Annotated in this window: 49 protein-coding genes; 34 read left to right on the plus strand and 15 right to left on the minus strand. The window is 42.3% G+C overall.

The window, feature by feature from the left end; translation table 11 throughout:
• The first annotated feature begins 370 nt into the window (after nucleotides 1-370).
• From tig to CWC04_RS16730, 6 genes are all read left to right on the plus strand, one after another.
• A complete protein-coding gene (tig, locus tag CWC04_RS16705; protein ID WP_004586894.1) occupies nucleotides 371-1,675 on the plus strand; it encodes a trigger factor in 1,305 nt (434 codons plus the stop codon).
• Between the two features lie 163 nt (nucleotides 1,676-1,838).
• A complete protein-coding gene (gene clpP / locus CWC04_RS16710) occupies nucleotides 1,839-2,456 on the plus strand; it encodes an ATP-dependent Clp endopeptidase proteolytic subunit ClpP (protein ID WP_024033798.1) in 618 nt (205 codons plus the stop codon).
• 135 nt (nucleotides 2,457-2,591) lie between these two features.
• On the plus strand, nucleotides 2,592-3,875 hold the full coding sequence (gene clpX, locus CWC04_RS16715) for an ATP-dependent protease ATP-binding subunit ClpX (protein WP_138685946.1): 1,284 nt from the start codon (nucleotides 2,592-2,594) through the stop codon (nucleotides 3,873-3,875).
• 150 nt (nucleotides 3,876-4,025) lie between these two features.
• A complete protein-coding gene (lon, locus tag CWC04_RS16720) occupies nucleotides 4,026-6,386 on the plus strand; it encodes an endopeptidase La (protein WP_138685947.1) in 2,361 nt (786 codons plus the stop codon).
• A gap of 182 nt (nucleotides 6,387-6,568) precedes the next feature.
• Nucleotides 6,569-6,868: an HU family DNA-binding protein gene (locus tag CWC04_RS16725; protein ID WP_286247754.1), complete on the plus strand. Its 300-nt coding sequence runs from the start codon at nucleotides 6,569-6,571 to the stop codon at nucleotides 6,866-6,868.
• Nucleotides 6,869-7,040: 172 nt separating this feature from the next.
• Nucleotides 7,041-8,942 (plus strand): SurA N-terminal domain-containing protein, encoded by a 1,902-nt coding sequence (locus CWC04_RS16730; RefSeq protein WP_138685948.1) that lies wholly within the window; start codon nucleotides 7,041-7,043, stop codon nucleotides 8,940-8,942.
• 112 nt (nucleotides 8,943-9,054) lie between these two features.
• On the opposite strand, the gene CWC04_RS16735 is transcribed toward CWC04_RS16730, so the two are convergent.
• Genes CWC04_RS16735 through pspF form a run of 6 tightly spaced genes read right to left on the minus strand, consistent with a single transcriptional unit; the run spans nucleotide 9,055 to nucleotide 15,410 of the window.
• The gene (locus tag CWC04_RS16735) at nucleotides 9,055-9,816 is read right to left on the minus strand and encodes an ATP-binding cassette domain-containing protein (RefSeq protein ID WP_004586900.1); all 762 of its coding nucleotides are present in this window, start codon (nucleotides 9,814-9,816) and stop codon (nucleotides 9,055-9,057) included.
• On the minus strand, nucleotides 9,816-10,808 hold the full coding sequence (locus CWC04_RS16740; RefSeq protein WP_004586901.1) for a peptide ABC transporter ATP-binding protein: 993 nt from the start codon (nucleotides 10,806-10,808) through the stop codon (nucleotides 9,816-9,818). The genes CWC04_RS16735 and CWC04_RS16740 overlap by 1 nt, the downstream gene beginning before the upstream one ends.
• Nucleotides 10,809-11,702 (minus strand): ABC transporter permease subunit, encoded by an 894-nt coding sequence (locus tag CWC04_RS16745; protein ID WP_024033801.1) that lies wholly within the window; start codon nucleotides 11,700-11,702, stop codon nucleotides 10,809-10,811.
• A complete protein-coding gene (locus CWC04_RS16750) occupies nucleotides 11,689-12,723 on the minus strand; it encodes an ABC transporter permease (protein WP_138685949.1) in 1,035 nt (344 codons plus the stop codon). The genes CWC04_RS16745 and CWC04_RS16750 overlap by 14 nt, the downstream gene beginning before the upstream one ends.
• On the minus strand, nucleotides 12,723-14,330 hold the full coding sequence (locus CWC04_RS16755; protein ID WP_096739311.1) for an ABC transporter substrate-binding protein: 1,608 nt from the start codon (nucleotides 14,328-14,330) through the stop codon (nucleotides 12,723-12,725). The genes CWC04_RS16750 and CWC04_RS16755 overlap by 1 nt, the downstream gene beginning before the upstream one ends.
• A 15-nt stretch (nucleotides 14,331-14,345) precedes the next feature.
• Nucleotides 14,346-15,410 (minus strand): phage shock protein operon transcriptional activator, encoded by a 1,065-nt coding sequence (gene pspF / locus CWC04_RS16760; RefSeq protein ID WP_138685950.1) that lies wholly within the window; start codon nucleotides 15,408-15,410, stop codon nucleotides 14,346-14,348.
• 186 nt (nucleotides 15,411-15,596) lie between these two features.
• Between pspF and pspA the strand changes: the two genes are divergently transcribed.
• From pspA to CWC04_RS16800, 8 genes are all read left to right on the plus strand, one after another.
• Nucleotides 15,597-16,256, plus strand: a complete 660-nt coding sequence (gene pspA, locus CWC04_RS16765; protein ID WP_004586906.1) for a phage shock protein PspA — start codon at nucleotides 15,597-15,599, stop codon at nucleotides 16,254-16,256.
• A gap of 67 nt (nucleotides 16,257-16,323) precedes the next feature.
• Entirely contained in the window at nucleotides 16,324-16,557 is a 234-nt protein-coding gene (gene pspB, locus CWC04_RS16770) for an envelope stress response membrane protein PspB (protein WP_004586907.1), read from the plus strand.
• Nucleotides 16,554-16,955: an envelope stress response membrane protein PspC gene (gene pspC / locus CWC04_RS16775; protein WP_138685951.1), complete on the plus strand. Its 402-nt coding sequence runs from the start codon at nucleotides 16,554-16,556 to the stop codon at nucleotides 16,953-16,955. Before pspB ends, pspC begins: the two co-directional genes overlap by 4 nt.
• A 54-nt stretch (nucleotides 16,956-17,009) precedes the next feature.
• A complete protein-coding gene (locus CWC04_RS16780; protein ID WP_138685952.1) occupies nucleotides 17,010-18,434 on the plus strand; it encodes a YcjX family GTP-binding protein in 1,425 nt (474 codons plus the stop codon).
• Entirely contained in the window at nucleotides 18,431-19,459 is a 1,029-nt protein-coding gene (locus CWC04_RS16785; RefSeq protein WP_138685953.1) for a TIGR01620 family protein, read from the plus strand. The genes CWC04_RS16780 and CWC04_RS16785 overlap by 4 nt, the downstream gene beginning before the upstream one ends.
• A 145-nt stretch (nucleotides 19,460-19,604) precedes the next feature.
• Nucleotides 19,605-20,786 carry a methionine gamma-lyase gene (gene megL / locus CWC04_RS16790; RefSeq protein ID WP_138685954.1) on the plus strand — a complete coding sequence of 394 codons (1,182 nt, stop codon included), beginning with the start codon at nucleotides 19,605-19,607 and terminating at the stop codon, nucleotides 20,784-20,786.
• 237 nt (nucleotides 20,787-21,023) lie between these two features.
• Nucleotides 21,024-21,821, plus strand: a complete 798-nt coding sequence (gene phhA, locus CWC04_RS16795; protein ID WP_126007699.1) for a phenylalanine 4-monooxygenase — start codon at nucleotides 21,024-21,026, stop codon at nucleotides 21,819-21,821.
• Nucleotides 21,822-21,859: 38 nt separating this feature from the next.
• Nucleotides 21,860-22,204 carry a 4a-hydroxytetrahydrobiopterin dehydratase gene (locus CWC04_RS16800; protein WP_004586913.1) on the plus strand — a complete coding sequence of 115 codons (345 nt, stop codon included), beginning with the start codon at nucleotides 21,860-21,862 and terminating at the stop codon, nucleotides 22,202-22,204.
• Between the two features lie 87 nt (nucleotides 22,205-22,291).
• Here CWC04_RS16800 and CWC04_RS16805 read toward each other — a convergent pair whose 3' ends face one another.
• The 4 genes from CWC04_RS16805 to map form a co-directional block, all read right to left on the minus strand.
• The gene (locus CWC04_RS16805; protein ID WP_138685955.1) at nucleotides 22,292-24,322 is read right to left on the minus strand and encodes a BCCT family transporter; all 2,031 of its coding nucleotides are present in this window, start codon (nucleotides 24,320-24,322) and stop codon (nucleotides 22,292-22,294) included.
• A gap of 329 nt (nucleotides 24,323-24,651) precedes the next feature.
• Complete coding sequence (gene dapD, locus CWC04_RS16810; protein ID WP_138685956.1) at nucleotides 24,652-25,479, minus strand: 2,3,4,5-tetrahydropyridine-2,6-dicarboxylate N-succinyltransferase; 828 nt, start codon at nucleotides 25,477-25,479, stop codon at nucleotides 24,652-24,654.
• Nucleotides 25,480-25,488: 9 nt separating this feature from the next.
• The gene (gene glnD, locus CWC04_RS16815; RefSeq protein ID WP_024033810.1) at nucleotides 25,489-28,107 is read right to left on the minus strand and encodes a [protein-PII] uridylyltransferase; all 2,619 of its coding nucleotides are present in this window, start codon (nucleotides 28,105-28,107) and stop codon (nucleotides 25,489-25,491) included.
• Between the two features lie 267 nt (nucleotides 28,108-28,374).
• On the minus strand, nucleotides 28,375-29,193 hold the full coding sequence (map, locus tag CWC04_RS16820) for a type I methionyl aminopeptidase (RefSeq protein ID WP_223230592.1): 819 nt from the start codon (nucleotides 29,191-29,193) through the stop codon (nucleotides 28,375-28,377).
• 238 nt (nucleotides 29,194-29,431) lie between these two features.
• Between map and rpsB the strand changes: the two genes are divergently transcribed.
• From rpsB to CWC04_RS16890, 14 genes are all read left to right on the plus strand, one after another.
• Nucleotides 29,432-30,160 carry a 30S ribosomal protein S2 gene (gene rpsB / locus CWC04_RS16825; RefSeq protein WP_004586918.1) on the plus strand — a complete coding sequence of 243 codons (729 nt, stop codon included), beginning with the start codon at nucleotides 29,432-29,434 and terminating at the stop codon, nucleotides 30,158-30,160.
• Between the two features lie 105 nt (nucleotides 30,161-30,265).
• On the plus strand, nucleotides 30,266-31,117 hold the full coding sequence (gene tsf, locus CWC04_RS16830; protein WP_138685957.1) for a translation elongation factor Ts: 852 nt from the start codon (nucleotides 30,266-30,268) through the stop codon (nucleotides 31,115-31,117).
• A gap of 159 nt (nucleotides 31,118-31,276) precedes the next feature.
• A complete protein-coding gene (gene pyrH / locus CWC04_RS16835; protein ID WP_039972186.1) occupies nucleotides 31,277-32,026 on the plus strand; it encodes a UMP kinase in 750 nt (249 codons plus the stop codon).
• A 13-nt stretch (nucleotides 32,027-32,039) separates the two neighbouring features.
• A complete protein-coding gene (gene frr, locus CWC04_RS16840; protein WP_096739316.1) occupies nucleotides 32,040-32,597 on the plus strand; it encodes a ribosome recycling factor in 558 nt (185 codons plus the stop codon).
• A gap of 81 nt (nucleotides 32,598-32,678) precedes the next feature.
• On the plus strand, nucleotides 32,679-33,458 hold the full coding sequence (gene uppS / locus CWC04_RS16845; protein WP_004586922.1) for an undecaprenyl pyrophosphate synthase: 780 nt from the start codon (nucleotides 32,679-32,681) through the stop codon (nucleotides 33,456-33,458).
• Nucleotides 33,459-33,479: 21 nt separating this feature from the next.
• The gene (locus tag CWC04_RS16850) at nucleotides 33,480-34,346 is read left to right on the plus strand and encodes a phosphatidate cytidylyltransferase (protein WP_004586923.1); all 867 of its coding nucleotides are present in this window, start codon (nucleotides 33,480-33,482) and stop codon (nucleotides 34,344-34,346) included.
• Nucleotides 34,343-35,548, plus strand: coding sequence for a 1-deoxy-D-xylulose-5-phosphate reductoisomerase (gene ispC, locus CWC04_RS16855; RefSeq protein WP_029773686.1), 1,206 nt, complete (start codon nucleotides 34,343-34,345; stop codon nucleotides 35,546-35,548). Before CWC04_RS16850 ends, ispC begins: the two co-directional genes overlap by 4 nt.
• Before the next feature lies 1 nt (nucleotide 35,549).
• A complete protein-coding gene (gene rseP / locus CWC04_RS16860; RefSeq protein ID WP_004586925.1) occupies nucleotides 35,550-36,902 on the plus strand; it encodes a sigma E protease regulator RseP in 1,353 nt (450 codons plus the stop codon).
• Nucleotides 36,903-37,004: 102 nt separating this feature from the next.
• Nucleotides 37,005-39,476, plus strand: coding sequence for an outer membrane protein assembly factor BamA (gene bamA, locus CWC04_RS16865; protein ID WP_024033814.1), 2,472 nt, complete (start codon nucleotides 37,005-37,007; stop codon nucleotides 39,474-39,476).
• 11 nt (nucleotides 39,477-39,487) lie between these two features.
• The gene (locus tag CWC04_RS16870; protein WP_024033815.1) at nucleotides 39,488-40,006 is read left to right on the plus strand and encodes an OmpH/Skp family outer membrane protein; all 519 of its coding nucleotides are present in this window, start codon (nucleotides 39,488-39,490) and stop codon (nucleotides 40,004-40,006) included.
• Between the two features lie 7 nt (nucleotides 40,007-40,013).
• Nucleotides 40,014-41,036 (plus strand): UDP-3-O-(3-hydroxymyristoyl)glucosamine N-acyltransferase, encoded by a 1,023-nt coding sequence (gene lpxD, locus CWC04_RS16875; protein ID WP_064386080.1) that lies wholly within the window; start codon nucleotides 40,014-40,016, stop codon nucleotides 41,034-41,036.
• 26 nt (nucleotides 41,037-41,062) lie between these two features.
• Nucleotides 41,063-41,515 (plus strand): 3-hydroxyacyl-ACP dehydratase FabZ, encoded by a 453-nt coding sequence (gene fabZ, locus CWC04_RS16880; RefSeq protein WP_055253107.1) that lies wholly within the window; start codon nucleotides 41,063-41,065, stop codon nucleotides 41,513-41,515.
• Nucleotides 41,516-41,517: 2 nt separating this feature from the next.
• Nucleotides 41,518-42,288: an acyl-ACP--UDP-N-acetylglucosamine O-acyltransferase gene (gene lpxA / locus CWC04_RS16885; protein ID WP_029773689.1), complete on the plus strand. Its 771-nt coding sequence runs from the start codon at nucleotides 41,518-41,520 to the stop codon at nucleotides 42,286-42,288.
• A 138-nt stretch (nucleotides 42,289-42,426) separates the two neighbouring features.
• Nucleotides 42,427-42,813, plus strand: a complete 387-nt coding sequence (locus CWC04_RS16890; RefSeq protein ID WP_138685958.1) for a septal ring lytic transglycosylase RlpA family protein — start codon at nucleotides 42,427-42,429, stop codon at nucleotides 42,811-42,813.
• A gap of 195 nt (nucleotides 42,814-43,008) precedes the next feature.
• Here the strand turns inward: CWC04_RS16890 and cydC are convergent, their stop codons facing one another.
• Genes cydC through CWC04_RS16915 form a run of 5 tightly spaced genes read right to left on the minus strand, consistent with a single transcriptional unit; the run spans nucleotide 43,009 to nucleotide 49,402 of the window.
• Complete coding sequence (cydC, locus tag CWC04_RS16895; RefSeq protein ID WP_138685959.1) at nucleotides 43,009-44,751, minus strand: thiol reductant ABC exporter subunit CydC; 1,743 nt, start codon at nucleotides 44,749-44,751, stop codon at nucleotides 43,009-43,011.
• A complete protein-coding gene (cydD, locus tag CWC04_RS16900; protein ID WP_138685960.1) occupies nucleotides 44,744-46,516 on the minus strand; it encodes a thiol reductant ABC exporter subunit CydD in 1,773 nt (590 codons plus the stop codon). The genes cydC and cydD overlap by 8 nt, the downstream gene beginning before the upstream one ends.
• Nucleotides 46,506-46,670, minus strand: coding sequence for a cytochrome bd-I oxidase subunit CydX (cydX, locus tag CWC04_RS16905; RefSeq protein ID WP_004586934.1), 165 nt, complete (start codon nucleotides 46,668-46,670; stop codon nucleotides 46,506-46,508). The genes cydD and cydX overlap by 11 nt, the downstream gene beginning before the upstream one ends.
• A 12-nt stretch (nucleotides 46,671-46,682) precedes the next feature.
• On the minus strand, nucleotides 46,683-47,822 hold the full coding sequence (gene cydB / locus CWC04_RS16910) for a cytochrome d ubiquinol oxidase subunit II (protein ID WP_024033821.1): 1,140 nt from the start codon (nucleotides 47,820-47,822) through the stop codon (nucleotides 46,683-46,685).
• The gene (locus CWC04_RS16915; RefSeq protein WP_004586936.1) at nucleotides 47,819-49,402 is read right to left on the minus strand and encodes a cytochrome ubiquinol oxidase subunit I; all 1,584 of its coding nucleotides are present in this window, start codon (nucleotides 49,400-49,402) and stop codon (nucleotides 47,819-47,821) included. The genes cydB and CWC04_RS16915 overlap by 4 nt, the downstream gene beginning before the upstream one ends.
• 291 nt (nucleotides 49,403-49,693) lie before the next feature.
• On the opposite strand from CWC04_RS16915, the gene lpxB reads away from it, so the two are divergent.
• From lpxB to CWC04_RS16945, 6 genes are all read left to right on the plus strand, one after another.
• The gene (lpxB, locus tag CWC04_RS16920) at nucleotides 49,694-50,851 is read left to right on the plus strand and encodes a lipid-A-disaccharide synthase (RefSeq protein WP_138685961.1); all 1,158 of its coding nucleotides are present in this window, start codon (nucleotides 49,694-49,696) and stop codon (nucleotides 50,849-50,851) included.
• Nucleotides 50,841-51,443 carry a ribonuclease HII gene (rnhB, locus tag CWC04_RS16925; protein WP_024033823.1) on the plus strand — a complete coding sequence of 201 codons (603 nt, stop codon included), beginning with the start codon at nucleotides 50,841-50,843 and terminating at the stop codon, nucleotides 51,441-51,443. Before lpxB ends, rnhB begins: the two co-directional genes overlap by 11 nt.
• Before the next feature lie 3 nt (nucleotides 51,444-51,446).
• Entirely contained in the window at nucleotides 51,447-54,938 is a 3,492-nt protein-coding gene (gene dnaE, locus CWC04_RS16930; RefSeq protein ID WP_054983466.1) for a DNA polymerase III subunit alpha, read from the plus strand.
• 16 nt (nucleotides 54,939-54,954) lie between these two features.
• Nucleotides 54,955-55,911, plus strand: coding sequence for an acetyl-CoA carboxylase carboxyl transferase subunit alpha (gene accA, locus CWC04_RS16935; protein ID WP_004586940.1), 957 nt, complete (start codon nucleotides 54,955-54,957; stop codon nucleotides 55,909-55,911).
• A 91-nt stretch (nucleotides 55,912-56,002) separates the two neighbouring features.
• Complete coding sequence (gene tilS, locus CWC04_RS16940; protein WP_138685962.1) at nucleotides 56,003-57,307, plus strand: tRNA lysidine(34) synthetase TilS; 1,305 nt, start codon at nucleotides 56,003-56,005, stop codon at nucleotides 57,305-57,307.
• Complete coding sequence (locus CWC04_RS16945) at nucleotides 57,308-57,646, plus strand: hypothetical protein (RefSeq protein WP_055253102.1); 339 nt, start codon at nucleotides 57,308-57,310, stop codon at nucleotides 57,644-57,646.
• Nucleotides 57,647-57,671 lie beyond the last annotated feature (25 nt).

Consider the following 57,671-nt stretch of genomic DNA (forward strand, 5'->3'; position numbering starts at 1 on the left):
CTGCATCGCCGACCACTTTCTTAACCTTAAAGAAAGTAAACGAGTAATCACTCAGCAATAACTTCTATTTACTTCCTACTAAAATATCGCTTTAACGAACCAGTTAGTCTGTTTTTTACGCAGTTGGTCTCGATCGTAGCTAAACTAGTCCAAATAATTGCCCCCTACACTCGACTATCATAATTATTAGGTTATAATGCCGCGTCTATTGTTTAACATAGTGCCCGAAGGGCAGAGCAGCAATGGGATCTCATGGTAGTGACGGATGCTTTTTAGTGAAAAATCGCTTTAAAATTTATCAAGACTCATGAAGATTACTTTGTTTGTAAGGAAGGCGAACAGTCGCCAAAATTGAATATTGAGGTAAATCATGCAAGTTTCTGTTGAGACGACTCAAGGCCTTGAGCGCCGTCTGACCATCACCGTTCCTGCAGAGAACGTTGAGACCGAAGTAAAAAAACGCTTACAACAACTGTCAAAAACGCAGCGTATCGATGGCTTCCGTGCTGGTAAAGTACCAGTTTCAGTAATTAACAAGCGTTTTGGACCTGCGGTTCGTCAAGAAGTAGCTGGCGAAGTAATGCAGCGTAACTACATTGAAGCAATTGTTGCTGAAAAAATTAACCCTGCTGGCGCACCATCATTTGCACCTAAATCACTTGAAGCAGGTAAAGATTTAGAGTTTACAGCAACGTTTGAAGTATACCCTGAAGTTGAAGTTCAAGGTTTAGACAAAATTGCAGTAGAAAAACCAGCAGTAACAGTAACTGACGAAGATTTAGCAAACATGCTAGAAACACTTCGTAAGCAACACGCTTCTTGGGCTGATGTTGACGCAGCTGCTGGCGAAAACGACCGCGTAACAGTTGATTTCGTAGGTACTATCGACGGTGAAGAGTTTGAAGGCGGCAAAGCTGAAGACTTCCCACTTGAGCTTGGCCAAGGTCGTATGATCCCAGGTTTTGAAGACAACATCGTTGGTAAAAAAGCAGGCGAAGAAGTAGTTGCTGATGTAACTTTCCCTGAAGATTACCACGCTGAAAACCTGAAAGGTAAAGCGGCTCAATTCACTATCACAGTGAAAAAAGTTGAAGCACAAGAGCTACCTGAATTAAGCGAAGAGTTTGCAACTAAGTTCGGTGTTACCGAAGGCGGCGTAGACGCGCTTAAAGAAGAAGTTAAAAAGAACATGACACGTGAGCTAGACCAAGCGGTTAAAGCTAACGTGAAAGACCAAGCGATTAAAGGTCTTTTAGAAAACAACGAAATCGAAGTGCCTAAAGCACTTATTGATCAAGAAGTTGACGCATTACGTCAGCAAGCAGCTCAACGTTTTGGTGGCGACGCTAAAAACATGCCTGAGCTTCCAGCTGAATTGTTCCACGAGCAAGCTGTAACTCGCGTTAAAACTGGCCTATTACTAGGTGAAGTGATCAAAGCAAACGATATCAAAGTTGATGATGAAAAAGTTGAAGCATTAATTGCTACAGTTGCATCTGCTTACGAAGATCCAACTGAAGTAGTAGAATACTACAAAGCAAATGATCAACTTATGCAGCAAATGCGTAATGTTGCAATGGAAGAGCAAGCTGTTGAAGCTATTTTAGCTAAAGCAAACGTGTCTGACGTTGAAAAAGCATTTGATGACATCATGAATCCTCAGCAAGGTGCTTAATAAGTCATTGACTTAAGCGCTCGCTAACGATTAAATGGCTCGTGTTACTCTGTTTATGCAGTGTGCCCGGGCCATTTTAGTTTGTGCCCCATAATTTGCGAAAAATGATAACTATGCTTCCTTTAGTAAGAAAAAGCATAAGCGCATAAGGAATTAAAAAAGTATGAACACTGGTATGACAGATCCCCTAAATGCATTAGTCCCTATGGTTGTTGAACAAACAGCTAAAGGTGAGCGCTCGTATGACATTTATTCGCGTCTATTAAAAGAGCGAATTATCTTTTTAACGGGCCAAGTTGAAGACAACATGGCAAATCTAATTTTAGCGCAAATGCTATTTTTAGAATCAGAGAACCCTGAAAAAGATATCTTTTTATATATTAATTCACCAGGTGGTTCGGTAACCGCTGGTATGGCAATTTACGATACAATGAACTTCATCAAACCAGATGTAAGTACTATTTGTGTTGGCCAAGCGGCAAGCATGGGCGCATTTTTGCTTACTGCTGGCGCTAAAGGTAAGCGTTTTTGTTTACCAAACTCACGTGTAATGATTCACCAACCGTTAGGTGGTTTCCAAGGTCAAGCATCTGACTTTGAAATACACGCAAAAGAAATTCTGTCTATTAAAGACAAACTTAACCGCTTAATGGCAGAGCATACAGGCCAGCCATTAGATGTTATTTCACGCGATACTGACCGTGATAACTTTATGAGTGCATCACAAGCTGTAGATTACGGCCTGGTTGACTCAGTGTTTACAAATCGCGAAAGCAAGTAAGCGTGTAGGCAAGCAAATAATTGCTTGCCACTTTGAGTTACTATGCGAAAACCAGTAAATTTTGGTATAGTTAAAAGCGAATTTGAAATAGTTGCCAACCTTATTTGGCAGCCAACGTATAAAAGAGGTAGCTGAATGTCTGACACTCCTACAGACGGCGACAAAAGTAATAAATTGTTATACTGCTCTTTTTGTGGCAAAAGCCAACACGAAGTGCGTAAATTAATTGCAGGTCCTTCAGTATACATTTGTGATGAATGTGTAGAGCTGTGTAACGATATTATCAGGGAAGAAATCAAAGACATTGCTCCTAAGCATAATTCGTCTGATAAACTACCTGTGCCAAAAGAAATTCGTAATCACTTAGATGACTACGTAATTGGTCAAGACCATGCTAAAAAAGTATTGTCTGTAGCGGTATACAATCACTACAAGCGCCTACGCAACCAATCTACAAAGCAAGAAGTAGAACTAGGTAAAAGTAACATTTTGCTTATTGGCCCTACAGGCAGTGGTAAAACATTACTGGCAGAAACACTTGCGCGTTTACTTGATGTACCGTTTACTATGGCAGATGCAACTACACTAACCGAAGCCGGTTATGTAGGTGAGGATGTAGAAAACATCATTCAAAAACTGCTACAAAAATGTGACTACGACGTAGAAAAAGCGCAACGTGGTATTGTTTACATTGATGAAATTGACAAAATTTCGCGTAAATCAGATAACCCATCTATTACACGTGACGTGTCGGGTGAGGGCGTACAACAAGCGCTGCTTAAACTAATTGAAGGCACGGTTGCCTCAGTACCACCACAAGGTGGTCGTAAGCACCCGCAGCAAGAGTTTTTACAGGTTGATACCTCTAAGATTTTATTTATCTGTGGTGGTGCCTTTGCAGGCCTAGATAAAGTAATCGAACAGCGTAGCCATAAAAATACCGGAATTGGCTTTGGTGTTAACGTTAAAGAGTCAGCGTCGAGCCGCTCTTTAAGCGAAACATTTAAAGACGTAGAGCCAGAAGATTTAGTTAAGTACGGCTTAATTCCTGAGTTTATTGGTCGTTTACCTGTTGTTGCTACATTAACTGAGCTTGATGAAGCGGCACTTGTACAAATATTAAGTGAACCTAAAAACGCCATTACTAAACAGTTCTCTGTATTGTTTGGTATGGAAGACGTTGAATTAGAGTTCCGTGATGATGCACTAAGCGCTATTGCTCACAAAGCAATGGAGCGTAAAACAGGTGCTCGCGGACTTCGCTCAATTGTTGAAGGCGTACTCCTTGATACTATGTATGAGCTGCCATCAATGGATGATGTAAGCAAAGTGGTTATAGATGAAACCGTGATTAAAGGTGAATCTGCCCCAATCTTGATTTATGAAAACAATAATCAAGATAAAGCTGCATCAGAGTAGTTTTTAAGCTATTTGTATAAAAAAGGAGCCTTAGGCTCCTTTTTTTATAATTAATTTGAACGAGTTGGGGAAAATTGTTGAACTTTAATTAGATTATCCCCATATACTTGAGTAATCTTTTAAATAAATGAAGTGCGAAGAGAAACTATAATGACGCTTGAGAGAACCGATCGAGTCGAAATCCCAGTGTTAGCACTGCGCGATGTTGTGGTATATCCGCACATGGTGATCCCGCTTTTTGTAGGCCGTGAAAAATCAATAAAATGCCTCGAAGCGGCAATGGATAAAGACAAACAAATTTTCTTGGTTGCACAAAAAGATGCAACTGTAGACGAACCTGAGCAAGACGATATTTACCGTATCGGTACTATTGCTACTGTACTTCAGTTATTAAAGTTACCAGACGGTACAGTTAAAGTTTTAGTTGAAGGTACGCAGCGCGCACAAATTGAAGAATTTGTAGATAACGATGAGTTTTTTGTAGCGAATGCTCAGTTCATCGAATCTGATTCAGTGGATGAGCAAGAGCAAGATATTTTCATCCGCAGCGCTGTTAGCCAGTTTGAAGGCTATGTAAAACTTAATAAAAAAATTCCACCTGAGGTATTAACCTCTGTTTCAGGCATTGATGAGCCAGCACGCCTTGCCGATACAATGGCAGCGCATATGCCATTAAAAGTGCCTGAAAAACAAAAAGTGTTAGAAATTTCAAGCGTTACAGAGCGCTTAGAATACTTAATGGCACTGATGGAAGGTGAAATAGACTTATTGCAAGTTGAGAAAAAAATTCGTACCCGCGTGAAAAAGCAGATGGAAAAATCTCAGCGCGAGTACTACCTCAACGAGCAAATGAAAGCCATTCAAAAAGAACTTGGTGAGCTTGATGATGTACCTGACGAATTTGAAGCGCTTAAAAAGCGTATTGAAGAATCAGGTATGCCAGAAGAAGCGAAAGAAAAAGCATCAGCTGAGCTTAATAAGCTTAAAATGATGTCGCCAATGTCTGCAGAGGCCACTGTAGTGCGTTCATACATTGATACGTTAATTAACGTACCATGGAAAAAACGCTCGAAAGTGAAAAAAGACTTAGCAGGCGCGCAAAAAATTCTTGATAGCGATCACCACGGCTTAGATAAAGTTAAAGAACGCATAATTGAATACCTCGCGGTGCAACAACGTACTAATAAGCTTAAAGGGCCTATTTTATGTTTAGTAGGGCCACCGGGTGTAGGTAAAACGTCACTAGGGCAGTCTATTGCACGCTCTACGGGTCGTAAATATGTTCGTATGGCATTAGGTGGCGTACGTGATGAAGCCGAAATTCGTGGTCATCGTCGTACTTACATTGGCTCTATGCCAGGTAAGCTGATTCAAAACATGACAAAAGTGGGCGTTAAAAACCCATTATTCTTGTTAGATGAAATCGACAAAATGTCATCAGATATGCGCGGCGACCCGGCATCAGCATTATTAGAGGTGCTCGATCCGGAGCAAAACAGCCACTTTGCTGATCACTACTTAGAAGTAGACTACGATTTATCGGATGTAATGTTTGTAGCAACATCAAACAGCTTTAATATTTCTGGTCCATTATTGGACAGAATGGAAGTTATTCGCTTATCGGGTTACACCGAAGATGAAAAGCTAAACATTGCAAAAGAGCACTTAATTACTAAGCAAGTTAAACGCAATGGTTTAAAACCTTCTGAGCTAGTAATAGAAGACAGTGCAATTATTGGCATTATTCGTTACTACACGCGTGAAGCGGGCGTACGTAATTTAGAGCGCGAAGTATCTAAACTATGCCGTAAAGCCGTTAAAAATATCTTACTTGATAAAGAGACTAAAACAGTCACTATCAATCAAGATAACCTAGAAGAGTTTTTAGGTGTACAGCGCTACGACTACGGTAAAGCTGAAGACGGCGATCGCATTGGTCAGGTAACAGGCTTAGCGTGGACTGAAGTAGGCGGCGATTTACTGACCATTGAATGTGCGGCTGTGCCAGGTAAAGGCAAACTAAGCTACACAGGCTCACTGGGCGATGTAATGCAAGAGTCGATACAGGCGGCCATGACGGTGGTTCGTAATCGTGCTGATACGTTCCGTATTAATAACGATTTTTACGAAAAACGCGACATTCATGTGCATGTACCAGAGGGTGCGACCCCTAAAGATGGTCCAAGCGCCGGTGCAGCAATGGTAACGGGTTTAGTATCGAGCTTAACAGGTAACCCCGTTAAAGCCGATGTAGCAATGACAGGTGAAATAACACTGCGCGGTGAAGTACTGCCTATTGGTGGTTTAAAAGAGAAACTACTTGCAGCACACCGTGGTGGAATTAAAACAGTTATCATTCCTAAAATTAACGAACGTGACTTAAAAGAGATCCCAGATAACGTACTGGCAGGCTTAGATGTTCACCCAGTTACATGGATTGATGAAGTATTAAAGTTAGCTTTAGTGCATCCTGTTGAGAGTTTTTCAGTCGAAACACCGAAAAACCAATAAAAAACCCAAAAAAAGTGCTTTAAAGGGCTTTTCAAATCTAATCGGTATGATAAGTTAAGCACTGGTTTTCGAGCCTAGCCCTTATGGGGCCTAGGCTTAAGAAAAATATAATCATGTGAGCATTAAAAGTTTGCTCTAAAATTTCAAAAAAGTGATGTTAGTTTAAAAAACAATCGCTCTTGATAATAACAATGAAAGAGGATGATATTGTGAATAAATCTCAATTAATCGATCAAATCGCAGCTGACGCTGACATTTCTAAAGCGGCTGCAGGTCGTGCACTAGATTCATTCATCGAGTCTGTATCTGGAGCGCTTAAAGATGGCGATTCAGTTGCACTTGTAGGTTTTGGTACTTTCTCAGTACGCGAGCGTGCTGCTCGTTCAGGCCGTAACCCACAAACTGGTGAAACTATCCAAATCGCTGCGGCAAATATTCCTTCTTTCAAAGCCGGTAAAGCGCTGAAAGACGCAGTAAACTAATCACTGTTTAAATACAGATTAGTTATGGCGAGTGTATATAAACTTAATTATCCTAATCGATGAATTAAGTAACTTCACCGCCAGTTACTTCAAGTGAAAAAGCGTATCTGGTAAGATACGCTTTTTTTACATATGACAAGGTAAAATACCTTGATCAATAAGAGATAAACAAATGCTTGAGAAAATCAGAGAGGGCTCACAGGGTCCTGTAGCCAAAATAATTTTAGGCGCGGTGATTTTATCTTTTGCCTTAGCAGGGATCGGTAGTTACTTAGGTCAAACCCCAGAACAACCCGTTGCTGAAGTAAATGGAATTAAAATTAGCCAAACCGAATTTAATCGTGCTTATCAAAACGAACGTAGCCGTTTAGAGCAACAATTTGGCGAATACTTTGCACAAATCAGTGCAGATCCAAATTACATGGCGCAAATTCGTCAAGGTGTAATTGACCGCTTAGTACAACAAGAATTGCAATCACAATTAGCGGCAGATTTAGGCCTTCGCGTAAGCGACGACAGCGTACGTAAAACAATTTTAGAACTACCGTACTTTCAAATTGGTGAAAAATTTAATAACGACCGTTACCTACAAGTAATTCGTCAAATGAACTTTCAACCAGATGCTTTTCGTGAGTACTTACGTAAAGACATGACACGCAGCCAATTAGTGTCTGCGGTTGCTGGTACTGAGTTTGCACTTGAAAACGAGCTTAAACGCGCTGCAGCCCTGCAGCAGCAAACGCGTAGCATAGACTACCTTGTGTTAAGCAAAGAAGCGTTACAAGCAAACGTAGACGTATCTGAGCAAGAAATTGCTGATTACTACGAGCTAAACGCATCACAATTTTTATCGCCAGAGCGTGTATCGGTTGATTACATTGAGCTTAAAGCACAAGATATCACCGTCGAGTCGGTAACAGAAGACGACGTAAAAGCGTATTATGAGCAAAATAAAGCACAATACATCGAGCCTGAAAAACGCCGTGTATCGCACATTTTAATTGATAACAGCGAAGATGATGATGCCGCGCTTGAAAAAGCCAACGCATTACATGAGCAGTTAGAGCAAGGTGCTGATTTTGCACAGCTTGCAGAGTCATCATCTGATGATGTTGTGAGTGGCGAAATGGGCGGCGACCTAGAGTGGATTGAGCGCGATGTAATGGACCCAGCTTTTGAAGATGCTGCATTTGCGCTTCAAAGCAAAGGTGATATTTCAGAGGTTGTAGCATCAGAGTTTGGTTATCACATCATTAAACTTACTGACTTACAGCCAGAGCAAGTGAAAGCGTATGACGACGTAAAAGCCGACTTACGTGCAGAGCTTGAGCAAACTGAAAAAGTAGATGCGTTTTACGAAAAGCAAACAGAAATGGGTGCCTTAGCATTTGAGATTTCTGACCGTTTAGACGATGCAGCAGAAGTGGCAGACGTTGAAGTTAAAACCACGCCACTTGTTGCACGTAATGCATTGCCAGAGCCTCTTAATACACCTGCGGTAATTTCACAGTTGTTCTCAGTAGAATTACTTGAAGATAAAGTAAACTCAGAAGTGATTGAGCTAGGTGATGAGCACGTTATTGTAGTACGTGTAAATAAATACGAGCCATCTGCAACTAAACCGCTTGCGCAAGTGAGTGAGCAAATCAAAACACGTTTAGTTAATGAAAAAGCATCAACACTTGCTAAAGAAAAAGCACGTGAGTTATTTGCACAAGTTCAAGCAGGTAAAACGCTAAGCGATGTGGCGAGTGAGCAAAACCTAACGGTACGTGAAGAAGCGAGCTTAACGCGTCAAAGCTACACGGTTTCGCCTGCTATTGTAACGCAAGCGTTTAAAATGCCTCGTCCTAATGATACACCAAGCACAGACGTGGTTGATTTAAACAACGGTGATGCGGCAATTGTTGCACTTAAATCGGTAAGCGATGCGCAAGTAACCGCAAATATCGACCCGCAAGTACAGCAAAACATTACTATGGCGCAAGCTAACAAAAACTATTTAGCGTTTATTGAGTCTTTAAAGGCTAAAGCTGAGCTAAATCTACCTGTGGTAGAGCAAGCAGCAGAATAATCGCGACACATTAAAAAAGGCGCGTTACTTTATAAGTAACGCGCCTTTTTTATAACTTCAATGTGCTTAGTAAAATGATTAGGCAGTATTGCTTATAAATATAAGCTTAGAATTAACAGCATATTAGGCGCTGTGTTACTTTTGATTGCGGATTTTGAAACACCTCTTCGGTACGCCCATATTCTACTACCTCACCTTTTTCAAGCACCACTAGCTGATCGCTGATATGGCGCACTAAACTTAAATGGTGCGTAATGAGTACATAAGTTAGACCGGTTTCTTTTTGCAGCTTAAGTAATAAGTTAACTGTTTGCGCACGAACGGAGGGATCTAAGGCTGATAGCGCTTCATCAAGCACCACCACTTTAGGGTCTAAAATGAGCGCCCGCGCCAACGCTACACGCTGCAATTGGCCTACACTAAACATGTGAGGGTAATAATGTTGATGATCGATTAGCAGCCCCACTTTAGAAAGCGTGGCATCTATTTTTTCTTGGCGAGCGAGTTGGTCTGAATCGGTATTATACTGCAAGCAATCATCTAGCATATCACCTATGGTGAGACCCGGATTGAGCGAGGCAGCGGAGTCTTGGAATATCATGCGGATATGTCGACATTGATCATCGCGCACGCCGTCATCTTCAATAATGTTACTTTCTAATAAAATTTGCCCACTGTCAGCGCTATCGGCCCCTGCGAGTAATTTAGCGAGTGTACTTTTACCCGCACCGGTTTCACCGATTACTGCGATTGTTTCGCCTTTGCCCACACAAAAAGAGATATTTTTTAGTACCTCAAATTTTTTGCGGCTAAATAAACCGGCACGTATGTTAAAGGTTTTACAAAGCGCTTGTACTTTTAATACCGGTTGCATTACTTCATCTCCTTAATAAGCGGAAAATGACACGCATAGCTGTGCCCATGGTGCTTAGTAAGTGCAGGGGTAATTACACATTCTTTTTGTGCTTGAGGGCAGCGTGGGCCTAATCGGCAACCGATAGGTAAATGTTGCAAAGTAGGGATAGTGCCTTTAAGTGCATAAAAGGGTTCTTTGTGTGCTAAGCCTTGCTCATAATTGGGTAAGCTTTTTAATAACGCTTGCGTGTAAGGGTGGCGAGGCTGGCGAAAAATACGTTGCGTTGGGCCGGCTTCAACCATTTGCCCACAATATAAAACATGAATACCGTGCGACCAGTCGGCTATTTCTTCAAGCTCATGAGAAATCATCAAAATAGACATATTTTTTAATTGATTTAAGCTTTTTAGCAACCTAAATACCTGTGCACGGGTGGTGCTTTCAAGCGCTGTAGTCGGCTCATCAGCAATTAGTAGCTTAGGAGTGCGCGCTATGGCCATGGCAATCATGACCTTTTGGCACACGCCTTCTGATAGCTCGTGCGGGTAACTATCAAGCACAGCGTCGTGGTTTTTAATACCCACTTTATGAATAAGTGCTTTTACGCGGTCTTTACGTTCTCTATTGCGTTTTAAAAAAAAGCCTTTAGTGGATGTTTCAGGCAGTGTTTCGGCTATTTGGTCAAATATTTTAGCGGTCGGGTCAAGGCAGCGGCTAGGGTCTTGGTAAATCATCGCAATGTCTTGGCTGACTGTTTTTCTGCGTTGCTCTGGGGTTAAGCGCATTAAATCAACACCGCGCCAATGCATTCTATCGGCTGTTATATGCCAGCGTTCGTTAAGTACCCCAACAATGGCTTTGGCTATTAAGCTTTTACCAGAGCCCGACTCTCCCACCAAGCCATGTACTTCGCCTTCTTTTAGGCTAAAGCTGACTCTATCTACAGCGCGAATTACCGTTTCAGAGGTACGCAGCTCTATGGTTAAATTTCTAACGTCGAGTAATTGCATTTAATCAGCCTTACGTGCTTTAAGCACTTTTCGTAGGCCATCACCTACTAAATTGGTAGACAAAACCGCTAAAAATAATAATACACCCGGTAGCGCAACGGTCCAAGGTGCTAAATATATAAGGCCTAAATTCTCAGCCAGTATGGCGCCCCATTCGGTAGTTGGGGGCTGTGCACCAAGTTTTAAAAAGCCTAAGGCGGCAATATCTAAAATAGCAGTAGAAAGCGCGGTGGTAAAAATAACCACAATGTGCTCATAAATATTAGGAAAAATACCCCGTGACAAAATATGCCAGTTAGAGGCACCATCAAGCCTAAAAGCGGTAATGTAGTCTTTGCTTAGCTCATCAACAATTAAATTACGAATAGAGTGAATAAATTGCGGTAATAACGCCAATATAATAGCCCACACTGTATTCATTAAGCCCGGCCCAAGCACTGCGATAATAATAATCGCCAATAGCAAAGACGGAATAGAGAGCGTGATATCAAGCAAGTGATTTAAAAAGCTTGAGCGAAGGCCGCGGCTAATGCCGGCAAAAGTGCCAACAAGCACACCAATAATGGTAGTAATAAAGGCAGCCACCACCGATAAGCCAAACGTGTAGGTTGCGCCATTCATCAAGCGCGAGAGTACATCGCGTCCTAAATCATCGGTGCCCAAAATAAAGCGCACATCGCCCATTTCTCGCCATGATGGCGGTATAAGTAAAGCATCGCTATGTTGCTGGTTAACTCCATACGGCGCTAAAAAGGGCGCACTGGCGGCCAATAACGCAAACGCCATAAAAATCCATAATCCCACCAAGGCGGGGTGATTGTTTTTAAATTTGCGCCAAAAACGCGCCAGCGGCGATTTATTCGACTCTTCAGAAAATAATTTAAACTTTACCATGTGCCTGATTCCGCGAAATTGGGTCGAACAGAGTATATGTAAGCTCGGCAACAATAGTGGCAATAATAACAAACATAGACACCGCCATTAAACCGCCTTGAATAGCAGGGTAGTCTCGTTGGTAAATACTATCGATTAGCCAACGGCCAATACCCGGCCAAGAAAAAATAACTTCGGTTATCATTGCAAGCGTAATAAGCGTACTAAATTGCAGCCCTATTTGTTTTATTACCGGCAATAGCGCATTGCGCAGCGCATGATGCATGATTAATTGGCGGCGATTAAGGCCTTTTGCCCTGGCTGTTTTTATAAAGCTTTGATCCATTACTTTAAGCATAGAGTCGCGGGTAAAGCGCACTAAAACAGTGGTAGGAAACATGGCTAGCACTATGGTTGGCAATGTTAAGTGATGCAGTGCATCTATAAATGCTTCACCTTTGTACGGGAAGCCTGCGAGCATAATATCGATTAATATAAACCCGGTATTAGGCGGTATTTCAAATAGTAACCCCATTCTACCCGACATAGGAAACCAGCCCAGCTTGAGCGAAAAAATCATAATAAGTAACAGCGCTAACCAAAAAACCGGAATAGAGTAACCAATCATGGTGGTAGAGCTAATTAATTTATCTGGCCAACGGCGTGTGTATGCTGAAGCCAAAATGCCCGCTGGTACACCTACCACAACCGATACAATAAGCGCATAAACACACAGTTCTAAAGTTGCTGGAATTAAATCTAAAATGTGCTGAAAAACCTTGTCTCCCGAGGCAAACGACACACCCCAATCACCTTGAAATATCCGCCCTAAAAATGCTAAATACTGCATAACGTAGTTGCTGTCATACATGTATTTATCTTCAAGCTCACTGTGCTGAGAAAAATTACCGCTAGGAATACCACTTAGGTTGCTAAGCGGATCCCCTGGGAACAAGTAGCTAAGCGAAAAGGTAAATATGCTTAGCATTAAGATCATGAACAAAAACAAGCCAAGGCGGCGTAATATATAATCAAGTATCATTATTTTTTCCTCGCATTTGCGAGTGAAATAGCCCCAAATGGGCCAAGGGTTATCCCTTCTACATCGGCACTATTTGCTTGAAAACGCATACCATGAGCAATAGGGACCAACGGGAGCTGATCAATAATGAGCGCTTGAACCTGATCGTAATACTGTTTGCGTAAGCTTAAATCGGTGGTGTCGAGCGCTTGGGTAAGCAATAAGTCAAACTGCGGGTTACACCAATTGGCTGGGTTTTTACCGCTAAAAGTGGCAGTGCAGCTTAGCAATGGGCTAAAAAAGTTATCTGGATCGGGGGTATCGGCAGCCCAGCCGAGTAATACGCTATCGTGGCGGTGCTCACCTATACGCTGAATAAAAGTATTCCACTCGTATTCAACAATACTTACATTAACACCTATTTTGCGTAAATCGCTTTGCATCAGCTCAGCCATTTTGCGGGCATTAGGATTGTATATTCGACTCACCGGCATTGCCCAAATGGTCATATCAAAGCCATTCGGTAACCCCGCTTCTATGAGTAGTTTTTTAGCTAGTTCAGGGTCAAACATAGGCATGTTTTCTTGTGGTTCAAAGCCCCACGAAGTCGGCGGTAAAATAGATTGCGCGCGTATACCATTACCGTAATAAACGGCTTGCATTATTTTGTCTATATCAATTGCATGCGCAAGGGCTCTGCGCACTCTAATGTCATCAAAAGGGGCGCGCTCAGTATTAAAGGCCCAATAACCAATATTTAAATTGGTTTCTTTTTCAACGTTTATATCGTCTCGTTGCGCTAAAATACTCAGTTGTGCGCTACTTGGGTGTGCGGTTACATCGCACTCTTTAGTGAGCATTTTTGCTATGCGCGTAGTGCCGTTTGTCGTAATGTCGTATACCAGCTGTTCAAGGGCAACATCGTGCTTCCAATAAAGAGGGTTGCGGTAAAAGCGCACTAAGTGATCGCGTCGGTACTCTTTATAAATGTAGGGGCCTGTGCCAATAGGGTACTGATCGAATAAATTAGTTTGATCTCGCGCTTTTAATTGCATTGCGTATTCTTGCGACAACACCACGGCAAAGTCGGTGGCCATGTTCGTTAAAAAACTGCTTTCTGGGTGAAATAGCTCAAAGCGCACTTGATAGTCAGACACGCGTACAATTTTACGAATAAGCTGATCGAGCCCCACACTTTGAAAATACGGGTAGTTTGCATCGCCTACAAAATGGTACGGGTTGTAAACGTCAAATAATCGGCTAAAGGTAAAAATAACATCATCAGCGTTAAAATCGCGAGTAGGGGTAAAGTACGAGGTAGAATGAAATTTTACGCCTTTACGCAGCGTAAAGGTGACCGACTTTCCATCGTTGCTAATTTTCCAATCGGTTGCCAGCTCACTTTTAAAATCTGCAGTAACGGGGTCAATACTAATTAAACGGTCAAATAACTGATTAGCAATAATATCAATAGTTGAGCCAGTGGTTGTTACTTGCGGATTAAACGACACAGGGTTCGCTTCGGCGCAATAAACGAGGCCTTGGTTTTTCTCTTCTATTATTTCTTCTTTACTATCAAAGCAGCCTGTTAAGGTGCTGGCTAGTAAAACAAGTAGTATTTTATGCACTCGCATAACCTCTAACTATTTATCTTCTAATAAATTGTATTTTTTAAGATAACCACGTAATTGATGATACGTTAAACCGAGTACTTCTGCAGTTTTCTTTTGATTAAATTGGCTATGCTCAAGGGCTTTATTAATCATATTTATTTCAAATTCGTTAGAGCGCTCTTTTAAGCTACACGGAAATTCAATTGGGGCGCTAAGCTCGTTACTAAGCTCGCTAACAGTTGTGGCTAGTGTTGTAGGCTCAGCTGGGGCAACCGGTGTTGCAATAGGAGCTTTAATGCGTGCTTTGGGTCTAAAACGGCTTTCAAACGGGTCTAAAATAATCTGGTGAACGGGGATATGTTCATTACCATGACGATACAAGCTTCGCTCAACTACATTTTTAAGCTCGCGTATATTACCCGGCCAATCGTAATTTAGCAGGGTTTCGGTGGCGCTGCGAGTAAAGCCACTAAATAACTCCCACTCTAAATCGCGTGCCATATTCATGGCAAATTGCTCAGCGAGTAGCATAATATCGTCTTGACGTTCGCGCAGTGGTGGCAGGGTAATTACATCAAAGGCTAAGCGGTCAAGTAAGTCACTTCTAAATTCGCCCTGTTCAGCAAGGTGGGGTAAATCTTCGTTGGTGGCACACACTAAACGAGTATCTACCTTTACGGTGTGTTTACCACCGACCCGCTCAAATTCACCGTATTCTATAACGCGCAAAAGCTTTTCTTGTACCATGGCCGATGTATTAGCCAGCTCATCTAAAAATAAGGTACCGCTGTTAGCGCGCTCAAAGCGACCTTCGTGACGTTTACTTGCCCCGGTAAAAGCACCGCTTTCATGACCAAATAATTCGCTTTCGAGGAGGTTTTCGTTAAGGGCTGCACAGTTAAGCTTTACGTAGTTTTGATCCCAACGCTTTGATAAAAAGTGTAAACGGGCGGCTATAAGCTCTTTACCGGTTCCTCGCTCGCCAATAATAAGCACTGGCTTATCTAAATTAGCTAACTGCGATACCTGATCAAGTACAGCTAAAAAGCTATCAGATTGGCCGAGTAAATTATCCTGTTGGCGATATTGGCTCATTTTTCCTAACTCTTGGTCATTTTTGCTAACAGTTAGTGTATTTCATAATCAGGGATAACTAAAGGAATTTGTATATTTAGTTTAACTTAATGAAAATAAAGTGTATTTTAGATTTTAAAAAGTTGGCAAGCATATTGATACTAGTTACAGCAGACCAACTAAGTTTATATTACAGAGGTAAATGTTATGGGAATTTTTTCGCGTTTTGCAGACATTGTTAATTCTAATATCAATGCCATTTTAGATAAAGCAGAAGACCCAGAAAAAATGGTTCGTCTTATTATCCAAGAGATGGAAGACACATTGGTAGAGGTGCGCTCTACGTCAGCGAAAACACTGGCTGAGAAAAAAGAATTAGTACGTCGTGTAGACACACTAAAAGCACAAGTAAGCGATTGGCAAGACAAAGCAGAGCTTGCATTAAGTAAAGACCGCGACGATTTAGCGCGTTCAGCATTACTTGAAAAGCAAAAATCGGCAGAAGCAGTTGCAGCAGTAGAGTCTGAGCTTGAGCATGTAGAGTCCCACATTGAGAAACTTCAGCAAGAAGTCACCACACTACAAGAAAAGCTAGCCGATGCTAAAGCACGTCAAAAGGCAATTATTTTACGTCAACGTTCGGCTGAGTCGCGCCTTGAAGTGAAAAAAGCCCTTGATAGCTCTAAAGTAGAAGACGCACTTAATCGCTTTGAGCGCTACGAAACTAAAATTGATGGACTAGAATCTCAAATAGAGTCTTACGATTTAGGTAAAAAGTCGCTTGCAGATGAAATTGCAGACCTACAAAAAAATGAAAAGATAGATGATGAGCTTGCCGAACTTAAAAAGAAGCTAGCTGATAAATAACTTATAAAGGGGTACTTAAAGTGCCCCACTGCTTAAAACATCGATTACGGATTGTCAGGAGAGGATTATGTTTGATCCAGAGATACTAATTGCACCATTTATCTTGTTCATGATTTTTGTTGCGCCACTGTGGTTAATTTTGCACTACCGTAGCAAAAAGCAAGTGAGCCAAGGGTTAAGTGAGCATGAACATCGCCAGTTATTGGAACTTGCCCACAAGGCCGAAAAAATGGCTGATAGAGTAGAAACCCTTGAAGCATTACTCGATCAAGAGTCACCACAATGGAGACGCAAAGTATGAGTGCCAAACGCGAATTATTAAGAGACCCACAGCGCGGTAAAATCGCCGGTGTATGTGCGGGATTAAGTGACTACTTTAATATGGAGTTATGGTTAGTTCGCATTATTTTTGTTAGTGCGGTACTGCTAACGGGTGGCCCATTATTTGTGGTAGCGTATATTGCAGCGTGGTTTATTTTAGATAAAAAAGACCCCACAACTATACATGCTAGTAGCTCAACTAAAACTGACGATCCGCTAGAAGTTAAATTTAAAGTATGGCAAAAAGGCGAGCCACCGCGCCGCGCATTGCAAGACTTAAAAGAGCGTTTAACGCGAATAGACACGCGTCTTCAAGATATGGAGCGCCATGTTACTTCAAGCGAGTTTACGGTTAGCCGTGAAATCAACAAACTTTAAAGGATTTAATAGCACTTTGTTCGGTGATTAAGCTCAATGAAGTGCTAGCCCATTATGAGTAGCACTTCATTTGCCAAAAAAACCTTTAAAAGTATTAAAGGTTCAGCCCAAAAAGCCCTTCATCGCAGTTTAGATCAACACGTAAAATTGGCCGTAACCGGCCTAAGTGGCAGTGGTAAAACCGCGTTTATTACCGCACTTGTTAAGCACCTTACAACACAAAGCGATGATAAAAACTTACCGTTTTTTGATGTAATGCGAGAGCACCGCCATATAGCCACTAAAGTGGTGCCGCAAGAGGCGTTAAAAGTCCCTACGTTTGACTATCCGCGGGCGCTTAATGCCTTGCTCCCAACTGATGGGATGCCTACATGGCCTGCATCAACCGAGCGTATTAATACCCTGCGTTTAGCGATTAAATACCAAAGCGCATCAGGGTTACGTGGGCATTTTTCGCCGCAATCTACGCTGTATTTAGACATTATTGACTACCCTGGTGAATGGCTACTTGATTTACCTATGCTTGAGCAAAGCTATAGTCAGTGGTGCGAGCAACAATACCCGCTGTTACTACAGCACCCGCGTGTGAATACCTCTGCTGAATTTTTGAACGCGCTTGAACAGCTTGATTTAAATGCGCCTGTAGATGAAGGCTTACTTGCACACATTGCAGCGCTTTATCAAAGTATGCTGGTAGGGCTTAAAAAAGATACTAAGCTTGCCATGTTACAACCTGGGCGCATGCTAATGCCTGGCGACTTACAAGGTGCGCCGCTTTTGTTGTTTTTTCCGGTAAATGCGCAGCATATAAAAAGTGATGAGGTAGTGGCAGGCTCTAACTTAGCGCATTTAATTAAGCGCTTTAACGCCTATGTAAAAGAGGTGGTTAAGCCATTTTATAATGAGCACTTTAAACACTTTGACCGCCAAATTGTGTTGGTAGACGTACTCAGCGCTTTAAACGAAGGCCACGAAACACTCCAAGAGCAAAGTAGTGTAATAAACCAATTACTCGCACATTTTAATTATGGCGAGTCGGGCTTTTTTAAGCGTTTATTTAAACCCAACATAGATAAAATACTGTTTGCTGCAAATAAGTCAGATCATATAAGTGCTAAGTACCATAAAGACTTAGCACTACTACTTGATTCACTAGTGCATGAGCAAAGTAATCACTTAAAGTTTGATGGCGTGCAAATAGAAACCATGGCAATGTCGTCAATTGCAGCAACGCAGCCGCGCCAAGTGGCCGATAAAGGCCAAACGCTTGATTGTATTTATGGTAAACCATTAAACGAGCAAGATTGGCTTACTTATTTACCCCCACAGCCACCAAAGCGCATGCTTAATAAAAATGAGTGGCCAGCGCAGGGCTTTGAGTTTTTATCGTTTGCGCCTATGCCAAACCCCGATAAGCAACTTAAGCATATTCGCCTTGATCATGTGATGCAGTACTTGTTAGGAGACAAATTATCATGAACGACTCACAGCAAACTTTTCAAGCAGGTAGGCGAATTGATAGCCAAGCTGATGAGCAGGTTGAGGCGACGCTTGCTCCTGCAAAAATAATTACCCAAGGTCAAAGTGAATACATTGAAGAGCCTGAAGATGAACTACTTGATGAAGAAATAGACCTAGAGCCGGTATATAAAAAGTCTAAATGGCAAACGCTTAAAGGGGTGTTTGCTGTAAGCTTTTCAGTGTTAGTGCTACTTGAGTTTGCTTATTCGTTAGTGTTTGCGTTTCAGCAGTCAGTCATTTTAGGCGGCGTGTATTTAACGGCGGTGGTAAGCGGTGTGTTGCTAATTGGGCGCATGCTATGGCGCGAGTACAGAATGCTGCGCAGTTTAAAGCGTAATCAATTACACCGCCAAGAAGCCGACAGACTTTTAAATAGTGAGCAAGTAGGTGGCGCATTACCCTGGCTTGAAAAACTAAACAAGCACCAACAACTAGACAACTTCGAAGCGTTTAAAAACCAAGTGGCTACCCACCATAGCGATAAAGAAATAATGACCCTTTACGCAAATAGCTTGCTTATAACGCAAGACACGCAAGCTAAAAAGCTTATAAACCGCTTTGCGACAGAGTCAGCGTTGCTTGTTGCCCTAAGCCCCCTTGCGCTGGTGGACATGATGGCGGTGCTTTGGCGCGGTACTAAGTTAATAGAGCAAATTGGTAAAATTTATGGCATTGGTTTTGGTTACGCAAGCCGCATTAAGCTCTACCGTATGCTAATAAAACAAGTTATGTTTGTAGGCAGTGCTGAGCTTGTATCTGATTTAGCAGCCACAGCACTCAGTGCTGAGCTTTTAGGTAAGCTTTCGGGGCGTGCAGCGCAAGGTGTAAGCGCCGGTATTTTTACAGCACGTATTGGTTACAAAGCAATGGAGCTTAGCCGCCCATTACCACGGCTTGAAAACAAACGCAGCTTGTTAAAAGGCACAGTGCAAAGTATTGCCAGCAAAATCATGAGCCGTAAAAAGGCCGAGCCAACGTCCTAAAGTAGCAGTGGCAATATTTGTGTACAAAACCGCGCTGAGCGGTTTTTGCACAAATAGCCATCTGAGCATCCGGCATGCTTGTGATTTAAACTGCGGTGCGTTTTATTTATGTAATTGACACACATAATAAAAACGAGATCACACAATGAGCAAGCAGCATATTAATACCCAATGTATTCATGGCCCGCAAAAAGCAAACGATCCGCACGGCGCACTCACGTCGCCTTTGTATCAAACCTCTACCTTTCATTTTGAAAATGCAGCACAAGGTGCCGCGCGTTTTGCAGGCGATGAGCCCGGTTATATTTACACCCGCCTAGGTAACCCAACCACCACCGAACTTGAGCAAAAAGTAGCACAGTTAGAGGGCTGCGAAGCTGCAGCGGCTACCGCCACAGGTATGGGCGCTGTATCGGCGTCGGTATTAAGCTTTTTATCGCAGGGCGATCATTTAATTGCATCAAGTGCATTATATGGATGTACTTTTGCGTTTTTTGCTCACATGTTACCGCGCTGGGGAATAGAAGTTACTTTTGTTGATATGACCAACGAGAGCGAGCTTCGCGCTGCTATAAAACCTAATTCAAAAATGATATTTGTAGAAACGCCAATCAACCCCACAATGGCAGTCATTGATTTAGTCTTAATTGGCGCGCTCGCTAAGCAACATAATTTAATTAGTGTGGTCGACAACACCTTTTTAACGCCACTGCTGCAATCACCTAAGCAGTACGGCATAGATATTATTGTGCACAGTGCCACTAAGTACTTAAACGGCCATGGCGATGTAGTAGCTGGGCTTGTGTGTGGAACGCATGAGCACATTACCTTAATAAAAATGACGGTACTTAAAGATATTGGTGCCACCATAAGCCCGCACGACGCATGGCTTATTAATCGCGGATTAAAAACTTTAGCCATACGCATGGAGCGCCATTGCCAAAGCGCGCAAACGGTTGCCGAATATTTAGAGGCGCATCCACAGGTTAATATTGTTTATTACCCTGGGCTTAAATCGCACCCTGGCAACAAATATATAGGCAAGCAAATGAAAGCCGCAGGCGGCGTTATCGCATTTGAAATTAAAGGCAGCCTTGCTCAAGGAGCGCAGTTTATAGATAGCATGAAGCTTTGCACACTTGCTGTAAGTTTAGGTGATGCCGAAACGCTTATTCAGCACCCCGCATCAATGACGCATTCTCCTTACACACCCGAGGAGCGAGCAGCCGCAGGCATAAGTGATGGCTTGATAAGACTCTCTGTAGGGCTTGAAGATGTTAACGATATTATTGACGACTTAAACCAAGCTTTTACATTAATTTGTTAGATGTATTTATTTATGTACAGTTAAATTTGCCATTAACGCCTTTATTTTAGTGGTTGTATAATATTAATTCCGGTGGTGTAATTTTAACTATACACTTTAAGGGATCGTGCTAAATGTAGATGTCCGCCTAACTATTAAACTTTTCTTCACTTTTGCATAGTATGACTGCATTAGATATTCACTCATCTTGAGTATCACACTGACACACATTTAGGGCTTAACCCCAAGAAGGTTATTATGGCTAAAGCAAGTAAATACACCTCTAAAACACCTGATGAAAACGGTGTTATTCATTGGAGCGAAGAAGAAAACAAAATTTGGTCTGAGCTTGTTACGCGCCAACTTGCGTGCATAGAAGGCAAAGCTTGTGATGAATACATGGAGGGGCTTAAAAAAATAAACCTACCACACGATCGTATTCCGCAGTTAAGCGAACTTAACGAAGTGCTTCTTGCCACCACCGGTTGGCAAGTAGCGCCTGTACCTGCGCTTATCGATTTTGATGAATTTTTTAGGTTATTGGCAAACAAACAATTTCCGGTAGCGACGTTTATTCGTAGTCGAGAAGAGTTTGACTACCTGCAAGAGCCTGACATTTTCCATGAAATATTTGGCCACTGCGCTATGCTAACAAACCCTGACTTTGCCGAATTCACACACAAATACGGCCAGCTAGGGTATGCAGCGCAGAAAAAAGATCGTGTATACCTTGCACGTATGTATTGGTTTACGGTTGAGTTTGGTTTAATGCAAACCGAAAACGGCCTGCGTATATACGGCGGTGGTATATTATCAAGCCCGGGTGAAACCCAGTACGTGTATTCAGATACACCAGAGATAACGCCTATGAGCGTAATTGATGTGCTGCGTACGCCGTACCGCATTGATATTATGCAACCACAGTACTACACCATAAATTCGATTCATGATCTGTTTGATATATCGCAAATGGATATTATGACTTTGGTTGAGCAAGCTAAAGCGCTTGGTTTGCACGACCCAAAATTTCCACCTAAAGAAAAATTAGCCGGTTAACTTTAATTTAAAAAGAAACGCTAAAGTAAGGATTTAAAATGTCTTCATTAAGTGAACAAAAATGCGAAGCCTGTCACGTAGATGCGCCAAAGGTATCTGAGGAAGAGCTTGCCCAACTTATTACCAAAATTCCAGACTGGGTACCAGAGGTACGCGACGGCATTATGCAACTTGAGCGTGTTTATAAGTTTAAAAACTTTAAGCAAGCTATGGCGTTTACCAATAAAGTAGGTGATATGGCAGAGGATGAAGGCCATCACCCAGGTTTATTAACCGAGTGGGGAAAAGTAACCGTAACGTGGTGGAGCCATTCAATTAAAGGCCTGCACAAAAACGATTTTATTTGCGCAGCTAAAACAGACGACGTATTTAACGCGCTGTAATTAAAAAATTAATTGAGCAGACTAAAAAGGCACTTTTCAGTGCCTTTTTTATTGCATCAAAATTGCGCTGTTAAATAAAGCGCTTATTTAAGGTTTGTCGCTATTTAACATGTCATCGTGTTCGGCCATATCCCACGGAAGTTCCCCGGGGCTGTTACCTAAAAAGTGCAAGTAATTCTCAAATTGATCAAGAATGTCCTTCACAATATCATCTTCACTGTAGCCATATACATCGTAAGATAACCCACCGCGGCGTAAGAAAACATCTGCCTTGTAATACATCTCGGAGTTATCAGCATCCGGTTTTAGCTCTGTATAGGCAAAGCTTGGCATTGGGTGCTCAGTAAGGCGAATATCATACACAAAATCAACATGTTCATGGCGTAGTACGGTTAAATGGGCGCGGCCTAAGTCAGTATCAAAATCTACCTCGGCATGCCACTGGCGCGCTTTTAATTCTGCTTGAACAGCTTGCATTGCTTTTACCACCACACTACTAATGAAGGTATGCACTTTTTCCTTATTCGGATAATTAACCATAGCGGCTAACCGGCGCTTCCAATGAGATAGGTTAACATTACGGCTATTGAGCGCATGTGCTTGTAAGCTCGTATCGCGATGGCCTTCAATGGTAAGTGCGCGCCAAAGTCCCGCGGTTGCAATAAGCATAATAATAGCAAAGGGTAGTGCACTGGCTATTGTCATGGTTTGCAGTGCACTTAGCCCACCTGCTACTAATAAAACAGCAGCCACAGCGCCCTCAAGCACAGCCCAAAACACCCGTTGCCATGCCGGCGTATCAATACTCCCGCCAGAGGCGAGGGAGTCAATAACTAACGAGCCCGAGTCAGATGAGGTTACAAAAAAGGTAATAATTAAAATAACCGTCAGTAGCGAAATAATAAACGATAACGGTAGCACTTCAAATAATTGAAATAGCGCAACGGCATGGTTTGCTTGAACATCGGTTATTAAAGTATTAAACCCTTCATTCATTATTAAATTTAGCGCGGTATCACCAAATACAGAAAACCATAAAAAGGTAAAAATAGTCGGAACTAGCATCACGCCCACAACAAATTGCCTAATGGTTCTGCCGCGGCTAATTTTAGCGATAAACATACCAACAAAGGGTGCCCACGCTATAGTCCAGCCAAATATAAATAGAGTCCAGTTACCAATCCAATCGCTACGGCTATAGGCTTGTAAATTAAAAGTACGCTCAACAATACCGCTAAGGTAGCTGCCTGTATTTTGTAAAAACGATTCAAGAATATGAATAGTCGGGCCAATAAAAAACACAAAGGCCATTAATGATACGGCGAGTGTCATGTTTATTATAGATAAACGCTTCACGCCTTTATCCATACCTGCCACCACAGAAAACGTTGCCGCTGCGGTAATAATAACAATAGCGGTAATTTGTACCGTGTTATTAATAGGGATGCTTGGCCATAAGTAGTGCAGCCCGGCATTAATTTGAGTAACCGAAAGCCCTAATGTTGTGGCAATACCAAATAGCGTGCCTAATATGGCAAACACATCAACAGTGTGCCCAATAGGGCCATATATTTTATCACCAATAAGTGGATACAAGGCTGAGCGAATAGACAGCGGAAGGCCGTGGCGAAATGCAAAGTAAGCAAGCACTAAACCAACAATCCCATAAATTGCCCATATATGAAAACCCCAATGAAAAAATGCAATTTGCATAGCCTGCTTAGCGGCATTAACGGTTTCTGCGGCGCCTGCGGGCGGAGATGCATAATGGAGCACGGGTTCTGCTACACCAAAATAAAGTAATGCGACTCCGTAACCGGCCGAAAATAGCATGGCAAACCACTCGCCAAAGCTGTATTGCGGTTGCGCATGATCAGGCCCCAGCTTGATATTTCCCCAGCTGGAGGCGGCAACACAAACGATGAAAACTAAGAAGATGGCAACTGATAACATATAAAACCAGCCAAAGGTTTCTGTTATCCACTTGAGGGCGACACTGAATGCTTGCCCTGCCAGTTCAGGGTTGCTACTTGTACCAATGACCAAAAGCAGAATAATAAATACCGCGGGCAAAAATACCGGTAGCAAAATAGTTGAGCGTAAAGCAGTTTTTGTCATATTAATCCTTAATATTAATTGCTAACTTTCAAGTATGCTTTACTACCTTATTATATCTTGGGTGTGTTGGCTAATTCAGTCGTTTATTTTGTATACGTATATTGCTTTGAATTAAGGTTGAGTTGAGCACAGAGAAACCCAACGGTTTAGCTATTTAAGAGATAAACTCTAATCTAAACAAAAAAGCTCTAAACCCAAAGGGCTTAGAGCTTTCTAAATTTAGCTAAAACACTAAGCTTTAATGTGTCGTTGGGTTTCGTTTCACTCAACCCAACCTACGTTTAACACCAATCAACTTAGGGCTTACAGCTAAAAGCTTATCGCTTATTTTAATCATCAATTGAGCGAAGTAGAGCGTTGATGCCTACTTTTTCGCGTGTTTGTTGATCAACTTTTTTCACGATGATTGCAGCGTATAGGCTGTGAGTGCCATCTTTTGATGGTAATGCGCCTGGCACAACTACAGCACCTGCTGGTACGCGGCCGTAATGAATTTCGCCGGTTTCACGGTCATAAATACGAGTGCTTTGGCTAATGTAAACGCCCATTGAAATAACAGCGCCTTCCTCTACTACTACACCTTCAACAATTTCAGAGCGTGCGCCAATAAAGCAGTTGTCTTCAATGATGGTAGGGTTAGCTTGTAGTGGCTCTAAAACGCCGCCTATGCCCACGCCGCCCGATAAGTGTACGTTCTTACCAATTTGTGCACACGAGCCAACAGTTGCCCATGTATCAACCATGGTGCCTTCATCTACAAATGCACCTATGTTCACATACGATGGCATAAGTACGACGTTTTTACCTACAAAGCTGCCTTTACGTGCTACCGCGTTAGGCACTACGCGCATGCCACCTTGCTGAAATTGCTCCGGTGTGTAGTCGCTAAATTTAAGCGGTACTTTATCGTAAAACTGATTTACGCCGTCGTTCATTGGTTGGTTTTCGCGAATACGAAATGATAGTAAAACGGCTTTTTTAAGCCATTGGTGTACGACCCATTCGCCTGATATTTTTTCAGCAACACGGGCTGCACCGCTATCAAGAAGCTCTAGTGCGTCAATAATCGCTTGTTTTACATCGCTAGATACACTGCTTGGGCTAATGCTATCGCGGTTGTCCCAGGCGTTTTCTATCATGGTTTTTAAATCTGACATGGTGTGTCCTTATTCTGTTTCGGCGTTGAATTTTTTACGTAATGCCTGATGAATTTTGGCTTGCTCTTCATCAGTCAGCGCTTGGTATTCGTTATTTGATACGACAAAGAAATCCTCTGCACGTTCACCTACCGTTGTAATACGGGCTGCGTGAATGTGTAATAAATGCGCTTGGAAAACTTCGGCAATTTTAGTAAGTAAACCGGGTATATCAACAGCTTGAATTTCTATTAGGCTGCGATCTTTACGTGCATGAGGGCGCAGCACTATTTTAGGTTTAATATTAAAGTCTTTAAATCGTTGCGAGCGATTCTTTTTAAAGCGTATTTTTTTACGTGGTTCGCTAAGTGCTTGCTCAAGCCCACGTTTAATTGACTGAGCACGGCTACTTGCAATAGGGTCGCCGCTCACTTCAAGTATTACAAAGTTAAATAGGGCGTAGCCATCTTTGGTAGTAAGTACTTGAGCGTGTTGTATTTGCGCTTTTTTAGAGCCAATTACGCTAACTAAGCGAGCGAATAACGGCCCAGAATATGGGCTATAAGCAAACACTTGCGTGCCGCCATGCATTGCTTTATCAGAAACAATGACACTGGGTAGGCTTAAGTCTGCGCATTTTAATAGGTGCTCGGTTTGCCATGATATTTGCTGCTCGCTAAAGGCAGTAAAGTAATTGGCTTTAAAGCGGCTCCAAATTAAATCAATTTGGTTTTCTAGGTAGCCCAAATTAAGTAAGCGCTGTTTAGCTTGGTGTTTTTTATCGCGTATTTGGTCGCGTTGATCCATTGGGTTTTCAAGCCCTAGGCGTAATGCGCGCTGAGTATGCAAGTATAATTCGCGTAGTAGGGTGTTTTTCCAATCATTCCATAAGTTGTCGTTGGTTGCGCGTATATCGGCAACGGTTAAACAATAGAGGTAATCGAGTTGGCGCTCTGTTTTTACGCGCGAAGCAAAGTCTTTAATAACACCTGGGTCATTTATGTCTTTACGCTGCGCAGTAACCGACATAAGTAAATGGTTACCAACTAGCCACGATATAAGCTTGCCATCAGATGATGGGAAGCCATGTAATTTAGAAAAAGCAATGGCATCAACCGAGCCTAGCTCTGAGTGATCGCCGCCACGCCCTTTAGCAATATCATGAAAAATACCTGCTAAATAAAGCAGCTCAGGCTTATCCATACGGGTTACTATTTCACTACAAATAGGAAACTCACTCACTTTAGATTTATCAAAATATTGGTAAATATTATTGATTAATTTATGGGTGTGCTCATCTACGGTGTAGGCATGAAATAAGTCAAATTGCATTTGCCCAAATATATTACGCCATTGTGGTAAATACGCGGCCAACATGCCGTGTTTGTGCATGAGCGTGAATGCGCGGCCCATGCCGTTTGGGTGTTTCACAATGCGCATAAATGCCTCGCGACACGCTGCGTAATCCTGTAAGTCACCTAATAGGCGCCTGCGTACTTGCCTAATGGTACGAATAGTACTTGGGTAAATATGGGTAATTTCGGGGTTGTCGGCAATATGCTCAAACAAAACAAAAAGTTGATCGCGTCTAAAAAATACCGATGGGTTTTTAACCCTAATTTGGTGCCCAACGCGTTCAAAGTCTTTGTCTAACTCAATTACTGGCGCTTCGCTGCTCTCTGGCATAATACTTTCTTCAAAGTACGATAGCAGCATTTGGTTAAGCTCGCGTACGCGGCTCATTATTCTAAATAAGCGTTTCATCATACGCTCAACCGAGGCTTTACCATCGCTACCAAAGCCAAGTATTTCAGCTGTGTGTGGTTGATGGTCAAACAACAAACGGTTTTCTGAGCGCCCAGCGGCTAAATGCAGTGCAAAGCGAATATTCCAAAGGTTCTCTAGGCACTCCGAAAGCTCCTGAAACTCTTCATGCGTTAAGTAGCCGTGGCTAATTAGCTCTTGTAGGGTTTCGGCTCTAAAGTGCTTTTTAGCAACCCAAATAATGGTTTGTAAATCGCGAAGGCCACCGGGGTTTTCTTTTATGTTTGGCTCTAGGTTGTAAGCAGTACCGTGGCACTTTTTATGGCGTAGGTTTTGCTCTTGCACTTTGGCTACAAAAAATTCGCCTGAGCGCCAAACGGGGGTTTCTATAATATGCGTTTTGAGTTTTTCAAACTCAATGTGATTACCAAAAATGAGCCTGCTTTCGAGCAAGCTGGTGGCAAAAGTAACGTCTTCACGTTTTTGCTCAATGGCTTGTTCAATGGTACGCACACTGTGGCCTATCTCTAAATTGAGATCCCATAGCATGGTAACAAACTGGCCTATTTTTTCGCATATTTGCTCGCTAGGCGGCTGCGTAACAAGCAATAAAAAGTCAATGTCGGAGTAGGGGTGTAGTTCGCCACGGCCATACCCGCCCACGGCAATAAGGGCAAGATCAGGCTCGTGAGCTAAATCGTAAACATGAAACAGTTTAATTAGCAGGCGGTCTATAAACTCAGCCCGGGCATTAATTAAATTACCAACTGGTTGCTTAGAAAATTCGTTATGTAACCACTTATAAAAATAGCTAGAACAATCGCGATAATCGCTCAGTTGCTCAGCATCGCTAAGCAACTTTTTTACTTTGTTGGGTAATGCCACGTGGGCTGGCTCCTTATTGAACCGTAAGCATTGATAAATAACCTGAACGTTAAGTAATAAGTCTATCCCAAGCGGCTATTTTCAGTGTTAACAGTGTTGAATCCACTTGCAAATAGGCTCGCTATTTAGCGCGTCAATTCGATTTGTTTTCACTGAAAATCTCCGGCTTGGGAAAAATAAATTAAATATTACATATAATTCAGTATGTTATTAAATGTATTAACCCGATTAGAGGTTAAATACTTTTATCAAGTGGCTCGGTTTTTATTAGTGTTCGATAATCCTGTCGATAGTATCATCTGATCGCAGCGTTAAAATTTCAACACCATTTTCAGTCACTAATAGGGTGTGTTCCCACTGTGCAGACAAACTACGGTCGCGTGTAACTACAGTCCACTCGTCTTTTAAAAGTTTACACTGGCGTTTACCTGCGTTAACCATTGGCTCTATTGTTAAACACATACCGGCTTTAAGTGTTTCGCCAGTACCTGCTTTACCGTAGTGCATTACTTGAGGCTCTTCGTGAAATTCGCTACCAATACCGTGGCCGCAGTATTCACGTACAATTGAGTAGTTAAAGCTCTCTGCGTATTTTTGAATTGCTTCACCAATATCGCCTAAACGCACACCTGGTTTTACCATTTTAATGGCAAGGTATAAGCTTTCTTGTGTTACTTGTGCAAGGCGTTTACCTTGAATGTTAGGCGTACCTACATGAAACATCTTTGAGGTGTCGCCGTGGTAACCGTCTTTAATTACGGTTACATCAATGTTGACGCTATCGCCATCTTTTAGCGGTTTGTCATTTGGAATACCGTGGCAAATTACATGATTTACAGAGGTACAAACCGACTTAGGAAAACCGTGGTAATTTAGTGGCGCAGGGATAGCATCTTGCACATTTACAATATAATCATGACAAATTGTATTTAGCTCATCAGTAGTCACACCTGGCACTACATGTGGTTCAATCATTTCAAGTACGTCTGCCGCTAAACGCCCGGCTACACGCATTTTTTCAATTTCTTCAGGGGTCTTGATCACAGCGCTCATTGAGGCTCCAAAGTTGCGTTTTTTAACATTTATCGTCGCACAAATTTTGCACGCGACGTTGAGTATTTAATTTTAATATGGTATAAAGCGCGCCGTCTTTTTACAAATAAATTCTTAAATGATTTTTTGTATTTAAGGCAAACACAATTTTATTTTAACACACACACGTATCGTCACATACACTTGGGTGCATTTGAAGTTTAAATACTTCGGTGTTGGTGCTATGGGATATGTGGAGGCCTAACCCTAAACTACATAGAGGATTTACAAAATGGCAAACGTTTCAATGCGCGATATGCTTCAAGCTGGTGTTCACTTTGGTCACCAAGCACGTTACTGGAACCCTAAGATGAAGCCTTTCATCTTCGGCGCACGTAACCGTGTACATATCATCAACCTTGAGCAAACAGTACCAATGTTCAACGACGCACTTAAGTTTTTATCAAGTGCTGCTGCAAACAAAGGTAAAGTTCTTTTCGTTGGTACTAAGCGCGCAGCAAGCGAAGCAGTTAAAGAAGCTGCTTTACAAAGCGACCAGTTCTTCGTTAACCACCGCTGGTTAGGTGGTATGTTAACTAACTGGAAAACAGTTCGTCAGTCAATCAAGCGTCTTAAAGACCTTGAAGCTCAAAGCCAAGACGGTACTTTCGAGAAGTTAACTAAGAAAGAAGCGTTAATGCTTACTCGCGAAATGGAAAAGCTTGAAAAGAGCCTTGGCGGTATCAAAAACATGGGTGGCCTTCCAGACGCTATCTTCGTTATCGATGCTGATCACGAGCACATTGCTATCCGTGAAGCAAACAACCTAGGTATTCCAGTTGTTGCAATCGTTGATACTAACTCTAACCCAGACGGTGTTGATTACATCGTACCTGGTAACGATGATGCTATCCGTGCAATCAACCTTTACACTAGCTCTGTTGCAGCTGCTATCACTGAAGGTCGTGAGAACAACATCGTTGCTCAAGCTGAGAAAGACGACTTTGTAGAAGCTGAGTAATTAGCTGTCATCAAGTCTTCATCTTTTTAAGGTGAAGACTTGCTATTCTTGTAGAGCGGTTTACCCGCTTATCTAATACCTGATTTCAGATTTGAGGATTTACTAATGGCTGTAACTACTGCCCTAGTTAAAGAATTACGCGAGCGTACTGGCGCTGGCATGATGGATTGTAAAAAAGCGTTAACTGAAACTGATGGCGACATCGAGTTAGCGATTGAAAACATGCGTAAGAGCGGTGCTGCAAAGGCTGCTAAGAAAGCAGGTAACATTGCTGCTGAAGGTACTATCATCATCAAGCAAAACGATGGTGTTGCAGTACTAGTAGAAGTTAACTGTCAAACTGACTTCGTAGCAAAAGACGAAAGCTTCTTAGCGTTTGCTAACAAAGTTGCTGACGCTGCTATCGCTGAAACAATCACTATCGAAGACTTACAAGCTAAGTTTGAAGAAGACCGTGTTGAGCTAGTAACTAAAATTGGTGAAAACATCAACGTACGTCGTCTTCAGTACATCACTGGTGAAACACTTGTTGAATACCGTCACGGTGATCGTATTGGTGTTGTTGTTGCAGGTGCTGCTGATGAAGAAACACTTAAGCACATTGCAATGCACGTTGCTGCTTCAAACCCAGAGTACTTAACGCCTGAAGATGTACCTGCTGACGTTGTAGAAAAAGAAAAGCAAGTTCAAATCGACATCGCGATGAACGAAGGCAAGCCTGCTGAAATCGCTGAAAAAATGGTTGTTGGCCGCATGAAGAAATTTACTGGTGAGGTTTCTCTTACTGGTCAAGCTTTCATCATGGAGCCTAAAAAATCTGTTGGCGAAATTCTTAGAGAGAAAAACGCAACAGTTACTAGCTTCGCACGTGTAGAAGTTGGTGAAGGTATCGAGAAGAAAGAAGAAGATTTTGCTGCTGAAGTTGCTGCTCAAATTGCAGCTGCAAAAGGCGAGTAAGATTAACTATTTGTGATGCATAAGGAAATTAGATGCCATTAAAGTACTATTTGCTTTTGCGTCACGCTTAGAAATTCTTTAAAATAACCGCGCTTTTATGTTTATCATAAGCGCGGTTATTTTTTACCCATAATTTAATAAAAAGTTGGCCCCAATACTATGACTATCAATCGTAAACCTATTTTTAGACGTGTTCTTCTCAAATTAAGTGGTGAAGCTTTAATGGGAGACGAAGGCTTCGGCATCGACCCAAAAGTGCTAGATCGTATGGCCCAAGAAATTAAAGAGCTGGTAGAACTCGACGTAGAAGTGGGTTTGGTTATCGGCGGTGGTAACTTTTTACGTGGCGGATCACTAGCAGAAGCTGGCATGAACCGCGTAGTTGGTGACCACATGGGTATGCTTGCAACCGTAATGAACGGCCTTGCAATGCGTGATGCACTTCACCGTGCATTTGTTAATTGTCGTTTAATGTCGGCAATCCCTCTAAACGGTGTATGTGATGCATACAACTGGGCTGAGGCAATTAGCTTATTAAAATCTGGCCGCGTTGTTATTTTTGCAGCAGGTACGGGTAACCCGTTCTTCACTACCGATTCTGCTGCGTGTTTACGCGGTATTGAAATTGAAGCCGACACTGTAATTAAAGCGACTAAAGTTGATGGCGTATTTAGTGATGATCCGGTTAAAAACCCAGAAGCCACGCTTTACCGTCACTTAAGCTACAATGAAATTATTGATAAAGAACTAAAAGTAATGGATTTAGCGGCGTTTACACTCGCTCGCGATCATAATATGCCACTGAGCGTATTTAACATGAATAAATCAGGCGCCTTAAAACGCGTAATTATGGGTGAAGAAGAAGGCACACTTATCTCTTCACAAGCCTCAGATGAAGTAATCAAATAATTAGGATTAAACCGTGATTAACGATATTCAAAAAGATGCGCAAGAGCGCATGCAAAAAAGTGTAGCAGCACTAGGTAGTCAACTATCAAAAATTCGTACAGGTCGTGCTCACCCAGCAATTTTAGACGGCATTATGGTATCGTACTACGGTGCTGATACACCGCTTAACCAAGTGGCTAATGTAACGATTGAAGACTCTCGTACGCTTGCTATCGGCGTATTCGACAAGTCTTTAGCGCAAGCTGTAGAAAAAGCAATTATGGCGTCTGACTTAGGTTTAAACCCTATGTCTGCTGGTACAGTAATTCGCGTACCACTTCCTCCGCTTACAGAAGAGCGCCGTAAAGATTTAATTAAAATTGTACGTGGCGAAGTAGAAGGCGGCCGTGTTGCTGTGCGTAACATTCGTCGTGACGCTAATGGCGATGTAAAATCTTTATTAAAAGATAAAGAAATTTCTGAAGATGAAGCGCGTCAAGCAGAAGATACAATTCAAAAGCTTACAGATAAATTTATCAAAGAAATGGATGCACAACTAACAGCGAAAGAAGCTGAGTTGATGGAAATCTAAACAGCTAAATAACCTCAATGCAGGTTATGAAATATATTAGTTTTGAAACGCCGTCTAGGGTATACTAGGCGGCGTTTTTTTATGGAATACTCAATATTTATGGTTCTAGACGCTGATACAATTTCACAGCAATGTTTACCTAAACATGTTGCCATCATCATGGATGGTAACGGGCGTTGGGCGCAAGCTAGAAATAGACCTCGTGTGTTCGGGCATAAAAAAGGCGTGGACGCAGTTCGTCAATCTGTTCAGTTTTGTACTAAATTAGGGATACAATCGTTAACCTTATTTGCTTTTAGTAGTGAAAACTGGCGCCGCCCCGAAGACGAAGTAAACACTTTAATGGAGCTTTTTTTGTTTGTTTTAACAAAGGAAGTAAAAAAGCTTCATAAAAATAATGTAAAACTGACCATTATTGGAGATTTATCACGATTCTCTGAAAGTTTACGTAGCAAAGTAAACGCTGCGCATGAGCTAACAGCAGATAACACCGGTTTGCATTTAAACGTGGCCGCTAATTATGGCGGTAGATGGGATATGGCAAATGCAGCAAAGCAACTAGCACTACAAGTTGCAAACGGACAACTCAAGGCAGAGGATGTTACAGAAGAGCGCTTAGCACAGCATATGAGCATGGCAGACCAAGCGGAGCCGGATTTACTAATTCGCACGGGTGGTGATGTTCGTATTAGTAACTTTTTACTATGGCAAGCTGCTTATGCGGAACTTTACTTTACCGAAACTCTTTGGCCTGATTTTAATGAAGCAGCATTTGCTGAGGCCATTGCGTGTTACGTTGCCAGAGAGCGACGTTTTGGTTGTACGGGCGAACAAATAAAACAATTACTCGCTCAAACCTAAAATAGAATAAGGGTCACTATTTTGTTAAAACAACGAATTTTAACCTCGGTTGTATTAGCGCCGTTAGCGCTAGCCTTGGTTTTTTATACTCCACTAACATTGTTTAGTTATTTTGCCGGTATTATTGTTTTACTTGGCGCGTGGGAGTGGTCTGCTTTTATGGGCCTATGCACAAAATTAAAACGGGGTGCGTTTGTGGTGTTAATTGGCGCGTTATTGGCGCTACTAAATTTACATTGGCCGATTGAATCACTGTGGCAAAACGGCCAGCTGGTCGGGGATGCAAATTACTTATTTACGCTCTCGTTTGCTTGGTGGATTGTGGCCAGTTATTTAATTTGGCGCTACCCAGCCATGGCCAAAGCATGGAACGAAGGCTTGGTAATGCGCGGCATTGCCGGGCTGCTTACTTTAATCCCACTTTGGCTTGCACTCAATACCTTACGTAGCGCGCAATACGCTGAATCTACGCACTTTGGCTCGGTACTGATTTTAGTGGTACTTGGTATTGTGTGGAGCGCCGATGTAGGGGCTTACTTTACAGGCAAAAGTTTTGGTAAGCACAAGCTTATGCCAAAGGTGAGCCCAAATAAAACCATCGAAGGCCTAGCTGGTGGTGTGGTTGCATCAATTATATTTGTTTTAGCTTTTTGTCACTTTACCGGTGTGGATTTTGCTGTATGGCCTATTTATGCCGTAATGACCGCCTTTATAGCCTTGTTTTCGGCTGTCGGTGATTTACTCGAAAGCATGTTTAAGCGTGAAGCCGGCCTAAAAGACAGTGGTCGCTGTTTACCCGGCCACGGCGGTATTTTAGATAGAATTGACAGCTTAACCGCAGCAGCCCCTATGTTTGTAATGTGCTATGCATGGACCTTGAGTTTATGAGCCAACAGCAACAACTTGTTATTTTAGGCGCTACAGGTTCAATTGGGTTAAGTACATTAGATGTTATAGCGCGAAACAAAGCGCTATTTAACGTGTTTGCCCTCACTGCAGGCCACAATGCAAAAAAAATGGCTGAGCTATGTATTGAGCACGAACCGTTATATGCGGTTATGGCCACACAAAGCGCTGCAGAGCAATTATCATCGTATTTAAATAATACGCCATGCCAAACCTTAGTAATGCATTCACAGCAGGCTATGAGCGATTTATGTGCGCATCCCGATGTCGATACAGTCATGTCAGCTATTGTTGGCGCTGCCGGCTTACTGCCCACACTAAGCGCCGTTGAAGCAGGTAAAAAAGTACTGCTTGCCAATAAAGAATCGTTGGTTATGTCAGGACAGTTGTTTATTGATAAAGTAAAACAGCATAAAGCCACGTTGTTACCTATTGATAGCGAGCATAACGCTATTTTTCAGTGCTTACCTCATTCACTTCAAAACGCAAATGCAGATCAAAATTTACAAGAGCATGGCGTAAGTAAAATATTGCTTACCGGCTCTGGTGGGCCATTTTTAACGCGCGATATAAATACCTTGAAAGAAGTAACAGTAAGTGAAGCCGTCGCTCACCCTAATTGGTCTATGGGGCAAAAAATATCGGTAGATTCAGCCACCATGATGAACAAAGGGCTTGAATTTATTGAAGCTAAATGGCTGTTTAATTGTGACACCAGCGATATTGATGTGGTGATCCACCCGCAAAGTATTATTCATTCTATGGTGCAATACCACGATGGCTCCATTTTAGCGCAAATGGGTAACCCCGATATGCGCACACCTATTGCACACGCACTCGCTTACCCAGATCGAATTAACGCGGGTGTAAAACCACTCAACTTTTCGGATATTTGTGATTTTTCGTTCACAAAACCTGATTTTGCGCGTTATCCAAATTTACAACTTGCTATTGATGCGTGCAGCGCAGGGCAAGGCGCAACCACAACGGTAAATGCAGCAAACGAAATAGCGGTTGCGGCATTTTTAAAAGGCCAAATTGGCTTTACTGACATTTATAAAATTAATGCACAAACGCTTGATGCGGCCACATTCACTAACGTACAAAGCCTAGATGAAATATTAGCGTGTGACCAACAAGCCCGCCAACGTGCAGCGGATTTAATAACAAAAGTGACTCATTAATATGTTAGATTTTTTTTGGAATCTTGGCTCGTTTATTTTAGCGCTGGGCATTTTAGTTGCTATTCATGAATATGGGCACTTTTGGGTGGCCCGTAAAATGGGTGTTAAAGTGCTGCGCTTTTCGATTGGTTTTGGTAAACCGCTTTTGAAGTGGCACGATAAATACAATACAGAATACGTAATTGCCGCTATTCCGCTGGGTGGCTACGTTAAAATGCTTGATGAACGCGTGGATGAGGTACCTGAAAATGAGCGCCATTTGTCATTTAACGCTAAATCGGTTCAGGCCCGTATAGCCATAGTAGCAGCCGGCCCGCTGGCTAATTTTTTATTTGCTATTGTGGCGTTGGCGGCTATGTACATGGTGGGCGTGCAATCGGTAAAACCTGTAGTAGGTAGTATTACCGAAGGTAGCAGAGCTGAGCAGGCGGGTATTATGCCCTCTGAACAAATTATTAAAATTGGTGATGACACAATTGCCACCTGGCAAGATGCAACTTTTGCACTTATGTCGAGCTTAGGTGAGCAAAGCGTGCCCGTAGTAGTGCGTAACGAAAACTACCAAGAGCAAACAAAAATGCTTAACGTAGAGGGTTGGAAGCTCGATCAGCAAGACGTGCCGCCACTGAGTTCGTTGGGTATTGTACCGTTTAGACCCCAAGCGACGTTAACCATTGCGGCTATTACTAAAAATTCAGCAGCCGAACTGGCTAATTTGCAGGTTAACGATACGATTATCGCTGTAAATGGTGAAACAATAAGCGATTGGCAGCAATTAGTTAATCTTATTACGCAATCGGCTAACAAATCTTTACAATTTAGTGTAAAAAGACAAGATAGTATAAATAGCGTAACAGTAACGCCTAAATCGCGCATTAATGAGCACGGTATTGAACAAGGGTTTTTAGGTGTTGCGCCGGTTGTTCAACCTTGGCCTGAGGGCTATGTTGAAACCCGAAGCTTTGGTCCGCTTGATAGTATTGCTCGTGGTACCCAAGAGACCTGGCGCCTTATAACGCTTAGCTTTGACATGATTGGTAATTTAATTACAGGTCAGGTTTCCGTTAAAAATTTAAGTGGCCCTGTGGGCATTGCAGTTGGTGCAGGAACTAGCGTAAGCTACGGGCTAGTCGCCTTTTTAAGCTTTTTAGCGCTAATAAGCGTTAACTTGGGTGTATTTAATTTATTACCTCTGCCAGTGCTTGATGGTGGACACTTAATGTATTACATAATTGAACTTTTCCGTAAAAAGCCGGTCTCTGAAAAGACACAAGAATTTGGTTTTAAAGTGGGCGCCTTGCTGCTCATATTTTTAACATGTTTCGCTTTGTTCAATGATGTATCGCGTTTGTAGTTACAGCGTGACAATTACTAATTAGAACACGATTGTAAGCATCACTAATTGTTAGTTTTGATGTTAAGCGGTAATACAGTTGTAAAGGATAAAGATAATAAAATGGCTATAAAAAAACATTTGGCAGTTTCAAGTTTATTGGGTGCAAGTTTTGCAGCCCTGGGCCAAAACTCCTTTATTGTTGAAGATTTAAAAATTGAAGGTTTGCAACGTGTAGCACTTGGTGCAGCACTGACGCATGTTCCTATCAATGTGGGCGATAACGTTGATGACTATACGATTTCAAAAACAATAAAGTCACTTTATCGTTCAGGTCACTTTGACAACATCAAAGCGTTACGCGATGGTAATAACGTTATTTTTAAAGTGACTGAGCGTCCTACTATTAGCTTTATTGAGTTTGAAGGCAATAAAGATATAAAAGACGAGCAGCTTAACGAATCACTCGATCAGCAAGATATTCGCCAAGGTGAACCGCTTGATAAAACTGTTATCGATAATATCGAAAAAGGGTTGGTTGAGTTTTTCCACAGTATTGGTAAATACAATGCCACCGTTGATATTAGCGTAACTAAGCTGCCACGTAACCGTGTAAAGCTTAAGCTAGAATTTGACGAAGGCGAAGCCGCCTCTATTCGTCAAATCAACTTAGTGGGTAACGAATTATTCTCTAACGAAGAGCTTTTAAAGCTTGCTGAATCGCAACAAGATTTACCGTGGTGGCAGTTTATGGGTAGCGACCGTTACCAAAAACAAACCATTGAAGGCGATTTAGAAAAAATTCGCAGCTTTTACTTAGACCGCGGTTACTTACGTTTTAATATCGATTCTACGCAAGTATCAGTAAGTCCTGAGCGCGAATCTGTGTATGTAACTGCTAACTTAACAGAAGGTGTTAAGTACACAGTTAAAGGTTTTGACTTTATCGGTGATTTACTTGGCCGAGAAGAGCTAATCAAAAGCGTTATCCCACTTCGCGCCGGCGAGCTTTACAATGGCTCAGTGGTGACCTCATCAGAAGAATTTATCAAAAGCTACTTAGCGCGCTTTGGTTATGCCAATGCCGAAGTACGCACAATTCCAGAAATTGATGATGAAAAACAAGAAGTGCAACTTACGCTGTCGGTAAATCCGGGCAAGCGTGTGTACGTACGTCGTATCATCGTTGGTGGTAACCAAAATACTGCTGATGAAGTACTTCGCCGCGAAATGACACAACTTGAAGGTGCGTGGTTATCTAATCAAAACCTTGAGCGCTCAAAGCTGCAAATTCAACGTTTACCGTACATGGAAACTGTTGATTTTAACGTAGTACCAGTACCGGGTGTAGATGACCAAGTAGACGTAGACTTTACAGTAAAAGAGCAATCGGCCGGTAGCTTTAACGCGGGCTTAGCGTATGGCTCATACGCAGGGCTTCAGTTTAATATTGGTGTGACCGAATCTAACTTTTTAGGTACGGGTAATCAAATTGGCTTAAACTTAAATACCTCTACTGGTTCTGAAAGCATTAGCTTGTCGTACACCGACCCTTACTTTACGCCAGATGGTGTATCGCAAGGCAGCAGTATTTTTTACAACAACTACGATGCCAGTAAATTTAGCTTAGTAGATTATAAATCAACAAGTTACGGTATTGGTACCAATATTGGTTTCCCAATTGATGCGGTAAACCGTGTTAACTTTGGCGTACGTTGGATTCAAGAAGAACTTTCAGAAATTGCCGAGTACGAACAAACTCGCGTACTACGCGAAACCTTCTTAGATGAAGAAAACCCAGATGCTGGCTTTGACTTTACTAAATATGAGCTAAGCGTTGGTTGGTCGCGTATCACAGTTAACCGTGGTTTATTCCCAACAGCGGGTTCGCGCCAAACATTAAATTTAACAGCCACAACGCCTAACTCTGATCTTCAGTATTTTAAACTGAACTACGATTCGCGTTTTTACTGGCCAATATCTAATGACCACCGTTGGGTGTTCTCAACACGTGCAGCGCTTGGTTACGGTAATGGTTATGGGTCAACCAATGGTTATGAACAAACCCTGCCATTCCAAGAGTTCTTCCGTATAACGGAAATGGAGCTACGTGGCTTTGACCGTAATACTATACTGCCGCGTGCTGTATCACGTGTTCCTTTATCAATCCCTGGTACGCCAGGTGCTGATGGTACTACAACCGGTAGCATTGGTGGCTCTGATGAGTTTGATATTTTAGTACCACAAGGGCGTATTGGTGGTAATGCAAAAGCGGTTGCAGGTATGGAGCTAATTGTACCTACGCCGTTCTTAGATGAAGAAAACACCAGCTCTGTACGTACCAGTTTCTTTGTAGATGCTGCCAACGTATGGGATACTGAATTTAACGTTGACCGTTTCCAAAACTTAGCGCCAGATGAGCGTGCTAAGTTAGATGATTACTCTGATCCAATGCGCTTTAGGGTATCAACCGGTTTATCTTTACAATGGATCTCTCCAATGGGTCCAATGCTGATTAGTTTTGCGTATCCATTGCAAAAAGAAGAAGATGACGATACAAAGACCATCAGCTTTAATATTAGTAACACTTTCTAAAGGAGTTTTTTGTGAAAAAATTATTTAAATCAACAGCAGTAGCCGTGTTAGCAACATTGATGATGGGCACCTCTGCAAGTGCATTTGCCCACAAAGTAGGCATTGTTGATATGCAAGAGATCTACAAGCAAATTCCTCAAATGGCTAAAATTGAGCAGTCTTTACAAACTGAGTTTGCTGAGCGTCGTCAAGAGCTTGAAAAACTACAAGGCGACATTCGCTTTGAAGCAGAAAAATTTAAGCGTGAAAGCACTACAATGAGCCAAGCTCAAAAAGATGCACTACGTGACAAAATTCAAGGCATGCAACAAAACCTTGCTGAAAAAGGTCGTCCTTTAGAGCAAGAAATCAAAGCACGTCAAAACCAAGAGCTTGCTAAAGTTCAGGGTTTAATTGTTAAAACAATTGAAGAAATTGCTAAAGATGGCGACTTCGATGAAGTTAAAGTTAAAGACACTACTATTTACTTTAACCCTAAAGAAGTAACTGATCTTTCAAGCAAAGTTGTATCAGCAGTTAGTAAGAAATAATCACTCTATGCAAAATTATACGCTTTCGCACATTGCGGAACTTCTAGGCGCCGAACTTCAAGGTGATGGCGCTTTAGAAATTACAAAAATAGCTACACTTGCAAATGCCCGTTCTGGGCATATTGCATTTTTAGCGAACTCAAAATATCGTACGCAGCTTGAAACCACACAAGCCAGCGCAGTGATTCTTAGTGAAGCCGATGCACCGTATTTTAGTGGCGCAAAAATCATTGTTGGAAATCCGTATGTGAGCTACGCAAAGCTTGCACAATTTATGGATACAACCCCGCAAGCGGCGCAGCAAGGTATACACGCTAGTGCGACTATTCACCCAAGTGCAACGGTAAGTGCAAGTGCTGCCATTGGCGCAAATGTAGTTATAGAAGCCGGTGCTGTAATTGGTGATAACGCACAAATTGGTCCGAACAGTTTCATCGGTGAACGTGTTAAAATAGGTTCTGGCACAAAGCTTTGGCCGAGTGTGACTATTTATCACGATGTTGAAATTGGCGCTGATTGTTTATTTCAAGCAAACAGTGTGGTTGGCAGTGACGGATTTGGCTATGCAAACGAGCGCGGGCAGTGGGTTAAAATTCCTCAGCTAGGCTCTGTGATTATCGGCGACAAGGTTGAAGTGGGCGCAAGCACTACAATTGACCGTGGCGCACTCGATAACACGATTATTCATAGTAATGTGATCATCGATAACCAATGTCAAATAGCACACAACGTTGAAGTTAACTCGGGTACTGCAATTGCAGGCTGTACTGTACTAGCAGGTAGTGTAACCATTGGTAAAAACTGCCAAATAGGTGGCATGACCGCAATTAATGGTCACATGTCAGTATGTGATGGTGTTATAATTACCGGCATGAGTATGGTGACTAAATCGATCACCGAGCCGGGTATTTACTCATCTGGTATGCCCCATACAACTAATAAAGAATGGCGTAAATCAATTGCCCACTTGCGTAATCTTTCAGACATGAAATCACGTCTTAAAGCGCTTGAAGCATTGGCTAAGTCATAACGTTGAACACTAATAAGGATGCTATTTTGGCAAACGAATTAAATAGCCTTGATATTCAAGAAATTTTAAGTTTATTACCACACCGCTACCCGATGCTTTTAATTGATCGTGTAATTGACTTTACGCCTGGCGAGTCACTGCATGCGATTAAAAATGTATCGGTTAACGAGCCTATTTTTACTGGCCACTTTCCAAATCAGCCAATTTTCCCTGGTGTGCTAATATTAGAAGCCATGGCGCAAGCCACCGGTTTATTAGGATTTAAAACAGTAGAAAACCGTAGCGATAACGAGCTTTACTTATTTGCTGCAGTCGATAACGCACGTTTTAAACAGCCAGTTATACCGGGCGATACACTGCATTTGCATGTAGAGTTTTTAAAAGAGCGTCGCAATATATGGAAATTTGCCGCTGAAGCAAGAGTCGACGGCAAGGTTGTATGTAGTGCCGAAATTATGTGTGCGAGAAGAGAGTTTTAATAGTGATCCATTCTACAGCAATAATCGAACCTGGCGCTAAACTAGGCAACAATGTCTCAGTTGGTCCATATAGCTATATTGGCAATGATGTTGTGATCGGTGATGACTGTATTATTGAGTCTCACGTTGTTATTAAAGGGCCATCTACTATTGGCTCTGGCAATCATATTTTTCAATTTGCGTCAGTAGGCGAAGCCTGCCAAGACAAAAAATATAACAACGAACCAACCACCCTTATTATGGGCGATAACAACGTTATACGTGAGTGTGCAACCATTCACCGTGGTACTATTCAAGACCAAGGTGTTACTAAAATTGGTAGCAATAACTTATTTATGGCGTATACCCACGTTGCTCACGATGCCGTAATTGGTAATAACGTTATATTTGCTAATAACGCAAGTGTTGCAGGCCACGTGCATGTAGGCGATTGGGTTATTTTAGGTGGTAACTCAGGTGTGCATCAATTTTGTAAAATTGGTGATCACGCATTTATTGGTATGTACTCAGGCGTTAATAAAGACGTACCGCCATTTGTAACCACCATTGGTATGCCAGCAGGCCCTGCTGCGACCAATAAAGAAGGTATGAAGCGTCGTGGCTTTGAAAGCGACGAAATTATGGCTGTTCGCCGTGCTTATAAAGCGTTTTACCGTAAGAGCTTAAGTGTAGACGAAGCGATTGCCTCACTAAGTGAAGATGCCGCTAAGTATCCTGCGGTACAAACCATGATTGATTTTGTGAAAAGCTCTGAGCGCGGTATCGTAAGATAAGCGCCTTATGCTTTTAAAAAAAACCACCTAAGAGTAATCGACGGTGGTTTTTTATTGCCTATAAAATATTTTAATTCAGTACACACTCAGCCACGTAAGGTTAACCTTTGCGCGAATTTTTATAATTAAAGCGCAACTATGTCTTTTACTAAGTTAATTTTTACCCTCAGTTTTTTATCAATTTTAGCTGCGTGTAGCAGCCAACCTCTAGTTACCTCTGCTAATGGCGAGCGTGCTCAGTTAGGTAAAGCCTCTTATTACGCTAATAAATACCATGGTCGCACAACAGCAAACGGCGAAACATTTAGCCAAAATGCATCCACTGCTGCGCATTTAGAATTACCCTTTGGTACAAAAGTGAAGGTTACAAACTTGGCAAATAACAAATCGGTGATCGTGAGAATAAACGATAGAGGCCCGTACGTTAGAGGGCGGGTTATTGATTTATCGTTAGGTATGTTTAAAAAAATTGCCGACCCTAAAGTCGGCGTTATAGATGTATCAATCAGCGTATTAAATGATTAACTTGATCTCTGGATAATATATCTATCTCAAGCAGCTATTTTTAGCGCTAACTGCGTTGAATTTTCTTGCAATATGCTAGCTATTGACGCGTAAATTCGCCTTGTTTCCACTTAAAATTTCTAGCTAGAAAAAACAGAATTAAGTTTCATTAATATTCGGTTGGTTAGTAAATCTCTTAACCAGAGTTCAAGTTATTTAAAACCGAGTAGTTAAGGCAACATAATCGGAATATGTTTCGCTAAGCTCTTTATGAGTGCCTTGTGCTACAAGGCTGCCATTTTCTAGCCAGATAATGTTATCCATTTGTGCTAAAAGAGCAGGGTCGTGGGTAATGGTAAGTACGCTTGCCTTACTCATTACCTGCATAATAGCGCTCATTACCGTTTGCTTAGATTGGTTATCAAGTCCTTCAGTAGGCTCATCAAGTACTAAAATAGCTGGGTTTTGTAATAAAGCTTGCGCAATGGCTATGCGCCTTGATTGGCCTTGAGAAACACTTCTCCCACCTGTGCCTAAACGGGTTTTTAAACCATCTTGTAGCTCATTAAACCAAGGTTTTAGCTGTGCAAGGTTAATGGCTTCAAGCATTTCTTCTTTTGTGGCGCTTGGCTTTGCATAGCGTAAGTTTTCACTTAATGTGCCATCAAAAATATGATGCTGCTGCGCAAGTATATTAATAACGCCTGCGCGGGTGTTGCTGCTTAGTGCGTGGAGTTCTTCTGCGTTATTTTCATCGCTTAGCCTAATGCTGCCTTGCTGCATTGGCCATAACCCGGTGAGTAAATTAACCAAGGTGCTTTTACCACTGCCGCTTCTGCCTACAATCGCCACTTTTTGCTGTGCCTTAAGGGTAAAGCTGATATTAGTTAAAGCACTGTGCTCCTGGTATTTATAGCCAATGTTATTAAGCGCCAAAGTTGTATTGTTTTTATCAAACTGCATCTCAATTAACTCTGCGCTATTAGCTTCTTGCGCTGTGACTTTATCTTCCAGTGTAAATAGTCGCTCAGCGGCTTTGAGTACAGTGGGCAGCTCTATAAATGCATTAGGCAACAGTAATACAGTTTCAAAGCTTGCTAATACAAATAGGCTTAACATAGCAAGCTCAACATTGACCATAGCGCCGCTGTAAACCAAAGGCACAATAGTGACTATGGCGCCAAGCATAGCTAGCTGCACAACCAGCAAACTTAAACCGTCGCTATTTGCGAGTGCTTTATGGCGACTATAAAGTTGTTGGTTATATTGCTCGTTTAGTTCATTGCATTTTGAAATTTGCCCAGCACGTGCCTGATAAATACTCAGCTCTCTAAGGCCGGTTAGGGTGTCAGAAAGCTCTGCTCTAAGTTGTGCACTGAGCTGTGTTTCTTTATGGCTATTTTTATTTAATTTAGCACTCAACAGCGCAGGTAAAACAACGCCAATTAATAAAATGCCTATAAAACAAATAAGCGCAACATTGGCGTTATAAGCCGCCATAAACACCATAATTATGGGCACACTCAACAGCGCTACCAGCATAGGTAGTAATATGTTTAAGTAAAATTTATCAAGCGCATCCACATCATTTTGTAAGCGGTTAACTAAATCGGCGCTGCGGCTCATTGCTAAATCTACATTGTTTAGCTTACTTAGCGTGGCAAACATATTAACGCGTATTTCACTAAGCAATAAAAATGTCGCGTTATGTGTTACTAAGCGCTCACCATAGCGTGATGCAGTTCGTACAATCGCTAAAAATCGAATGGTTCCTGCAGGTGTAAAGTAATTCATTTGTACGCCTGCAATACCCGCTGCCGCCATTGAGGCTAAAAACCACCCCGATATAGCGAGTAAGCCCACGTTTGCAAGTACCGTTAACGTCGCTAAAAAAGTACCCAGTAGCATGGCTTTATAATGGGGGCGGCAAAGTTTTAATAGCCTAATAAAATTAGTCATTGTTTGCTCCTTGCGCTTGTAAATTAAGGAGTGATTTAAATGCGCCTTGTTGCTGCTCAAGTTGGCTGTAAGTACCTTGCTGTGCTATTTCGCCATTTTGCATAACCAGGATATTGCTTGCGTTTTTCACTGTATTTAGCCGGTGGGCAATGACCAACACTAAGTGGTTTTTAGCGTAATTATTTATAGCCTGCTGAATAAGCTGCTCGGTTTGGCTATCAAGGTGGGCTGTCGGTTCGTCAAGCACTAAAATAGGTGCTTGTTTTAAAAACGCCCGTGCGAGGGCTATACGCTGCTTTTGACCGCCAGAGAGCCCTTCACCTTGCTCACCTATCAGGGTGTCGAACCCATTCTCTAACGTGTTTATAAAATCTAAGGCGCCCGCTTGGTGTGCGGCTTGCTCAAGCTCTAGTTGCGTAGCGGCTGGCTTGGCTATTTTTATGTTATCGCTAATGCTTTGATAAAAAAGCGTTGGGGTTTGTGGGATCCACGCAATTGCGTTTTGTAATGTACTCATGCTTGTAGCATCAAGTGATTTATTATTAATGCTTATTTGTTCAATCACCTGCGGATGAAACCCTAATAAACAATCAAATAAAGTACTTTTACCTGAGCCACTAGCACCTACTACTGCCACTAGCCCTTTAGCGGGTAGCGTAAGGTTTATATTTTTTATGCCTTCGTTACTGTTTGGGTAGGTAAAGTTTAAGTTGTTTATATTTATTGAGCTTATTTGCTCCTCAAACTTTGCTGAATGTTGCTGTGACTGCTCAGGAAGTGGGGCATTTAAAATAGTGACCATATCGGCCGCTGCGCTTATACCTTGCAAACGGGCATGGTAGTGGCTGCCTAATTGGCGCAGGGGTAAGTAAAATTCTGGGGCAAGTAGTAAAACAACAAAGCCGGTTGCAAAATCAAGCGTGCCAAAAAACAGTCTAAAACCAATGATTACCGCCACCAGCGCCACACTAATTGTGGCTAAAAATTCCAGCGCAAATGATGATAAAAAGGCAATTTTTAAAACTCCGAGTGTAGCGTGCCTAAAGTCATCAGAAATTTTGGCTATTTGTTTTAGCTCTTTTTGCGTTGCGTTAAACAATTTAAGTTGTGTTAAACCTTGTACGCGGTCAAAAAAGTAATTACCTAGTACGGCCAGTTGCTGCCATCTTTTTTGATTTAACGCCTCGGCCTTTGAGCCCACCAAAATCATAAAAAACGGAATAAGCGGGGCGGTTAATAAAAATATTAAGCCTGCTTTATAGTCGGTTGGAAAAATAACCACCAATATTGCCAGCGGAATAAGCGCGCTATAAGCAACGCCAGGCAAGTATTTAGCGTAGTAGTCGTGCAGTGCTTCAACGCCATCGTGCACGGTGTTAAGCGTGGCTCCTTGGCCGTGTTGTTCAATATAACTTGGGCCAAGTTGCGTTAATTTGGTTAATAAGGTTTGGCGCATAGCCGACTTTATTTTAAGTGCCGCATAAGCACTGAGCCTTTCACTGATAGCTAAAAACAGGGCTCTGAGTAAAATAATACCCGCAAGTGGCCAAAGTAAATGGGTTACTTGGTTAAGGCTTGCACCTTCAAACATCACATTATGAATAGTTTGTGCCAGTAAATAGGCGCCTGCAATCATTAAAATAGCGTTAAATGTGCCCAGTGCAATACTTAACTTTAGCCATGCACCCGCAGGCTTACTTTGCCGTTTTAAAAAAGCGCGCAGAGATTGCTGCTGCGCGCGATTTGGTCGGGGATTAGTCGTCATCTTTAGTGTTGTTAGCTTCGTTTAGTAAATCATGCATCGGTTGTTCATCATCAGCTATGCTGTTTTTATTTTGATGAAACTCGTACCACATTACATTTATAACACCTAAGGTACAGGCTAAAAGTACACCTAAAATCCAAGCGAAATACCACATAATTTAGTCTCCTTAGTAGCTACCGTGCGTGTTGTTTTCAATTTCGTCTACCGTTACTCTGCGCCACATTTTTACGTAACACCAGGTGGTGTAGGCCAAAATTAACGGAATAAATATAACAACAGCAACAAACATAATATTAAGCGTTCTGTGGCTCGACACCGCATCCCAAATAGTTAAGCTAATATCTGGGTTATTAACAGATGGCATAATAAATGGGAACAGCGACACACCCGCCGTCATAATAACGCCAATTAACATAATGCTGGTTGAAATAAGCCCTAGCGCTGGCTTGTTTAGTTTAGAGAACAGTAAAGCACTGAGTGCCATAACAAAGCCTAAAATAGGGAAGGTCATTGTCCATGGGCGCTCGCTGTAATTATTAAGCCACGCACCTTGCGCTGTGCTTACAACTTTTGCCAACGGATCTGCATGGCTTTGCGTATCAGGCATAGAAACAATTTGGTAGCCATTTATGTTTGCTACCCAAAAACCCGCAGCCGCAAACAGTACAATAAATACCACTAATGCGTAGCGGCCATATTGCGCTGAGCGCTCTGCTACGGCATCTGCTGTGCGCAGTTGTAGCCACATGCCTGCATGGGCAATTAACATGGTGATACTAATTAAACCTGCCAGTAGGCCAAATGGGTTGAGTAAGCCAAAAAACGAGCCTTGGTAACTTACACGCAGTAAGTTATCAATATTAAACGGTACACCTAAAAATAAATTACCAAATGCCACACCAAATACTAAAGCCGGAATGGCGCTGCCTGCAAATAAGCCCCAATCCCAGTTATTACGCCAGCGTTTAGAGTCTATTTTTGAGCGGTAATCAAAACCTAAAGGTCTAAAAAATAGCGCAAACAAGACCAGCATCATGGCAAAGTAAAAGCCCGAAAATGCAGCGGCATACACCATAGGCCACGCTGCAAATAAAGCGCCGCCTGCGGTAATAAACCATACTTGGTTACCGTCCCAGTGGGCGCCAATGGTGTTAATTACCGTGCGGCGCTCTGAGTCTGTTTTACCAACTAGGCGAAGCAGCATCGCTACGCCCATATCCATGCCATCGGTAATTGCAAAGCCTATTAGCAGTACGCCAATGAGCAACCACCACAGCATTTTTAATGTTTCATAATCAAAAATCATAATTGCTCTCCTGCGTCTTTATCTGCTTTGTTTGGTAACTCAAAGTGATACTTACCTGTATGTAACGAGCTTGGGCCTTGTTTAATAAAGCGCACCATTAACCAACCTTCTACAATGGCAAGGCCAGTGTAAAAAATAATAAACCCAGTTAAGCTAATTAAAATATCGTTTACCGTCAGTGACGAGGTCGCTAAAAAGGTCGGTAATATTTCTGATATAGCCCAAGGCTGGCGACCATATTCAGCAACGATCCAACCAAATTCTATTGCAATCCATGGTAGTGGAATACTTAATACTGCAGCCCACAGTAGCCAACGTTTTTGCTCAATAATACGGTGTGCGTTGTAATAAAATGCCAATACAAACACGGCCAGCATAGCTACACCACAGGCCACCATTATCCTAAACGACCAAAACATAGGCCCCACTTTAGGGAACGAGTCTTTAACTGCCATTTGAATGTGCTCCTCTGTGGCATCTACCACATTGGGGGTATAGCGCTTAAGCAGCAAGCCATAACCTAAATCGGCTTTAAGAGAATCAAATTTAGCTATGTTTTCTTCGCTGTCATCGCCATTTCTTAGCTTTTGGAGGTATTCGTACGCTATCATGCCATTACGAATGCGTACCTCGTGTTTTTTCTCTAAATCAGAAATACCAATAACTTGCTCATCTAAAGAGCGGGTAGCAATAATACCCAGTGCGTAAGGTATTTTTACTGCTGCATGCGTTACCTGCTCATCTGAATCAGGAAAACCAAGCGCGGTAAACGCAGCGGGTGCTTCTTCGGTATGCCACTCAGCTTCTATGGTGGCAAGTTTTACTTTTTGAACTTCGCCTACTTCGTAGCCTGATTCGTCACCTAATAAAATGACACACAATATGGATGCTAAACCAAAGCCAGATGCAACCGAGAACGAGCGCTTAGCAAAGGCTAAATCACGGCCTTTTAATATGTACCAGCTACTAATGCCCAGTACAAACATAGAAGCGGCTACGTAACCTGCCGATACCGTATGAATAAACTTAACCTGCGCCACAGGGTTAAATACAAGCTCTGCAAAGCTGGTCATTTCCATACGCATGGTTTGATAGTTAAACTCTGCCCCTACCGGATTTTGCATCCACCCGTTAGCTATTAATATCCACAGCGCCGACATATTAGTACCTAGCGCCATTAAAAATGTAGCGCCCAAATGTTGGCGTTTAGTTAACCTATCCCAGCCTAAAAAGAACATACCCACAAAGGTCGACTCTAAAAAGAACGCCATTAAGCCTTCAATAGCGAGCGGGGCGCCAAATACATCGCCTACGTAATGCGAGTAATAAGACCAGTTAGTACCAAACTCAAACTCCATGGTCAGGCCCGTTGCCACCCCAATAGCAAAGTTAATACCAAACAATTTTCCCCAAAACTTAGTCATATCACGATAAATTTCGCGACCGGTCATAACATAAACCGATTCCATAATAACTAAAATCCAGGTCATACCTATGGTTAAAGGTACGAATAAGAAATGGAAGAGTGCGGTAACAGCAAACTGCAATCGCGATAGATCCACAAAGGTTTCATCTATCATTTTTGGCTCCTTGAGGGTGACGGGTTAACAAGGCAATTGATAATTGGCAAAGTTAAAATTAATGAACTTTCAGTAATTACTGAAAGTTTGGAATATTATTTACGTTTGCACAATTTTTGTCAATAAACATATTAGAAAAAGTTAATATATATTCACCATGCTACATCAGTATGAAATACAAACAATCGTTTGGTACTAAATTAGTTACAAATAATCGTTAATTTAAAGCGTTTAACCAAACATTAAAACACGGTAAACTAACCGCTATGAACGCCTGATAAATAAAGTCGAATGAATAAAGAGAAAAAACAACTACGTATTGGTATTGTGGCAGGTGAGCTGTCGGGCGATATTTTAGGCGAAGGCTTAATTAAAGCACTTAAAACGCACTTTCCAGATGCCATTTTTGAAGGCATTGCAGGGCCAAAAATGCAGGCGCAAGGCTGTAAAACGCTTTACGACATGGACGAGCTCTCGGTAATGGGGCTGGTTGAAGTATTAGGGCGTTTGCCGCGTTTACTTAAAATACGTAAGCAGCTGGTGCAGCACTTTAAAGATAACCCACCCGATGTATTTATCGGTATTGATGCGCCCGATTTTAATCTACGCGTAGAAAAGCCTTTAAAAGATGCCGGTATTAAAACCATTCAATACGTAAGCCCGTCGGTTTGGGCGTGGCGCGAAAAACGCATTCATACCATTAGTGCTGCCACAAACTTAGTGCTTGCCTTGCTGCCATTTGAAAAAGAATTTTACGATAAGCACCAAGTACCGTGTACATTTGTAGGGCACACCTTAGCTGACGATATAGCGCTTGAGCACGACGATAGCCAAGCCCGCGAAGAACTTGGCCTAAATACCGACGACAAAGTACTGGCTTTACTGCCAGGTAGCCGTGGCTCAGAAGTAGGTTTACTCAGCGAAACCTATATAAAAACAGCTGCGCAGTTACAAGCGCAAAACCCAGACCTTAAAATAGTGGTGCCGCTGGTTAACGAAAAACGCAAAGCGCAATTTAGTGAAATTTTAAATGCCACTGCACCAAATTTAAATGTAAACCTACTCGATGGTCAGTCAAAACTAGCCATGCAAGCAGCCGATGCCATTTTACTGGCATCAGGCACAGCAACGCTCGAAGGCATGCTGTATAAAAAGCCTATGGTGGTGGGTTATAAAATTAAGCCGATGAGCTATTGGATTTTTAAAACCTTGTTTACCTTTAACATTAAATATTTTTCACTGCCAAACTTATTAGCCGATGAAGAGCTAGTGCCGGAGTTTTTACAAAGTGAATGTAACGTGGCTAATTTAACGGGCGCACTTACGCCTATGCTAAATACCGATAATAAAGAACTAAAAGCACGCTTTTTAGCCATCCACGAAAAAATTAGATTAAATGCCAGCAAACAAGCAGCTAATGCTGTGGCGGAGTTAATAAATGCAAATTGAACGACCCAACGTAACCTTAATTGCCGGTGTAGATGAAGTAGGGCGTGGCCCGCTTGTCGGCGATGTTGTTACCGCTGCGGTAATACTTGACCCAGCGAATCCTATTGCAGGTTTAGCTGACTCTAAAAAGCTAACCGACAAAAAGCGCCAAGCACTGGCTATAGAAATAAAACAAAAAGCGCTGTGTTATGCCATTGGTCGTTGTAGCCCAACAGAAATTGACGAATTAAACATTTTGCATGCAACTATGCTTGCAATGACGCGTGCAGTTGAGGGGTTAAGTACACAACCAGAGTTTGTATTTGTAGATGGTAACCGCTTACCTAAATTAGCTATGCCGGCTCAAGCGGTTGTTAAAGGCGACAGTTTAGTGGCTGAAATTTCAGCAGCCTCTATTTTAGCCAAAGTAGCGCGTGATGATGAAATGCTTGAGCTTGATACACGCTACCCGCAATACGGGTTTGCAGGGCACAAGGGGTACCCAACTAAAGCGCATTTTGCAGCGCTTGAGCAATACGGGGCTATTGATGAGCACCGTAAAAGTTTTAAGCCGGTACAACGTGTGCTAATGCAAGCAAAGGGCGAGGCATAAATAATGGCCGCTCCAGATTTTGTACATTTACGGGTTCACTCAGACTTTTCGATGGTCGATGGCTTAGCTAAAACCAAGCCTATTGTTGCTAAAGCGCAAGAGCTTGAAATGCCCGCGCTGGCAATTACCGATCAAATGAACTTTTGTGGTTTAGTGCGTTTTTATGGCGCAACCCACAGTGCCGGTATTAAACCCATAGTGGGAGCCGATTTTTGGTTGCGCAGCCCAGAGTTTCCAGATGAGCCAAGCCGTATTACGTTGCTAGCTAAAAACAACGACGGTTATAAAAACATTACCTTATTAATATCTGAAGCTTACCAACGCGGGCATATATTTCATCGCCCAGTGATTGACCGAGAATGGCTAGTTAAGCACAAAGAAGGGCTTATTATTCTCTCAGGCGCAAAAGATGGTGATTTAGGTAAAGCCTTATTAAAAAATAACCCAGGCGTTATTGAATCTGTAGTGAGCTTTTACAAGCAGCATTTTAGCGATCATTACTATTTAGAGCTTATTCGCACCGACCGCCCGCTTGAAGAAGACTACCTGCATATGGCGGTAGAGCTCGCAGCAAAAGAGCAGCTGCCCGTTGTTGCCACAAACGAAGTGGTTTTTTTAAAGCCCGAAAATTTTGAAGCGCACGAAATTCGTGTGGCTATTTTTGACGGTTACACACTTGATGACAAACGCCGTCCTAAACGGTTCTCACAAGAGCAATATCTAAAAACGCCTGAGCAAATGGCCGAGCTATTCAGCGATATTCCTGAAGCGCTGCAAAATACGGTAGAAATAGCCAAACGCTGTAACGTAACGGTGCAACTAGGCACTTACTTTTTGCCTGATTACCCAACCGGCTCGTTAAAAATTGAAGACTTTTTAGTTAAGGTTTCAGAAGATGGCCTTGAAGAGCGCCTGCAGTTTTTATTCCCTGATGAACAAGAGCGACAAGAAAAACGGGGCGAATACGATGAGCGCTTAAAAGTAGAGCTAGGTGTAATTAACCAAATGGGTTTCCCAGGCTACTTCTTAATCGTAATGGAGTTTATTCAGTGGAGTAAAGATAACAATATACCGGTAGGCCCTGGGCGTGGTTCAGGTGCAGGCTCGTTAGTAGCATACGCACTTAAAATTACCGACCTCGACCCGCTTGAATTTGACCTACTCTTTGAGCGATTTCTAAACCCTGAACGTGTATCAATGCCCGATTTCGATGTCGATTTTTGTATGGACAGGCGTGATGAGGTAATTGACCATGTATCGGCATTGTATGGCCGTGATGCGGTATCACAAATTATTACCTTTGGTACCATGGCTGCAAAAGCGGTAATACGGGATGTAGGGCGTGTACTTGGCCACCCTTATGGTTTTGTTGATCGAATTTCTAAGCTGATCCCAGGGGATCCCGGGATGACGCTTGCCAAAGCGTTTGAGGTAGAGCCGCGTTTGCAAGAAGCCTACGATGGCGACTCAGAAGTAAAAGATTTAATCGATATGTGTCGCATCCTCGAAGGGTGTACACGTAATGCCGGTAAACACGCCGGTGGTGTTGTAATATCGCCGACGACCATTACCGACTTTGCTGCACTTTATTGCGATGACGAAGGTAAGTTTCCGGTAACACAGTTTGATAAAAACGACGTAGAAACCGCAGGCCTTGTTAAGTTCGATTTCTTGGGCTTACGTACCTTGACCATTTTGCAGTGGGCTGTGGATATGACCAACGAGCGCATGAAACGCGAAGGCAAAGCGCCCGTTGATATAAATACCATTCCACTGGATGATAAAAAAAGTATAGAGCTATTACTGCGCGCCGAAACAACCGCGGTATTCCAGCTAGAATCGCGCGGCATGAAAGACCTCGTACGCCGATTAAAGCCCGATTGCTTTGAAGATATGATTGCATTGGTAGCCTTGTTTCGCCCAGGCCCACTGCAATCAGGCATGGTAGATAACTTCATCGACCGTAAGCTTGGCCGAGAAGAAATTTCATACCCAGATGCCCAATACCAACACGAAAGCTTAAAGCCCATACTTGAGCCTACTTACGGCATTATTTTGTATCAAGAACAAGTAATGCAAATTGCCCAGGTACTAGCAGGCTATACGCTTGGTGGCGCCGACATGCTACGTCGTGCAATGGGTAAGAAAAAACCCGAAGAAATGGCCAAGCAGCGTTCAACCTTTGAAGAAGGTGCACGCAATAATGGTATAGACGGCGAACTGGCGATTAAAATTTTCGACCTGGTAGAAAAATTCGCAGGTTATGGTTTTAATAAATCTCACTCGGCAGCGTATGCACTGGTTTCGTACCAAACGCTGTGGATGAAAACGCACCATCCGGCAGAATTTATGGCTGCGGTAATGTCGGCCGATATGGATAACACCGACAAAATAGTAATCTTGGTGGATGAATGTGAAAACATGAAGCTCACCTTATTACCGCCTGATGTAAACGCCGGTGAGTTTAAGTTTACGGTAAACCTGCAAGGTGAAATTGTTTACGGTATTGGTGCTATTAAAGGCGTAGGTGAAGCGCCGGTAGAGGCCATTTTAGAAGCGCGCGCAAAAGGCGGCCCATTTAAAGATTTATTTGATTTTTGTGCCCGTGTAGATTTAAAACGCTTAAATAAACGTGTAACCGAAAAATTAATTTACGCCGGTGCACTTGATCAACTCGGGCCAGAGAAAACCCAAGCAGGGCGTGCAACATTACTGGCAAGTTTAAAAGATGCCATGCGCGCTGCCGATCAGCACAACAAAGCTGAGCAACTTGGGCAAAGCGATTTATTTGGCTTACTGGCCACCGAGCCTGATGAAGTTGAGCAAGCCTTTATTAAAGCCACGCCGCTTACCGATAACCAATGGCTTGATGGCGAAAAAGACACGCTAGGCCTTTATTTAACAGGGCATCCGATAAATCAGTATCGCCGTGAACTTAGACATTACACAAGCGGCAAGCTGGTGGATTTACAGCCAACAAATCGTGATGTACTCTCTACGGCGGCGGGTTTAGTTATTTCAGCGCGGACCTTAATTAATAAAAAAGGAAATCGTTGGGGCTTAATAACTTTAGATGACAAGAGCGCCCGTATTGATGTACGCTTGTTTCCTGAACAGTTCGAAATGTACCAAGAAATGCTTCAAGTAAACAATATCTTGGTAATATCTGGACAGGTCAGCTTTGATAACTTCTCCGGTGGCATTACAATGACCGCCAGAGAAATAAACACCATTGCTCAAGCGCGTGAAAAACGCATTAAAGCGATTAAAATGACGCTGAACATGGTGCAAATCGAGGCAGGTTTCTTCGATAAATTACAAAAAGTACTCGAACCTTATAAAATGGGAACGTGTCCGATCAAGGTTTATTACCAGCGCCCCGATGCGTTGGCGCAATTAACCCTAGGGATCGAATGGTGTGTTACGCCGAGCGACGACTTAATTCATAAGTTATCACTCATGGCGGCACAAGATGTAGAACTAGAATTTAACTGATTAGGTAGTTTAGAGCATGAGCCTCAATTATCTTGATTTTGAGCTTCCGATTGCAGAATTAGAAGCAAAAATTGAAGAATTACAAAGCATAAGCCGCGCTGGCGAATTAGACCTTGAGTTAGAAGAGGAAGTCAGCAAATTAAAAGAAAAAAGCGCTAAGCAAAAAGAGGAAATATTCTCAAATTTAGGCGCTTGGCAAGTATCGCAGTTAGCGCGTCATCCGTTGCGTCCTTACACTCGAGATTATATCGAGCGCATTTTCACGGAATTTGACGAGTTTGCAGGCGATCGTACTTTTGCTAACGATCCGGCTATTTTAGGCGGTGTTGCACGTTTAGATGGCGAACCAGTAATGGTGATTGGCCAGCAAAAAGGGCGTGATACAGCTGAAAAAATTAAACGTAACTTTGGTATGCCAAAACCAGAAGGCTACCGCAAAGCGCTACGTTTAATGGAAATGGCCGAGCGTTTTAAAATGCCAATTATGACCTTTATCGACACCCCAGGGGCATACCCAGGTGTGGGCGCTGAAGAGCGCGGTCAGTCTGAGGCAATTGCACGTAACCTAAAAGTAATGGCGGCACTTAAAGTACCCACAATTTGTACGGTTATTGGCGAAGGCGGCTCTGGTGGTGCTTTAGCCATTGGTGTTGGCGACAGAGTTAACATGTTGCAATACAGCACGTACTCAGTAATTTCGCCAGAAGGCTGTGCTTCAATTTTATGGAAAAGCGCCGATAAAGCACCACTTGCCGCAGAGGCAATGGGTGTAACTGCTGAGCGGGTTAAAGAGCTTGATTTAATTAATAACTTAGTTGAAGAGCCTTTAGGCGGCGCACACCGCAATTACGATGCAATGGCACGTAACTTAAAAACACGTTTAAAACGTGACCTTGCTGACTTACAAGCGCTATCGCTTGAAGACATGCTAGATCAACGCTACAAACGTTTAATGTCGTTTGGTTACTGCTAATTAGCTAACCAACACATTTATTGTTAAAAAAGGCCGCTTATGCGGCTTTTTTGTTTTAAAATACTGCAAACATTAAATTTATAGCGTATCCATGCAAGCATCACCTATTTATCAGCACGTTAAACACGCCCTTGAGCACTTTTTTAAGCACCAGCAGTATAACTTTACGGTGGCGCTTTCGGGTGGCGTGGATTCGGTGGTATTGCTTCATATAATGCACTTATTAAAACAAGCGCAACCAAAGCTAAACGTAAACGCGATTTATGTTAATCATGGTTTAAGCCAATACGCGAATGACTGGCAGCGCTTTTGCCAAAACTTGTGCGCTGAGCTAAATGTACCGTTTAATGCCGCGCAGGTAACAATAAACCCAAAAACACGAACAAGCCTTGAAGCGCAGGCACGTGAGGCGCGTTACAAAGCACTTGATGAGCTAAGCCCCGCGGGCAGCGTTATTTTGCTGGGTCAGCATTTAAACGATCAAATAGAAACGTTTTTACTGCGGTTAAAGCGCGGCTCTGGCTTAAAAGGGTTAGGCGCAATGCAAAAAATGCGTGAACTACAAAGCGGGCGAATATGCTACAGACCGCTTTTAAACATAACGCGCAGTGATATAGAGCACTTTGCCACAGAGTTTAATATTACGCACATTACTGATGACTCAAATACCGATGAGCGTTTTGATCGTAACTTTTTACGTGCACGTGTAGTGCCTTTACTTGCAAAGCGCTTTAAAGGTTTTGAACATTGTGCTGGGCGCAGCATTGAGTTACTACAGCAACAACAAGCGCTACTTGATGAGTACACTGAACTTGATTTAAAACAAAGCGTAAACGCCCATCAAGCACTGAGCGTTAGTCAACTAACCACCTACAGCGACGTGCGCATAACCAATGTGGTTCGTGCGTGGCTTAGCTTATTTACCCAAGTAATGCCCTCACAAAAGCAGCTTTTGCAAATAATTAACCAAGCCATAAATGCGCAGGCTGATGCGCAAATGCAAGTTGATTTAAGCGAGGGGCAAATACGACGCCATCAAGGGTATTTGTATTTTGTTACACCACACACGCTATTAGCCGATGAAGCGCTAACGAGCAATGAGCTTGCGCTTAATGATGGGCGCGTTTTAATAAAGCAACAAGGTAAAGGCCTACGTGCCCCACTGCCAAACGAGCAAGTCACCGTGCGCTTTAATTGTAATAGTGCGCGTATAAAGCCGTTAAAAAAGCCAGGCAGCAATACGCTTAAACACTGGTTTAAAGATGCAAAAGTAGCCCCGTGGTTAAGGGAGCGCGTGCCTTTAATATTTTATAACGACGAGCTTGTGCAAGTTGTTGGTTATTTTGTAAGTGAAAAACACCAAGACGAAAACGGCATTTTTTGGGAGTGTAAATAAATGAAAGATCAGCCACATGTAGGCCTATCGCTAGTTAGCAAAGCGCCGATGGGTATGTTAATAACAGCGTTAGTTGCTGTTATAGCCAATGTATTACTAGAGCTTAATATTATTACATTAGGTTATGCCGTTGTGGGCGGGGTGATATCGGCGGTATTACTGCTTGCCTACTGGTTAGGTAAAGGCGGGTTATTTTTTATTTTAGGCGTAAGTTTACCATTGGTTTTAGTGTTATTTACCCCGCTTGCAAGCATAACAGCATTGCTTAATTTAGTGAGCGGCTTCTTTTTTGGCTTTTGTGCAGCCTTGTTTGTTTATAAATTACTGGCTAATAAATAATTAATTTGTAATAAAAAAGCTTAGC

Origin of the sequence: Pseudoalteromonas sp. S2893 (assembly GCF_005887105.1) — a bacterium.
Lineage (GTDB): Bacteria > Pseudomonadota > Gammaproteobacteria > Enterobacterales > Alteromonadaceae > Pseudoalteromonas > Pseudoalteromonas atlantica.

What these genes read in the sequence shown, in the direction of transcription:
- CWC04_RS16745 (WP_024033801.1), bottom strand. Translation starts at nt 11,702, where the DNA reads ATGGTAAAGTTTAAATTATTTTCTGAAGAGTCGAATAAATCGCCGCTG.
- CWC04_RS16890 (WP_138685958.1), top strand. Translation starts at nt 42,427, where the DNA reads ATGTCTTTTACTAAGTTAATTTTTACCCTCAGTTTTTTATCAATTTTA.
- ispC (WP_029773686.1), top strand. Translation starts at nt 34,343, where the DNA reads ATGAGCCAACAGCAACAACTTGTTATTTTAGGCGCTACAGGTTCAATT.
- lpxD (WP_064386080.1), top strand. Translation starts at nt 40,014, where the DNA reads ATGCAAAATTATACGCTTTCGCACATTGCGGAACTTCTAGGCGCCGAA.
- accA (WP_004586940.1), top strand. Translation starts at nt 54,955, where the DNA reads ATGAGCCTCAATTATCTTGATTTTGAGCTTCCGATTGCAGAATTAGAA.
- dapD (WP_138685956.1), bottom strand. Translation starts at nt 25,479, where the DNA reads ATGTCAGATTTAAAAACCATGATAGAAAACGCCTGGGACAACCGCGAT.
- CWC04_RS16740 (WP_004586901.1), bottom strand. Translation starts at nt 10,808, where the DNA reads ATGCAATTACTCGACGTTAGAAATTTAACCATAGAGCTGCGTACCTCT.
- dnaE (WP_054983466.1), top strand. Translation starts at nt 51,447, where the DNA reads ATGGCCGCTCCAGATTTTGTACATTTACGGGTTCACTCAGACTTTTCG.
- pspA (WP_004586906.1), top strand. Translation starts at nt 15,597, where the DNA reads ATGGGAATTTTTTCGCGTTTTGCAGACATTGTTAATTCTAATATCAAT.
- CWC04_RS16750 (WP_138685949.1), bottom strand. Translation starts at nt 12,723, where the DNA reads ATGATACTTGATTATATATTACGCCGCCTTGGCTTGTTTTTGTTCATG.
- CWC04_RS16785 (WP_138685953.1), top strand. Translation starts at nt 18,431, where the DNA reads ATGAACGACTCACAGCAAACTTTTCAAGCAGGTAGGCGAATTGATAGC.
- CWC04_RS16735 (WP_004586900.1), bottom strand. Translation starts at nt 9,816, where the DNA reads ATGCAACCGGTATTAAAAGTACAAGCGCTTTGTAAAACCTTTAACATA.
- pyrH (WP_039972186.1), top strand. Translation starts at nt 31,277, where the DNA reads ATGACTATCAATCGTAAACCTATTTTTAGACGTGTTCTTCTCAAATTA.
- cydD (WP_138685960.1), bottom strand. Translation starts at nt 46,516, where the DNA reads ATGACGACTAATCCCCGACCAAATCGCGCGCAGCAGCAATCTCTGCGC.
- tsf (WP_138685957.1), top strand. Translation starts at nt 30,266, where the DNA reads ATGGCTGTAACTACTGCCCTAGTTAAAGAATTACGCGAGCGTACTGGC.
- CWC04_RS16805 (WP_138685955.1), bottom strand. Translation starts at nt 24,322, where the DNA reads ATGACAAAAACTGCTTTACGCTCAACTATTTTGCTACCGGTATTTTTG.
- CWC04_RS16780 (WP_138685952.1), top strand. Translation starts at nt 17,010, where the DNA reads ATGAGTAGCACTTCATTTGCCAAAAAAACCTTTAAAAGTATTAAAGGT.
- cydX (WP_004586934.1), bottom strand. Translation starts at nt 46,670, where the DNA reads ATGTGGTATTTCGCTTGGATTTTAGGTGTACTTTTAGCCTGTACCTTA.
- rnhB (WP_024033823.1), top strand. Translation starts at nt 50,841, where the DNA reads ATGCAAATTGAACGACCCAACGTAACCTTAATTGCCGGTGTAGATGAA.
- CWC04_RS16915 (WP_004586936.1), bottom strand. Translation starts at nt 49,402, where the DNA reads ATGATAGATGAAACCTTTGTGGATCTATCGCGATTGCAGTTTGCTGTT.
- clpX (WP_138685946.1), top strand. Translation starts at nt 2,592, where the DNA reads ATGTCTGACACTCCTACAGACGGCGACAAAAGTAATAAATTGTTATAC.
- clpP (WP_024033798.1), top strand. Translation starts at nt 1,839, where the DNA reads ATGAACACTGGTATGACAGATCCCCTAAATGCATTAGTCCCTATGGTT.
- tig (WP_004586894.1), top strand. Translation starts at nt 371, where the DNA reads ATGCAAGTTTCTGTTGAGACGACTCAAGGCCTTGAGCGCCGTCTGACC.
- cydB (WP_024033821.1), bottom strand. Translation starts at nt 47,822, where the DNA reads ATGATTTTTGATTATGAAACATTAAAAATGCTGTGGTGGTTGCTCATT.
- CWC04_RS16945 (WP_055253102.1), top strand. Translation starts at nt 57,308, where the DNA reads ATGAAAGATCAGCCACATGTAGGCCTATCGCTAGTTAGCAAAGCGCCG.
- phhA (WP_126007699.1), top strand. Translation starts at nt 21,024, where the DNA reads ATGGCTAAAGCAAGTAAATACACCTCTAAAACACCTGATGAAAACGGT.
- pspC (WP_138685951.1), top strand. Translation starts at nt 16,554, where the DNA reads ATGAGTGCCAAACGCGAATTATTAAGAGACCCACAGCGCGGTAAAATC.
- bamA (WP_024033814.1), top strand. Translation starts at nt 37,005, where the DNA reads ATGGCTATAAAAAAACATTTGGCAGTTTCAAGTTTATTGGGTGCAAGT.
- pspB (WP_004586907.1), top strand. Translation starts at nt 16,324, where the DNA reads ATGTTTGATCCAGAGATACTAATTGCACCATTTATCTTGTTCATGATT.
- pspF (WP_138685950.1), bottom strand. Translation starts at nt 15,410, where the DNA reads ATGAGCCAATATCGCCAACAGGATAATTTACTCGGCCAATCTGATAGC.
- megL (WP_138685954.1), top strand. Translation starts at nt 19,605, where the DNA reads ATGAGCAAGCAGCATATTAATACCCAATGTATTCATGGCCCGCAAAAA.
- rseP (WP_004586925.1), top strand. Translation starts at nt 35,550, where the DNA reads ATGTTAGATTTTTTTTGGAATCTTGGCTCGTTTATTTTAGCGCTGGGC.
- tilS (WP_138685962.1), top strand. Translation starts at nt 56,003, where the DNA reads ATGCAAGCATCACCTATTTATCAGCACGTTAAACACGCCCTTGAGCAC.
- lon (WP_138685947.1), top strand. Translation starts at nt 4,026, where the DNA reads ATGACGCTTGAGAGAACCGATCGAGTCGAAATCCCAGTGTTAGCACTG.
- CWC04_RS16730 (WP_138685948.1), top strand. Translation starts at nt 7,041, where the DNA reads ATGCTTGAGAAAATCAGAGAGGGCTCACAGGGTCCTGTAGCCAAAATA.
- rpsB (WP_004586918.1), top strand. Translation starts at nt 29,432, where the DNA reads ATGGCAAACGTTTCAATGCGCGATATGCTTCAAGCTGGTGTTCACTTT.
- uppS (WP_004586922.1), top strand. Translation starts at nt 32,679, where the DNA reads ATGGAATACTCAATATTTATGGTTCTAGACGCTGATACAATTTCACAG.
- lpxB (WP_138685961.1), top strand. Translation starts at nt 49,694, where the DNA reads ATGAATAAAGAGAAAAAACAACTACGTATTGGTATTGTGGCAGGTGAG.
- cydC (WP_138685959.1), bottom strand. Translation starts at nt 44,751, where the DNA reads ATGACTAATTTTATTAGGCTATTAAAACTTTGCCGCCCCCATTATAAA.
- CWC04_RS16800 (WP_004586913.1), top strand. Translation starts at nt 21,860, where the DNA reads ATGTCTTCATTAAGTGAACAAAAATGCGAAGCCTGTCACGTAGATGCG.